The 57671-nt window shown below is 52.2% G+C and carries 51 protein-coding genes and 1 tRNA gene (2 of these 52 running past the window's edge); 25 read left to right on the forward strand and 27 right to left on the reverse strand.

Features of this window, described 5'->3' with window-relative positions; all coding sequences use genetic code 11:
- The 3 genes from FH871_RS18960 to FH871_RS18970 all read right to left on the reverse strand — a co-directional run.
- Positions 1-1093, reverse strand: the 5' end (the start) of a protein-coding gene (locus tag FH871_RS18960) for a 3-hydroxyacyl-CoA dehydrogenase/enoyl-CoA hydratase family protein (RefSeq protein WP_138992977.1). Its footprint begins 1361 nt before the window's first position; only the first 1093 of its 2454 coding nucleotides appear in the window; its start codon is at positions 1091-1093; the stop codon falls past the left edge of the window.
- A gap of 116 nt (positions 1094-1209) precedes the next feature.
- Entirely contained in the window at positions 1210-1680 is a 471-nt protein-coding gene (locus tag FH871_RS18965) for a MarR family winged helix-turn-helix transcriptional regulator (RefSeq protein ID WP_138992978.1), read from the reverse strand.
- A gap of 134 nt (positions 1681-1814) precedes the next feature.
- Positions 1815-2852: an oxidoreductase gene (locus FH871_RS18970; RefSeq protein ID WP_138992979.1), complete on the reverse strand. Its 1038-nt coding sequence runs from the start codon at positions 2850-2852 to the stop codon at positions 1815-1817.
- 175 nt (positions 2853-3027) lie between these two features.
- Here FH871_RS18970 and FH871_RS18975 point away from each other — a divergent pair, with 175 nt between their 5' ends.
- Positions 3028-3696 (forward strand): hypothetical protein, encoded by a 669-nt coding sequence (locus FH871_RS18975; RefSeq protein WP_138992980.1) that lies wholly within the window; start codon positions 3028-3030, stop codon positions 3694-3696.
- Positions 3697-3939: 243 nt separating this feature from the next.
- Positions 3940-5385, forward strand: a complete 1446-nt coding sequence (locus FH871_RS18980; protein WP_138992981.1) for a S41 family peptidase — start codon at positions 3940-3942, stop codon at positions 5383-5385.
- Positions 5386-5512: 127 nt separating this feature from the next.
- On the opposite strand, the gene FH871_RS18985 is transcribed toward FH871_RS18980, so the two are convergent.
- The gene (locus FH871_RS18985) at positions 5513-5902 is read right to left on the reverse strand and encodes a gamma-glutamylcyclotransferase (protein ID WP_171062888.1); all 390 of its coding nucleotides are present in this window, start codon (positions 5900-5902) and stop codon (positions 5513-5515) included.
- Positions 5903-5990: 88 nt separating this feature from the next.
- Between FH871_RS18985 and FH871_RS18990 the strand changes: the two genes are divergently transcribed.
- From FH871_RS18990 to FH871_RS19015, 6 genes are all read left to right on the forward strand, one after another.
- Positions 5991-7454 (forward strand): TonB-dependent receptor, encoded by a 1464-nt coding sequence (locus FH871_RS18990; protein WP_138992983.1) that lies wholly within the window; start codon positions 5991-5993, stop codon positions 7452-7454.
- Positions 7455-7579: 125 nt separating this feature from the next.
- The gene (locus tag FH871_RS18995; RefSeq protein WP_138992984.1) at positions 7580-9214 is read left to right on the forward strand and encodes a sodium/sugar symporter; all 1635 of its coding nucleotides are present in this window, start codon (positions 7580-7582) and stop codon (positions 9212-9214) included.
- A gap of 278 nt (positions 9215-9492) precedes the next feature.
- The gene (locus FH871_RS19000; RefSeq protein ID WP_138992985.1) at positions 9493-10137 is read left to right on the forward strand and encodes a hypothetical protein; all 645 of its coding nucleotides are present in this window, start codon (positions 9493-9495) and stop codon (positions 10135-10137) included.
- A gap of 112 nt (positions 10138-10249) precedes the next feature.
- Complete coding sequence (locus FH871_RS19005) at positions 10250-11242, forward strand: aspartate-semialdehyde dehydrogenase (RefSeq protein ID WP_138992986.1); 993 nt, start codon at positions 10250-10252, stop codon at positions 11240-11242.
- Positions 11243-11484: 242 nt separating this feature from the next.
- A complete protein-coding gene (locus FH871_RS19010) occupies positions 11485-14196 on the forward strand; it encodes a TonB-dependent receptor (RefSeq protein WP_138992987.1) in 2712 nt (903 codons plus the stop codon).
- Positions 14197-14208: 12 nt separating this feature from the next.
- Positions 14209-15816, forward strand: coding sequence for a M28 family metallopeptidase (locus tag FH871_RS19015; RefSeq protein ID WP_138992988.1), 1608 nt, complete (start codon positions 14209-14211; stop codon positions 15814-15816).
- 122 nt (positions 15817-15938) lie between these two features.
- On the opposite strand, the gene FH871_RS19020 is transcribed toward FH871_RS19015, so the two are convergent.
- The gene (locus tag FH871_RS19020) at positions 15939-16355 is read right to left on the reverse strand and encodes a helix-turn-helix domain-containing protein (protein ID WP_138992989.1); all 417 of its coding nucleotides are present in this window, start codon (positions 16353-16355) and stop codon (positions 15939-15941) included.
- A gap of 616 nt (positions 16356-16971) precedes the next feature.
- On the opposite strand from FH871_RS19020, the gene FH871_RS19025 reads away from it, so the two are divergent.
- On the forward strand, positions 16972-18015 hold the full coding sequence (locus FH871_RS19025; RefSeq protein WP_138992990.1) for an NAD(P)-dependent alcohol dehydrogenase: 1044 nt from the start codon (positions 16972-16974) through the stop codon (positions 18013-18015).
- A 27-nt stretch (positions 18016-18042) separates the two neighbouring features.
- On the opposite strand, the gene FH871_RS19030 is transcribed toward FH871_RS19025, so the two are convergent.
- Both FH871_RS19030 and FH871_RS19035 read right to left on the reverse strand, forming a co-directional pair.
- On the reverse strand, positions 18043-18981 hold the full coding sequence (locus FH871_RS19030) for a sugar phosphate isomerase/epimerase (RefSeq protein ID WP_138992991.1): 939 nt from the start codon (positions 18979-18981) through the stop codon (positions 18043-18045).
- A gap of 5 nt (positions 18982-18986) precedes the next feature.
- A complete protein-coding gene (locus tag FH871_RS19035) occupies positions 18987-20276 on the reverse strand; it encodes a Gfo/Idh/MocA family protein (RefSeq protein WP_229317388.1) in 1290 nt (429 codons plus the stop codon).
- 228 nt (positions 20277-20504) lie between these two features.
- Between FH871_RS19035 and FH871_RS19040 the strand changes: the two genes are divergently transcribed.
- Positions 20505-20930: a hypothetical protein gene (locus tag FH871_RS19040; RefSeq protein WP_138992992.1), complete on the forward strand. Its 426-nt coding sequence runs from the start codon at positions 20505-20507 to the stop codon at positions 20928-20930.
- Between the two features lie 120 nt (positions 20931-21050).
- Here the strand turns inward: FH871_RS19040 and FH871_RS19045 are convergent.
- Positions 21051-21134, reverse strand: a tRNA-Leu gene (locus tag FH871_RS19045).
- 132 nt (positions 21135-21266) lie between these two features.
- Positions 21267-22679 (reverse strand): MBL fold metallo-hydrolase RNA specificity domain-containing protein, encoded by a 1413-nt coding sequence (locus FH871_RS19050; protein ID WP_138992993.1) that lies wholly within the window; start codon positions 22677-22679, stop codon positions 21267-21269.
- A 149-nt stretch (positions 22680-22828) separates the two neighbouring features.
- Between FH871_RS19050 and pbpC the strand changes: the two genes are divergently transcribed.
- A complete protein-coding gene (gene pbpC, locus FH871_RS19055; protein ID WP_229317390.1) occupies positions 22829-25174 on the forward strand; it encodes a penicillin-binding protein 1C in 2346 nt (781 codons plus the stop codon).
- 153 nt (positions 25175-25327) lie between these two features.
- Positions 25328-26488, forward strand: coding sequence for a Gfo/Idh/MocA family protein (locus FH871_RS19060; protein ID WP_138992994.1), 1161 nt, complete (start codon positions 25328-25330; stop codon positions 26486-26488).
- 100 nt (positions 26489-26588) lie between these two features.
- On the opposite strand, the gene FH871_RS19065 is transcribed toward FH871_RS19060, so the two are convergent.
- Positions 26589-27317, reverse strand: coding sequence for a ThuA domain-containing protein (locus FH871_RS19065; protein WP_138992995.1), 729 nt, complete (start codon positions 27315-27317; stop codon positions 26589-26591).
- Between the two features lie 83 nt (positions 27318-27400).
- Between FH871_RS19065 and FH871_RS19070 the strand changes: the two genes are divergently transcribed.
- Complete coding sequence (locus tag FH871_RS19070; RefSeq protein WP_138992996.1) at positions 27401-27853, forward strand: NUDIX domain-containing protein; 453 nt, start codon at positions 27401-27403, stop codon at positions 27851-27853.
- Here FH871_RS19070 and FH871_RS19075 read toward each other — a convergent pair.
- The 9 genes from FH871_RS19075 to FH871_RS19115 form a co-directional block, all read right to left on the reverse strand.
- Positions 27838-29238, reverse strand: coding sequence for a sodium:solute symporter family protein (locus FH871_RS19075; protein ID WP_138993119.1), 1401 nt, complete (start codon positions 29236-29238; stop codon positions 27838-27840). The two genes, FH871_RS19070 and FH871_RS19075, sit on opposite strands and share 16 nt — an antisense overlap.
- 82 nt (positions 29239-29320) lie before the next feature.
- The gene (locus FH871_RS19080; RefSeq protein WP_138992997.1) at positions 29321-30184 is read right to left on the reverse strand and encodes an inositol oxygenase family protein; all 864 of its coding nucleotides are present in this window, start codon (positions 30182-30184) and stop codon (positions 29321-29323) included.
- A gap of 90 nt (positions 30185-30274) precedes the next feature.
- The gene (locus tag FH871_RS19085) at positions 30275-31366 is read right to left on the reverse strand and encodes a serine hydrolase (RefSeq protein ID WP_138992998.1); all 1092 of its coding nucleotides are present in this window, start codon (positions 31364-31366) and stop codon (positions 30275-30277) included.
- Between the two features lie 95 nt (positions 31367-31461).
- A complete protein-coding gene (locus tag FH871_RS19090) occupies positions 31462-32061 on the reverse strand; it encodes a 5-formyltetrahydrofolate cyclo-ligase (protein WP_138992999.1) in 600 nt (199 codons plus the stop codon).
- 3 nt (positions 32062-32064) lie between these two features.
- Positions 32065-33612 carry a bacillithiol biosynthesis cysteine-adding enzyme BshC gene (gene bshC, locus FH871_RS19095; RefSeq protein WP_138993120.1) on the reverse strand — a complete coding sequence of 516 codons (1548 nt, stop codon included), beginning with the start codon at positions 33610-33612 and terminating at the stop codon, positions 32065-32067.
- A 96-nt stretch (positions 33613-33708) separates the two neighbouring features.
- The gene (locus FH871_RS19100; RefSeq protein ID WP_138993000.1) at positions 33709-34035 is read right to left on the reverse strand and encodes a PadR family transcriptional regulator; all 327 of its coding nucleotides are present in this window, start codon (positions 34033-34035) and stop codon (positions 33709-33711) included.
- 105 nt (positions 34036-34140) lie between these two features.
- Positions 34141-34863, reverse strand: coding sequence for a DUF1080 domain-containing protein (locus tag FH871_RS19105; RefSeq protein WP_138993001.1), 723 nt, complete (start codon positions 34861-34863; stop codon positions 34141-34143).
- 95 nt (positions 34864-34958) lie between these two features.
- The gene (locus FH871_RS19110) at positions 34959-36308 is read right to left on the reverse strand and encodes a Gfo/Idh/MocA family protein (RefSeq protein WP_138993002.1); all 1350 of its coding nucleotides are present in this window, start codon (positions 36306-36308) and stop codon (positions 34959-34961) included.
- Between the two features lie 243 nt (positions 36309-36551).
- On the reverse strand, positions 36552-37142 hold the full coding sequence (locus FH871_RS19115; protein ID WP_138993003.1) for a hypothetical protein: 591 nt from the start codon (positions 37140-37142) through the stop codon (positions 36552-36554).
- A 177-nt stretch (positions 37143-37319) separates the two neighbouring features.
- Here FH871_RS19115 and prfA point away from each other — a divergent pair, with 177 nt between their 5' ends.
- Positions 37320-38393, forward strand: a complete 1074-nt coding sequence (gene prfA / locus FH871_RS19120) for a peptide chain release factor 1 (RefSeq protein ID WP_138993004.1) — start codon at positions 37320-37322, stop codon at positions 38391-38393.
- A 224-nt stretch (positions 38394-38617) separates the two neighbouring features.
- Here prfA and uvrB read toward each other — a convergent pair whose 3' ends face one another.
- Positions 38618-40648 carry an excinuclease ABC subunit UvrB gene (uvrB, locus tag FH871_RS19125; RefSeq protein ID WP_138993005.1) on the reverse strand — a complete coding sequence of 677 codons (2031 nt, stop codon included), beginning with the start codon at positions 40646-40648 and terminating at the stop codon, positions 38618-38620.
- A gap of 158 nt (positions 40649-40806) precedes the next feature.
- Between uvrB and FH871_RS19130 the strand changes: the two genes are divergently transcribed.
- Positions 40807-41061 (forward strand): hypothetical protein, encoded by a 255-nt coding sequence (locus FH871_RS19130; RefSeq protein WP_138993006.1) that lies wholly within the window; start codon positions 40807-40809, stop codon positions 41059-41061.
- A 19-nt stretch (positions 41062-41080) separates the two neighbouring features.
- On the opposite strand, the gene FH871_RS19135 is transcribed toward FH871_RS19130, so the two are convergent.
- Both FH871_RS19135 and FH871_RS19140 read right to left on the reverse strand, forming a co-directional pair.
- Positions 41081-42670, reverse strand: a complete 1590-nt coding sequence (locus FH871_RS19135) for a glycoside hydrolase (protein ID WP_138993007.1) — start codon at positions 42668-42670, stop codon at positions 41081-41083.
- Positions 42671-42730: 60 nt separating this feature from the next.
- Positions 42731-44194 carry a M61 family metallopeptidase gene (locus tag FH871_RS19140; RefSeq protein ID WP_138993008.1) on the reverse strand — a complete coding sequence of 488 codons (1464 nt, stop codon included), beginning with the start codon at positions 44192-44194 and terminating at the stop codon, positions 42731-42733.
- 124 nt (positions 44195-44318) lie between these two features.
- Here FH871_RS19140 and rpmH point away from each other — a divergent pair, with 124 nt between their 5' ends.
- The 5 genes from rpmH to FH871_RS19165 all read left to right on the forward strand — a co-directional run bounded on the left by rpmH (position 44319) and on the right by FH871_RS19165 (position 47994).
- Positions 44319-44486, forward strand: a complete 168-nt coding sequence (gene rpmH / locus FH871_RS19145) for a 50S ribosomal protein L34 (protein ID WP_111628991.1) — start codon at positions 44319-44321, stop codon at positions 44484-44486.
- 84 nt (positions 44487-44570) lie between these two features.
- Complete coding sequence (gene rnpA / locus FH871_RS19150; protein WP_138993009.1) at positions 44571-44966, forward strand: ribonuclease P protein component; 396 nt, start codon at positions 44571-44573, stop codon at positions 44964-44966.
- Positions 44967-45047: 81 nt separating this feature from the next.
- On the forward strand, positions 45048-46703 hold the full coding sequence (locus FH871_RS19155; protein ID WP_138993010.1) for a S41 family peptidase: 1656 nt from the start codon (positions 45048-45050) through the stop codon (positions 46701-46703).
- A gap of 74 nt (positions 46704-46777) precedes the next feature.
- Complete coding sequence (gene tsaB / locus FH871_RS19160; RefSeq protein WP_138993011.1) at positions 46778-47470, forward strand: tRNA (adenosine(37)-N6)-threonylcarbamoyltransferase complex dimerization subunit type 1 TsaB; 693 nt, start codon at positions 46778-46780, stop codon at positions 47468-47470.
- Positions 47471-47475: 5 nt separating this feature from the next.
- A complete protein-coding gene (locus FH871_RS19165) occupies positions 47476-47994 on the forward strand; it encodes a DUF2480 family protein (protein ID WP_138993012.1) in 519 nt (172 codons plus the stop codon).
- 7 nt (positions 47995-48001) lie between these two features.
- Here FH871_RS19165 and FH871_RS19170 read toward each other — a convergent pair whose 3' ends face one another.
- From FH871_RS19170 to FH871_RS19190, 5 genes are all read right to left on the reverse strand, one after another.
- A complete protein-coding gene (locus FH871_RS19170; protein ID WP_138993013.1) occupies positions 48002-48820 on the reverse strand; it encodes a hypothetical protein in 819 nt (272 codons plus the stop codon).
- A gap of 74 nt (positions 48821-48894) precedes the next feature.
- Positions 48895-49485, reverse strand: coding sequence for a ribonuclease HII (locus FH871_RS19175; protein ID WP_138993014.1), 591 nt, complete (start codon positions 49483-49485; stop codon positions 48895-48897).
- 87 nt (positions 49486-49572) lie between these two features.
- Positions 49573-50583 (reverse strand): VWA domain-containing protein, encoded by a 1011-nt coding sequence (locus FH871_RS19180; protein ID WP_138993015.1) that lies wholly within the window; start codon positions 50581-50583, stop codon positions 49573-49575.
- Between the two features lie 10 nt (positions 50584-50593).
- Entirely contained in the window at positions 50594-51586 is a 993-nt protein-coding gene (locus FH871_RS19185) for a hypothetical protein (RefSeq protein WP_138993016.1), read from the reverse strand.
- Positions 51583-52449, reverse strand: a complete 867-nt coding sequence (locus FH871_RS19190; protein WP_138993017.1) for a DUF58 domain-containing protein — start codon at positions 52447-52449, stop codon at positions 51583-51585. The genes FH871_RS19185 and FH871_RS19190 overlap by 4 nt, the downstream gene beginning before the upstream one ends.
- 139 nt (positions 52450-52588) lie before the next feature.
- Here FH871_RS19190 and FH871_RS19195 point away from each other — a divergent pair, with 139 nt between their 5' ends.
- From FH871_RS19195 to FH871_RS19215, 5 genes are all read left to right on the forward strand, one after another.
- On the forward strand, positions 52589-53008 hold the full coding sequence (locus tag FH871_RS19195; protein ID WP_138993018.1) for a DUF4296 domain-containing protein: 420 nt from the start codon (positions 52589-52591) through the stop codon (positions 53006-53008).
- Positions 53005-54327: a protoporphyrinogen oxidase gene (hemG, locus tag FH871_RS19200; RefSeq protein WP_138993019.1), complete on the forward strand. Its 1323-nt coding sequence runs from the start codon at positions 53005-53007 to the stop codon at positions 54325-54327. Before FH871_RS19195 ends, hemG begins: the two co-directional genes overlap by 4 nt.
- A 96-nt stretch (positions 54328-54423) precedes the next feature.
- Positions 54424-55224 (forward strand): polyprenol monophosphomannose synthase, encoded by an 801-nt coding sequence (locus FH871_RS19205; RefSeq protein WP_138993020.1) that lies wholly within the window; start codon positions 54424-54426, stop codon positions 55222-55224.
- 481 nt (positions 55225-55705) lie between these two features.
- Positions 55706-56050: a hypothetical protein gene (locus tag FH871_RS19210; protein WP_138993021.1), complete on the forward strand. Its 345-nt coding sequence runs from the start codon at positions 55706-55708 to the stop codon at positions 56048-56050.
- 80 nt (positions 56051-56130) lie between these two features.
- On the forward strand, positions 56131-57671 hold the 5' end (the start) of the coding sequence (locus tag FH871_RS19215; protein ID WP_138993022.1) for a S8 family serine peptidase. 2470 nt of this gene lie beyond the right edge of the window; only the first 1541 of its 4011 coding nucleotides appear in the window; the start codon lies at positions 56131-56133; its stop codon lies off the right edge, out of view.

The raw sequence follows: 57671 nt of genomic DNA on the forward strand, positions 1-57671 counted from the left end.
GGTTGTCGATGCTCTTGGTGCCTTCCAGCGTCGCGAATTTCACTTTCTGCGACGGTTTGTATTCAAACGTTTTCGGGTCGAGCGCCAGAATGACCGACTGGCCCTTTTCGTCCTTGATTTTCTTATAGAATCCCTGGCCGGTTTTGTCGCCCAGCCACTTGTTTTCCATCAGCTTCTGCATGACGGGCGGCAATTGGAAGGTGTCTTTCGACTCGTCGTTGGTTAGCACGTTCAGCAGGTTGCTGGCCACATTCGCCGTCGTGTCCAAACCGACGACATCCGACAGCCGGAACGTTCCGGACTTTGGGCGACCCACCACCGGGCCGGTCAGTTTATCGACTTCCTCAACGGTCAGCCCCATGTCTTCGGCCACGCGAATGGTCTGGATCATGGCGTAGATGCCCAAACGGTTGGCAATGAACGCGGGCGTGTCTTTGCACAAAACCGTGGTTTTTCCCAGATATAAATCGCCGTATTTCATCAGAAAATCGATGATAGCCGGGTCAGTTTCGGGGCCGGGTATGATTTCGAGCAGGCGCAAATACCGGGGCGGGTTGAAGAAGTGGGTTCCGCAGAAATGCCGCCGGAAATCCTCACTCCGGCCTTCGATCAGCAGGTGCATCGGAATCCCGGAGGTGTTCGACGTGATCAGCGTGCCCGGTTTACGGTATTGCTCAACGCGCTCGTACAGCGATTTTTTAATATCCAGCCGCTCCACCACTACTTCCATAATCCAGTCGTATTTGCCGATTTCGGGCAGATTATCGTCGAAATTTCCCCGCGTAATCCGTTGGGCGAATTTCGGACTGTAGAGCGCGGCCGGGCTGGCTTTCAGCAGATTCTGAAACGCATCGTTCACAATCCGGTTGCGGACGGCGGGTTTATCGAGCGTCAATCCTTTGGCTTCCTCGGCGGGTGTCAGTGTGTTAGGGGCGATGTCGAGCAGGAGCACATCCACGCCGATGTTGGCAAAGTGAGCGGCAATGCGCGAGCCCATAATCCCGGAGCCCAGGACGGCTACCCGACGAATGCTGCGGTTTTTGGCGGTCGGAGTCCGGCCTTCCGATTGTGGTTTTGCAAGGGTTGCTTCCATGATATTGAAATAGGGTCTGGATCTTTATTGAAGAGTAGAGAGATGAGCCAAGAGAAGAATAACTGGGTCGTCCGACGAATTGTCTTACCTCTCTGGTTTCATTTCTTTACTCTCCTTCACTTCATTACGAATTCGTTAATTCCGCTCGCTTTCATTTTGGCATTTTCATCCTCCACCAGCCGGTTGATGTCCTTCATAACGTCGAAGAAAACCACCAGTTTTTCCAGCGGGATATTGTCCCGAATCAGGTTATTGAACTGGATGACGCCCTCGCGGGCTACTTCGCGTTTCTCTTTCCCGGCATCTGTCAGCACGATACGAACAAACCGTTTGTCGTTTTCGTCGATGACACGCCGAATCCAGCCACGCTCTTCCAGGCTTTTCAGCATCCGGACGAGGCTGCGCGGCTCCATGCCCAGCAACGGTCCGATTTTGGTAGCGGGCGTGCCTTGTTCGGTGTCGATGTTTAGCAACACATAGCCGATGGCCATCGTCATATCGTAGCGGATTGCGTAGGCATTGTACATCCGCGAAATCGCGTGCCAACCCGTTTTAATGTGATAATCGACGGTTTTCTCTTTCTTCATCTTCAGTTCTCGTTGCTCGTTAGGGGCCATCAACTGTAAAGCTACTATATAGACGAGGTATTATGCAAGCATACTATTGAAGAAATGAAGATAAAGTTGGGATAAAACCGCAAGACAAAGAGCGCCTAAAACCGCTATTTCACCTCCCTGATCACCGCAATTGTTCCTTTGGCACCCACAGCCCAGCATTGGCCGCCCGAACAGTCAATGGAATGAAAAGCCGAATCGTCAATTTTGGTCCAGGTTTTTCCGAAATCGTCGGTATAACCCGTTCCCGATGGCCCCACCGCAATGAGCCGCTTGTCCGACAACCACCCGACGGCTTCTTTCAACCCCGGCGGGTCGGTGGGGGTACCGGCTTTCCAGGTTTTGCCACCGTCGGTGGTTACGGCCACGTTCTGCCAGACGCCTTTTTCATTTTTGTAATCGCCCCCAACGGCCATGCCATTCTGGCCCTGCGCATCGAACCAAAGCCCAAAAATGCCGGCCGTTGGACCCGCCGGAATGGGCGTTTCGATCACTTGCCAGACCGACTCGGGCGTTGCCGCCGTATACAATCGCCCGTTGCCGACGCCCCCCGATGCAATCCAGGCCCGCTGGTAACTATTCATCCGCCATTTATATCCCCGCGTGATCAGGCTGGTTCCGCTGGCGGCAAAGGCGGCTTCACCCGTGGGAAGCAGCGGCAGGTTTTCCGCCGGAACCCGCTTCCAGTTTTTGCCGCCGTTCGTCGTGGTCATCACATACCAGGTTCCGTTGACCGGATCGCTGAACACCATGCCTTCCCAGCGGTTCCAGAAATCCATCGAGTCGAAAAAAACACCGGGTTGTTTAGTCTGGTAAATGAGCTGCCATTTTTTACCGCCGTCGTTGGTGCGATACAATCGGGCCTGGCCTTTTTCGGCGGGGCCGGCGGCCATTAGAATGGCTTCTTTGGCACTGAAAGCGTGGATATCGCGGAAGTCGCAGGTTTCGGCTCCCGGCACGGTTCCGGTTTTCCAGGTTTTTCCGCCGTCGGCCGTGTGGACGAAGGTGCCTTTGCTGCCGCCCACCCAGACAACCTTCCGGCTCACCGCGCTGACGGCCCGAAAGTTGGCGTCGGTGCCACTGGTTTGGGGTTGCCATTGGGCAAAAACAAGGGAGGGGAGCAGCAGGAACAAAAGCAGTTTCATACGGGAAAAGAGCGGTTTTAACAGGATTAAATAGCAATACAGACCGGTTGTGAGAACCAGAACCGGCAAGGTAGTTTATTTTTGTAAACGGCTTTTCGTGAATGGTAACCGGATTGGTGCCGATTCACGTATGTTTGTTCCGAAATACTGCTAACAACAACGAACAGAATACCTTATGAAAAAGATTTTCGCCCTTATCGTAGCCTTCGGCTGGAGTATACTGACGTATGCACAAGCGCCGGAGAACGTGGTTTCTGCCAAAATTAACGGGAAAGAGTGGCAAGCCAAAGCCCAGCGGCTCAATCTGCCTTTTACCGGTGTCAAATACCTCGCCATTGCCGGGATGAATGTGAGCCCGGATGTGCAGACCTGGATTCGTTTTGTGTATGTCGACCAACTGAAACCGGGCACTTATCCGGTTATTGCGGAAAACGACCGGGAGATGGAAAAGAAATACAAGGAATCGAACGGCAACGTGATTTGGGCGCTTGTCGATTACACGGAAGAAGCGAAAGGATTAGGCCATGCATTCCGCGATGGGGAGTCGTGGAAAGGGACGGTGACGATCACCAGTGTGACGGATAACAGCATTGAAGGCACGTTTGAGGCCACGTTGAAAGAAGTGACGTATAAAAAACGCGCTTTGGCAACCATTTCCGGTTTTGGAATCCGGCAAAACCTGGAAGACAAAGCCATTACGGCGGCCGGGGGCGGTATGCTGACGAAGTCGGGGCCGCATGATCACGACAACACCAAACGCACCGAAGGCAGCGGTGAAATTTCGATCACCGAAGGTAAATTTAAGGTGAGCTGGGGCAAGGATTCGGCTAAAAAAGATAAATAATACCCACCAAACAGTTACGTCCACCGGGAATTCGTCAGCGCGAATTCCCGGTGGACATTTTTATGCGCTCTAATGGACTATAAACGGTACTAAGAAAACCGCAAATGGCTGTTAATTCTGATTAAAATACAATTAATCACTGGGTTTAGTAGAACAAATGGCCTGCCGTAGCGTTAAAATATTGTAACGAGTCACACGTTAGACTTACACACATTTTCAATTCGCATCAACGAAACGAACCTAATGAAAATTTCTGTGAAGGTACGGCAGTCTGTCTGGATGGTGATGGCAGGCCTTGGTTTTTGGATGACTGCCTGTACGAAAGACCCGTCGGTTACCCCGCAGTCACCGATAAGTGGCACCCCTTCGAAGGCCGACCAACCGGTAAATAATTGGATTTTGGAGAACATGCGGGCGGTGTATTACTGGAATGACAAAATCCCGGCTAATCCGGATACAACGCTGGCAGCCGCTCCCTTTTTTTACTCCCTGCTTTACGATTACAACAACAGAGCCAACCCGGAGCGCGACCGGTTTTCGTGGATTCAGGAAAGCGCCGACGAACTGAGGTCGTCACTGAGCGGAGAACAAAAAACCACGGGTCTGGAGGTCAAGTATTTTCTGCGGACGACAGGTTCGACGGATGTGATTATCAAGGTGCTATATGTTTTACCCGGTTCCCCTGCCTACAAAGCCGGTCTGAAGCGGGGCGATATCATTACCACCATCAACGGCCAGAAACTGACTACCGGCAATTATGCTTCGCTGGCCAATGATCCAACGACTTTCAACTACGGTTTGGCCAAACTGGAAAGTGGACAAATCGTGGATACCCAGGTCGTGAAAACGGTTACGGCGGAAGTGTTTCAGCAAAACCCGGTTTTTCTGGATTCGATTTACGCAATTGGTGGAAAAACGATTGGCTACCTCGTCTATAATCAGTTTATCCCCGGCCCGAATGGCAGCACAACGCCCATCTACGACCAGAAACTGGAGCAGATTTTCAGTAAGTTCAAGGCGCGGGGCGTCAATGAATTAGTGTTGGATTTGCGCTATAATCCGGGCGGTTACGTGTCGTCGTCGGTCAAGCTGGCGAGTATGATTGCCAAAGGAGTCGATAATACGAAGACGTTTTACCGCACGGAATACAACAAAGACGTGATGGCGGAACTCCAGAGTCAAAATCAGACGGCTCAGTTAACGACCCGCTTTCAGACCAAAGCGCAAAACATTGGCGGCAACCTATCGCGGGTGTTCGTCCTGACGACGGGCGGAACCGCTTCGGCCAGCGAATTGATCATCAATGGCTTAAAACCTTTTATGCCGGTGATCACCATCGGCGAAACCACCTACGGCAAGAATGTGGGTTCCATCACCATTTCGGATGAAACCGGCAAAATCAAGTGGGGGATGCAACCCATTGTTTTCAAGTCTTTTAACGCCCAGAACCAGTCCGATTATTCGACCGGTTTTACGCCAACAATCATAAAAAGCGAACCAATGGCCTTAAAACCATTGGGGGATCTGGAAGAAGTATACCTGAACGCGGCAGTGGCCCAGATTGTCGGCAACGGAACCGCCCGCATTTCCGCCGATCAGGGCCCACAATTGCCCGCCATCGGCTCCTCGGTTGAACGCCGGGCCGGGGGCAGTAATATGTTCGACGACCGGAGTCCGTTGAATTTGTGATGGGTCTGGACGTCAAATACAAAAAATCATAAATGGAAAATGATGAATGCTAGATATAAAAGTGTTTGAAGAGCACGTCTTCACTTTTATATTAAGCATTCATCATTTTCCATTTATGATTCACTGTTTACCCCAAATACCGCCCCGACGCAATACGCGGTAATGAATCTGTTGGCGCTTTGAAAAGATACGTCCAGCAATCGACCAAACCGTCAGCGGTTTGGACCGGCACAACAGACCGGACATACTCATCCCCTTCGTAGTCATCGAGCGTTTCCTGCTCCCGTTCCCATACCGATTTTGTGAACGAATAGATTTCTCCATACACATCCGTTTGGGCTGCAGGGTCATAAACCGCTCCGGGGTACATGCCAAGATCGTATAACCGGCCGGGGAAAAAACCCGGTCCGAGAAGCCGGGCTTTTTGACGTAAATCCTCCGCCATTGGGTGTTTTGACGCACTCAACAGGGTTCCGTAAACAAAAAGGCGGATAAAAGACGTTGTAGAAGTAGACATTCGATAGGCGGTATTCACCAGGATATTTGTAAATTTAAACCAAAAGTTAGCTTGCCCGTCGCATGTGAACTCGTCTACTCGCCAACCTATGTACGATAAAACCATTGGAACCAAACAAAAAGGGCTGCGAATCAACCTTGACCGGCGGATCTACGGCTCTTTTGCCGAAATCGGGGCCGGGCAGGAAACCGCAGCCATGTTTTTTAAAGCCGGGGGCGCATCAGGAACCATTGCCAAAACCATGTCGGCGTATGATATGACCTTCAGCGATGCGATTTATGGCCCGGAAGAAAGCGGGCGCTACGTGGTCGAATCGCGGTTGATCAAAATGCTCAGCAAAGAGTATAGCCTGATGGAAAAACGGCTGGCCGAGCAGCGCGGAGAAACTACTACATTTTTTGCATTTGCCAATACGGTCGTTGCTCTTAACTACCAGAAAACCAACGAATCACACGGCTGGATTGGCCTGCGGTTTCAACTCGAACCCAAAGGACCTTATAACGACGTGATTATCCACGTCCGGATGCTCGACAACGAGAACGTGTTGCAGCAGCAGGCGCTGGGTGTGATTGGCGTCAACCTGATCTACGGTTGTTATTATTACCATAAATCACCGGAAACCTTGCTGTTGTCGCTCATGGACGATCTGTCGCCGGAGCGCATTGAAATTGACATGATCCGCTTCGACGGACCGGATTTTCCCAACGTCGATAACCGGCTGATGAGCCTGTATCTGGTGCGGAACGGTTTTACCAATGCCGCTTTGTTTGGGCCGGATGGGCGGGTGTTGCAACCCTCGGAAGCACTCTATAAACGCCATATCGTGTTGTTGCGCGGGCGATTGCGGCCTGTTACCAATGTTCACGTCGATATGCTCAGCAACGGACTGAAGCAGTTTCTGGAAGAACCCGAAATTGACCCCAATCGCGTGGTGACCATTGCGGAGTTAACGCTTCACAACCTGGCGGCCAACGTCGATCACGGGATCGACGAGAAGGATTTTCTTGATCGCGTCGATATTCTGTGCTCGCTCGGGCAAACGGTGATGATTTCGAGTTTTCTGGAATATTATCGGCTGGTTTCGTACCTCTCGCGACTGACGCGCCTGAAAGTGGGGCTGATTCTGGGCATTCCCAATCTGGAATACATTTTCGAAGAGCAGCATTACAAAAACCTGCCGGGCGGTATTCTGGAGTCATTTGCCACGCTGTTCAGCCGGAAAGTGAAACTTTTTGTCTATCCAACGCTGCTCTCCGACGGCGTGATTTACCGGTGTCAGGATTTTCAGTTGCCGCCCAACCTGCAACCGCTGTATCAATACCTCATTGCCAACGACAAAATCGAAGACATTACCGATTACAACGAAGAAAATCTGCACATTTCGACCGACCGCGTGCTGCAAATGGTCAAAGCCGGGGAAGATGGCTGGGAAGCGATGGTGCCCGAGGGCGTTGCCAAGATCATCAAAGACAACTGCCTGTTTGGCTATCCGTGTGAGGTGGAACTTCAACCGGTTACGCAACAAGTTCAGACGGTAACTCCGAATCCCTGACAGCACTCGCAGACCCCGTCAGGGACTGGTCTGCATGAATTTTACGGCGTCCGAAAAGGTGGGAAGTTGAATAGGAATGGAAATAGTTCTATTTTGCCGTTCTTTAAGCCTAAAACCACCTTGGAATGAACCACCTTCAACCCGCCGATTACGCGGTGTTCCTGCTGTATTTTGTCATTGTGTCCGGCTACGGGTATTGGATCTACCGCCGTCGGAAATCCGCTGAAACCAACACCAAAGACTTTTTTCTGGCCGAAGGATCGCTGACCTGGTGGGCCATCGGAGCTTCGCTGATTGCATCGAACATCTCCGCCGAACACTTCATCGGCATGGCCGGGTCGGGGTTTGCCATGGGGCTGGCCATTTCGTCGTACGAATGGATTGCGGCTGCTGTGCTGATCATCGTGGCGGTTTATTTCATCCCGATTTACCTGAAAAACCGCATCTATACCATGCCGCAGTTTCTGGCGCAGCGGTACAACGACACGGTCAGTACGATTCTGGCCATTTTCTGGCTTGTCGTTTACGTACTCGTCAACCTGACGTCGATTCTGTACCTGGGAGCCATTGCCATCGAGTCGCTGGCCGGTATTTCGTTTACGACCTGCACCATCGGGCTGGCTCTTTTCGCCATTTTTATCACGTTGGGCGGTATGAAAGTCATCGGTTATACGGATGTCATTCAGGTGGTGGTGCTGATCACCGGCGGTTTGGTGGTGACGTATCTGGCCTTGCAGCTGGTGTCCGACAAACTGGGTATTTCCGGCGTCTGGAACGGTTTGCTGTCGTTGCGCACCGAAGCGGATTCCCACTTCCACATGTATTTTCCGGAAGGCCATCCGCACTACAGCGTGTTGCCCGGTATGGCGCTGGTAACCGGTGGCATGTGGGTGAACAATCTGTCGTACTGGGGTTGTAATCAGTACATTGTGCAACGGGCATTGGGAGCCGATTTGAAAACCGCCCGGAGCGGTATTCTCTTTGCCGCTTTCCTGAAACTGATGATTCCGCTGATTGTCGTGATTCCGGGCATCGCGGCTTATGTGCTGTTCAAAAATGGTACGTTTCAGACCGAAATGACCAGCAACGGTGCGGTTCGGCCCGACAATGCCTACCCGGTTTTGATGAACTTGTTACCAACGGGCATGAAAGGGCTGGCGTTTGCCGCTTTGACGGCGGCTGTGGTAGCGTCACTGGCGGGGAAGTGCAACAGCATTTCGACGATTTTTACGCTCGATATTTACAAGAAATTCTTCGACAAAGACGCGTCGGAGCAGAAACTGGTGCGGGTAGGCAGGTATGCGGTGGTGGTTGCGTTCATCATCGCCATCATCATTGCGCCCATGCTGCGGTCGTTCGATCAGGTGTATCAGTACATTCAGGAATACACCAATTTCATTACGCCGGGCGTTTTCGCCATTTTCCTGCTGGGTTTTTTCTGGAAACGCGCCACCACACGGGCGGCTTTGACGGTGGCCATCGTCACCATTCCGCTGTCGACGCTGCTTAAATTCTGGGCAGAAGTGATGGAGACGTTCGGGATTCAGGCGGCTGACATTCCGTTTCTGCACCGCACGATGTGGGTTTTCTGCATTGACATAGCCATCATGTTCATCGTTTCGCTGACCGATCCGGCCAGCCACTACAACGAGAAAGGCCTGGAAATCGACCGGCAAATGTTCAAGGTAACGCCGTCGTTCATCGCCGGTTCGGCGCTGATTCTGGGAATTCTGGTGGTTTTGTACGCCAATTTCTGGTGATGATATGTTGTATAGGGTTAAATAATGGGCCACGGTTTATTCATTACAGAGCCGTTGATGCCCTGTAAGGGGCTCCACAGCGCAGCGTTAGCAGCAGTAAATGAATCACCTTGCTACCTTCGCACAATACGATTCGTTTAAAATGCGCTTTGCCATCAAGTTTTAGATTGGGTCGGATGTGTATTCTTGGTATAGTCAAAAGCGTTCTAATAAAAATATAATCAAACATTAATCATATAAACATCGTTTTTTCGTAGATTTCTAAAAAAATCTCGACGATGAAAACACTATACGTCTTGTTGCTGGCATGGCCCGTGGGAGTATGGGCGCAGTCTGAACCCTTGAAACCGATTGAAACAGTTACCTACTCTGTCCCCATCTATACCCAATATGGCTACCGAAACCAGCCTTCCATGCAGTATCTGTACGACGGCATTGAAGTCCGTCGGGCGACTGATTTAGGCCAGTACATCCTGGCTTCCAACGATCCGAATGCCATTCGTGAATACCGGCAGTTCAAAAGTGGGCGTGAATTGGGTACCAGCCTGATGCTCGTCGGTGGAGTTACGTCACTGGTGGGGATAATTATTACGGCCAATCCCAAAGAGGTACAAAGTCAAAACGGTGTTCCCAAAGGGTTAACGTATTACAATGGCGCCTGGTACGGAAATGGATTGGTCTACCTCGGTAATCCGTACGCGAATACAGAAACGAAAAAAGAAGTCAGAAAAGGCGGGCTCGTTACCATGACAACCGGCCTGAGTATGTTTCTGATTGGTTCACTCATCCGCATTCCCGGTTTCCATTTCCGCCGTTCCATTCAGTATTATAACAAATCGTTGCAGACCAAAGGCGTCTCTTTCCGGCTGGAACCGCACATTGACTATACCAATGCTGGGATGGGTGTGGTCGCGCGGTTTTGAAACTGAGCGATTTATCCGGATTTTTTTGAATCTTTCCCGGTTCTCTCAGCATTTCTCCGTATTTTTGCACCCAATTTTTAAGACTTGTTTCACTTAATTGATTGGTACAAAAATGAAAATTGCAGTAGTAGGTGCAACCGGCCTCGTCGGTGGTGAAATCCTGAAAGTGCTCGAAGAGCGTAACTTCCCGGTAACGGAACTGATTCCTGTCGCGTCAGAACGCTCGGTGGGTAAACAGATTACGTTCAAGGGTAAACAGGTTACGATCGTGAGCTTTGAGGATGCCATCGCGGCAAAACCGGCTATTGCGATTTTTTCGGCCGGGGGCGGCACATCGCTCAAACTGGCTCCGCTGTTCGCGGAAGCCGGGATTACGGTCGTCGATAACTCCTCGGCCTGGCGCATGGACCCGACCAAAAAACTGGTCGTTCCCGAAATCAACGCTCACACGCTGACACCGGAAGACAAAATCATCGCCAATCCCAATTGTTCGACCATCCAGATGGTGGTGGTGCTGGACCCGCTGCATAAAAAATACGGTGTGAAACGCGTCGTGGTTTCGACCTACCAATCCGTAACCGGAACCGGGAAAGCCGCCGTCGATCAGTTGTTTTCCGAGCGTTCGGGCGATTATTCCAATCCGAAAGTCTACCCGCATCCCATCGACCTCAACGTGTTGCCGCACATCGACGTTTTTCTGGACAACGGCTACACGAAGGAGGAGATGAAGATGGTGAACGAAACCAAGAAAATCATGGGCGACGACACCATTCAGGTGACGGCTACGACCGTGCGGATTCCGACCATCGGTGGACACTCCGAAGCCGTGAACATCGAGTTTGCGAATGACTACGAAGTGAGCGATGTCGTTAAAATTCTGGAAGAAGCGGAAGGTGTCATCGTGCAGGATGATCCAAAAAACTACCTGTATCCAATGCCGCTGACGGCACACGGAAAAGATGAGGTGTTTGTGGGCCGGATTCGTCGCGACGAAAGCCAGCCAAACACCCTCAATCTGTGGATTGTGGCCGATAACCTGCGGAAAGGCGCGGCTACCAATGCCGTTCAGATTGCGGAATACCTGGCTGAAAACAATTTAGTATAACATCCCGTTATATACATACAAGCCTGTCGGCCTTAGGCTGACAGGCTTTTTTCTTTATAGCCCCATCTACTCAAGTCTATACGTCTAATCCCGTTCATTTTCGATGAATTCCGGGAATTACGCACCGGTTTACCTGCTAAAAACCGTTCAAACTGGTCCTGTCCGGTAAAGAATGGTTAACGCAGAAAATCCGGGGAGACAGACCTGCTTTATTAAATAGATACAATTTATTTGAACGTTTTATGAAGATCGATTCGGTTGTTTTTTTAGGGATTTGTGCCGTTGGGCTATTGATGGGAACCGTTCAGGCGCAACAACCAGCACCGGTTTCCAATTCGATGGTACAGGCCATCGGACTGGAAGCAGATACGACGCAGCCCGCCCCCCCGACCCGCCCGGACACAACGCAGTATAATTCGGCCGACCGGCCTGATACGGTTCGTTCCACGTCGACACAACCGGTTTTGCAACCCGCCCTCCCGGCTACGAATTCGCCCACATCGACGACCCAACCCGTTGGAACGGGAACAGCAGGCCGTCAAACCACCGCAGATGCACCGGAATCCGTTGTCGGCTCCGGAAAAATCAGTGGAAAACTCCTGACTCCGCAAGCCGGAAAAAATCAACCCGTCGAATTTGCCAGCATCGGCCTGTTCCGTTCGCGGGATTCGAGTTCGGTGACGGGCGCGTTGACAGACGAGAAAGGTTTTTTCCAGATGACCAATCTTGCACCAGACGCCTATTACCTGCTCATTCAAAGCCTGGGTTTTGCAGCCAAACGGGTGCCGCGCATCGTGATCAGTATGGATAAACCGATTGTCGATCTGGGAAATGTTTTGATGACCGAAACCGCCAAACAGCTTCAGGAAGTGGTGGTTCAGGGGCAAAGACAGGCGTATGAATATTCCCTCGACCGTAAAATTGTGAACGTCGACCAGTTGCCCATCGCGCAGGGCGGTTCGGCTATCGATATTTTGCAGAATGTGCCTTCCGTAACGGTCGATGTCGACGGGACGCTGAGTTTGCGCGGCAGCAGCAACATCATTGTCCTGGTCGATGGAAAACCGTCGGGCCTGACAGGTCTGGATCGGCAGGCCGTTCTGGATCAGATTCCGGCCAGCAACATCGAACGAATCGAGATGATTACCAATCCGTCGTCGCGGTTCGATGCCGACGGTGCCGCCGGGATTATCAACATCATCCTGAAAAAAGAAAGGGCTGCAGGTTTCAATGGAAATGTGCAACTGAACGTCGGTACGCGGGATAAATACAACGCGTCGGTTAATCTGAACACACGGTTTAAGAAACTCAACCTGTTCAGCAGCTATAATTTTCGGGCAAACCGGCGGTTTCAATACCGGATCTCGGAACGGCAGAATATTTTTGAAGACTCGATCAGTTATCTGGCGCAACGCAACGACGCCATCCGGAGGAGTGTGAACAACAACCTTCGCGTCGGTTTTGATTACACGCTGTCGCCCCGCGACAACATTACGGCTTCAATTCTCTACCGGCCTGAATACAGCCGCGATTCGGAAGAGGAGAATTTCAATACACTGGATGCGAACCGGGTATCGCTGGGACGAACCCTGCGGATTACCGAAGAAACCGAACCCGAAAGAGGACTGGATTACGTTTTCGGGTATCGCCGGACGTTCGACAAACAGGGGCGGGAACTCACCTTTGATGCCACTACATCGACTAACAAAAGCACGGAATACCAGAATTTCAGCAATACCACGACCTTGCCCGAAACCTTGTTGACGCCCAATTTCCTGATCGGCCAGCAGCGCGCTGACAATGGCCGGGAAAACCGGGTGGCGGTGTTGCAACTGGATTTTGTGGAACCACTCAAAGACAAGAAGAAACTCGAAACCGGCTTGAAACATACCTACCGGCGGCTAGCTTCCGACTATACGTTTGAGAACCTGCTGGACGGCATCTGGACGATAAACCCCGCCATCAGCAACAATTTCATTTACGATGAACGAACCAGCGCGGCTTATGTCAATTTCGGGAACGAGATCAGGAAATTCAGCTACCAGGTGGGTTTGCGTACCGAATATACCAACATCACAACGGATCAGCGGACCACCAATGTGAAAACCCAGCGGGATTATATCTACCTGTTTCCCAGTGTTTTCCTGAACTACAACGCCAGTGAATCGCAGAAGATGCAGGTCAACTACAGCCGCCGGATCAACCGGCCGTCGACCTGGTCGCTCAACCCTTTCATCGACTTGTCCGACCCGCTGAACATCCGGTACGGAAATCCGAACCTGAACCCGGAGTTGATCAATTCGTTTGAAATAAGCCATTTGCTGTATGGAAAAAGCACAACACTGACCTCTTCGCTGTTTTACCGCCAGACAAACAACGAAATTACAAATTACCGGACGCTGCGACCCGATGGTATTACCGAGCAAACGTCGCTGAACCTGAACCGTTCGCAGAATTACGGGCTGGAAGTGGTCGTGACGCAGGATCTTACACGCTGGTGGAAGGTGAACGGTAATTTCTCGTTTTTCCAGCGAAACATCCAGGCCAGTGCCGATATTCCGGGCATTCTGACCCGCACGAACCGGAGTTGGACGGCCCGGGTCACCTCCAACATGAACCCGAAAAAAGGAACCGATATTCAGGTGGCGATGAATTACCGGTCGCCGTTTATCGTGGCACAGGGAACCATCAAAGGCTTCTTTAACGTCGATCTGGGGGTTAAACAAAATATTCTGAAAGGGCGCGGAACGGTGAGCCTGCGCGTCAGTGACATCTTCAATACGCTGCAGTTTCAGAACGAGAGTTTTGGCTCCAACTTTGTGTCGTCTACGCGCAGCAAACGCGAAAGCCGCATTGGATTCATTGGCTTTAGTTACCGGTTGAGCCGACAGGTGGTTCGGGAGAAAGAACGGGATCAGGAGCGGGATGATACGCCGACGGAGAATGAGTTTTAGTTATCTTTAGGCATGATACGACTCTTTCTCTTCTTTCTTCTGGCCGGAAATTATGCTTTCGCCACTGCCGACAGTGTTGCGATTGACGGCAAAGCGTTTGTCAAACACATTCAGGTGCTGGCTTCGGATGCCTTCGAAGGGCGAAAACCGTTTACGGCCGGTGAAAAGAAAACCGTTGACTACCTGAAAACTGCGTTTCAGAAAGCCGGTTTGCAACCCGGCAATGGCAAGAGCTATTTTCAGGATGTACCGATGGTAAACATTGCCTCGACCCCGGCGGAGCCGCTGGTGTTGAAAGGCAAGAACGGCACGGTTTCGCTCGCAAACCTGACCGATTTTGTTGCAACAACACCCCATGTGGAAAATCAGGTGAAAATCACCGATTCGGAACTGGTGTTTGTGGGCTACGGCATTGTGGCTCCCGAATACAACTGGAACGACTACGCGGGTCTGGACGTCAAGGGCAAAACCGTGGTGGTGATGGTGAACGATCCGGGTTTGATCGACAGCACGCTGTTCAAGGGAAACATCATGACCTACTACGGTCGCTGGACGTATAAATACGAGGAAGCAGCCCGGCAGGGTGCGGCAGGCGTTCTGATCGTTCATGAATCCAAAGCCGCCAGTTACGGCTGGTCCGTGGTTCGCAGCAGTTTCTCGAAATCAAAACTGTACTTACAGGCCGCCGACAACAACCGATCGCGGGCGACGGTGGAAGGCTGGCTCACGCTGGATGCGGCCAAAAGCCTGTTCAAGCTCGCGGGCGTCTCACCGGAACTGTTCCGGGAAGCGGGTATTCGGGGTTTTAAGCCCGTCAAACTGGGACTGATGACTTCGCTGGTGATCAACAACCAGATTACGAAATCGACCTCCCGGAATGTGCTGGCCTTGCTGCCCGGCACCGACCGACGGAACGAATACATCATCTATACCTCGCATTGGGATCATCTGGGCAAAAGCGAAGCCATCAAAGGCGATTCGATTTACAACGGCGCGTCCGATAATGCGTCGGGTACGGCGGCTCTGCTCGAACTGGCGGAGACGTTTGCCAAACTGAAAAAGAAACCGTCACGATCCATCCTGTTTCTGGCCGTCACGGCGGAAGAGCAGGGTTTGCTGGGGTCGGAATACTACGCAACGCACCCGGTTTTCCCGTTAGCCAAAACCGTTGCCAACATCAACATGGACGCCTTCATTCCGGTGGGCCGGACGAAAGACGTGGTGATTGTCGGCAAAGGACAGTCCGATCTGGAAGACTACGCGGAGGCTGAAGCAGCCAGACAGGGGCGGTTTATCCGGGGTGATTTCAACCCGTCGGCGGGGAGTTATTTCCGGTCCGATCACTTCAACTTTGCCAAAGTCGGTGTGCCGGCCTTGTACCTCAAAACCGGTGTTCGGTCGGTGAAAAATGGCGAAACCTGGGGAAAAGCCCAATTGGAAGACCATAACCTGAACCGCTACCACGCGCCCTCGGACGAATATTCATCGTCCTGGGATTTGTCCGGCATCCTCGAAGACATGCAGTTGCTGTTCAACGTGGGGTATCGCCTGAGCAATGAATCCACCTTTCCCGGCTGGAAAACCGGTTCGGAGTTTAAAGCCGCACGGGATAAGCAGTAAGGAAGAAAAGAACGAAGGGCCCCGGTTGATGCCGGAGTTCGGGCAAACCGGGGCCGCTTATTTTGTTACAAAACGTACAGCGTTTTATCGATAGCAAGACATTAGAGGATTGGAAAAGGCGGCTAGACGCCGGGAACCATCAGTTTTTTTACAAAGCGACGCAGGGTGTCGTGACTGACGGGTTTGGTTATTCGGTTATTGACGTGTTCTAAGACCCGGTTGTAATTGCCCTGATACATCTGAAAAGCCTGTTTTACTTCTTCTACATGATCCTGGCGGGCTACACTCAACTTGGGCTTCAGACCACGGCCCGGTTTATCGATCAACGCTTCGAGTCCGCCCTGGTTCCACCGATTCATCCAGTTGTAGATACTCCGGCGGTCGACCTGAAACATGCTCACGAGTTCATTGACTTGCATCCCCTGAAAACTGTAGAGAATACACTGACAGCGTCGCCGGAGGACGAGATTATCAGTGGTAGAAATCAGCTGACGAAGCTGCTTCATTTCATCCGGGGTAAGTGCTTTAATGTTTTTCATTGTTCTCAACAGTTTAATTGATGAGATGACTGCGGTTGCGTACCCGATTATTCCACATAGCGGTATCAGATTTTCCGCCCCAGTCTTCTTTCTGTTCACGTTTCATTAAAATCAGAAATACGAAAATATACTGATAAACAGTACGTTAAAAGCGACCGTTCATGTTTATTGGAAAGGTTATATCGCTTTTAAAATATGGGTATTTTTTTCTTATTTAGACTGAATGTAAGCAATAATGGAGTTTTTATAAAATTTTAATAATGCTGTTTTTTTTACTTAAAAAAATATAAATCGATTTAATTATTACAAGATATAGTCCCTGTTTTTAGGAGTTTACCGTATACAATTGGTTACTTAGATATTGGTAAAAAAGATGAAAAGTGGTTTTCTTTTACTAAATAGCCCTAAACCAAATAATCACTTCTAAAAAAATTACAATAGGAATTGAAGTTTGTGCAGGCAATAGAGCCTTGGCTTGCAGTCCGGTTGATTACCGATTGGTATTTAAACCAATTCGGGAAAATCAGGTTGAACAGAAAGAGCCGGTCTCTATTCGCAGGCTCGTTGAACACGGCGAAAGAACCGGCTTTTAACACCCTATTTATTCATCCCTATTATGATTGCAGCTAAAGGATACGCAGCTCAGAATGCGCAAACACCGCTGGCTCCGTTTCAGTTTGAACGGCGCGATGTGAAACCCCACGACGTTCAGTTCGACATTCTCTACTGTGGGGTTTGTCATTCCGATTTACACCAGATTCGGGACGAATGGGGCGGGTCGATTTTTCCGATGGTGCCGGGCCACGAAATCGTGGGGCGTGTGACGAAGGTCGGCGCGGAAGTCACCAAATTCAAGGTGGGCGATCTGGCCGGGGTCGGCTGTATGGTCGATTCGTGCCGCACGTGCGAAAATTGCCGGGAAGGTCTGGAGCAATACTGTCTGGTGGGGAACTCCCAAACCTACAACGGTCGGGAGCAGGACGGCGTAACGCCAACGTACGGCGGGTATTCGAACCTGATTGTGGTCCACGAAGATTTTGCACTGCACGTCTCCGAAAAGCTGGATTTGGCCGCCGTCGCTCCGCTGCTGTGCGCCGGCATTACTACCTATTCGCCCCTGCGGCACTGGAAAGTGGGCAAAGGGCACAAGGTTGCCGTGTTGGGGCTGGGCGGCCTGGGACATATGGCCGTTAAATTTGCCGTGGCTTTTGGTGCTGAAGTAACCATGCTGAGTACGTCACCTTCCAAAGAAGAAGATGCCAAACGGTTGGGCGCACACAAGTTTGTGCTGACCAGCGATCCGGCCCGGGTGAAGGAAGTGAAAGGGTATTTCGACTTCATTATCGATACGGTTTCGGCACCGCACGACTACAACCTGTATCTCTCCCTGCTCAGAACCAACGGCATACACATTTGCGTGGGCGCCCCCCCGACACCGGCCGAAATCATGGGCTTTAGCCTCATCGGCGGTCGGAAAAGCATCGCTGGTTCGGGTATCGGCGGGATACCCGAAACGCAGGAGATGCTGGATTTTTGCGCCGAGCACAACATCGTGTCGGATATCGAGCTGATTCCGATCAAAGACATCCAAAGCGCATATGACCGGATGCTGAAAGGCGATGTGCGCTACCGGTTTGTAATCGATATGAATACGTTATAAAACGGGCGGTTTTCCGGCGAATGAGCCTTAGGCCGTAAAAATAGCGTCCATTTTCTCGCGGATGGTCAGCAGCCGGGTGCGGTCGCCCCCGTTGACTTCGGCCGATGCCCAGCCGGAATAGCCAATCTTTACAAGGGCTTTGTTCACCGCCGACCAGTTGCAATCGCCTTCCAGGAATTCAACGTCGAATCCTTTCCAGAGACCCTCGTCCTGCTGTTTCTTCAGACTGTACTCTTTGACGTCCAGTTTCAGAATCCGCTTGCCGAGGGTTTCAATCCAGTGCGTCGGCCAGCCGTAACGGAGGATGTTGCCCACGTCGAAATACCAGCCCACGAGCGGGTGTTTGAATTCATCGACAAACCGGGCGGCTTCCAGCGGACTGATCAAAAAACCGTTCCAGACGTTTTCGAAGGCAATCTTGACGCCGGTTTTTTCGGCCATCGGCAGCAGCTTTTTTATTTCCTTGCGGCAGCGTTCGTAGGCATCTTCGTAGCTCACATCGGCTTTCACCACGCCCGGAACCAGCAAAACCGTTGTGCCGCCGTACTGCTTCGTGTCTTGCAGCGATTTTTCCATCGCCTTCACGCACACTTCCCGAACCTTCGGATCGGGGTCCGACAGGGGCGATTTCCAGTGGGCCGAATTGACCGTACCGGGCAGTTCCAGACCGGTTTTGTCGCGGGCGTCCAGTACCTCCTTCATGTCGAGGTTGTTGGGGGTGTCCAACTCCACCCCATCGAAGCCCAGGTCTTTCAGCAATTTGAACTTATCGAGTACCGACAAATCCTCTTTCACCATGCCCCATTTCAGGCTTTTCTTCACCATCGGCGTTTTAAGAGCCGGATTAGAAACCGGATTGACGAACGGGGCGGAAACCGATGCAATCACATGAGGTGCGGATTCAATAGCGGCAAAACCGCCTACAGCGGCCAGCGAGCCGTTTTTCAGAAATTCTCTGCGTTGCATGGTTTTCAGGAGAAAGAGGTAATACCGGGTCGGGCGACTTCCGCAACCGGGGGCTTCATATCAAAACTGTAGGTGTCCGGGCCTAATTTTTCGGTAGAATTCATCGCTTCATCCCAGGTGATCCGACGGCCGGTATAGGCCGCCATGCGCCCCATGATGCCAAGCAGCGTGCTGTTGGCCATGTATTCGCCCTGGTTGATTGGTTCGCCCTTCCGAATGGCCGCAAACAGTTCGTCGTGTTCTGTCTGGTACATGTCGTTGGCAACCCCCGCATATTTCCATTTTTTCCGCCCGGTGATCTCGTGTACGTTCCGGGACACGTTGGCAACGGCCCGGCCTTTTGTTCCCAGGGCCTCGCACATGTAACTCCCCTCGCAATTGACCTGCTGGCGGCTGAAGTGGAATCCTTTGGCCCCGTCTTCGTATTCGTAGGTAATGGCAAAGTGGTCGTAAATGTTGCCGTAGATCGGTTCCGTCCGGACCTGACGGCCACCGGTTCCGGCTGCCGAAAGCGGCATTTTGTCACCAAAGGCCCACGACATCATATCGACGCTGTGAATCGCCTGCTCAACCAGGTGGTCGCCCGACAGCCAGGTGTAATAATACCAGTTCCGGAACACGTATTCGGCGTCGGTCCAGCCCGGTTTTCGGGGGTGCGACCAGACGGTGCCGGTGTTGTAGGTGTTGTAAACGGTAAGCACGTCGCCAATGGCACCGTCCTGAATTTTCTCAAACGTGGCCCGTTTGGGTTCATGAAACCGCCAGCAGAAGCCCGAGAGGAGCGAGATTTTCTTTTCCTTCGCAATTTTAGCCGCTTCCAGCACCTTGCGGACGCCGGGTGCATCGACGGCCATCGGTTTTTCGCAGAAAACGTGTTTTCCGGCCTGCACGGTGGCCATCAGGTGTTCGGGGCGGAAATGCGGGGGCGTTGCCAGAATGACCACATCCACCCCTGACTCCAGCACTTTTTTATAGGCATCGAATCCCACGAATTTATGTTCTTCATCGACTTTGACCTTGTCGCCGTGGATTTTCCGCAGATTATTGAGCGAGTCATCCAGTTTATCCTTGAAAATATCGCCAACGGCGTGCAGCACCACATTGGGATCGGCTTTCAGCGCCTGGGCGGCTGCGCCCGAACCCCGGCCCCCGCAGCCGACCAGGCCGACTTTGAGGGTGTCGGTATTGATACCGGCAAATGAACGTTGGGGGTGCAAAATAGTGACGGCGGGTAAAACGCTGCTGGCCAACGCCATGCCAGTCATTTTTAAGACGTCTCGACGGGAAGTACTCATACGAAAGTGGTTTAGGATCTTGGGTAGAAAAATCGGTGAAGATTTTCCCTGAAAGATAGCCAGTCCAACCGGGAAAGTCAAAAATCGGACGGTTTTCGCCTTTCGAAAGGCCATTTATCCAACCGGTTTACCTCTCATCCAATAGGTTGCAATAAAAGGTACTATGTTTTGCACAGTAATTAAAAAGATTTTTATATTTGGTCCCTTCACGCTAAACCAACAAATCTGATGAAAACGATCCTCTTCTCTTTTTCCCTGCTTTTCAGTGCCGTCCTCAGCTTTGCCCAGTGCGACAAGGAGGTGAAACTAATCACTTCAAAAACGGAGTACCTGGATGCCGCCGGTGTGGTTCAGCGGACGGTGGACGAGCAAAGTACCATTGACATTGGTAAAACCGACATCTTAATAGTACCCGGTAATGCCGATCAAAAAATGAACGGCACCATTCAGTCGACGACCTGCACCTGGAGCGTTCCGTACAAGGAAGGGAAATCCGTTATCAAGGCACTTTTTGCCAAGGAGCCCGGTCAACAGATGCATGTCACCATCACCATTGAAGGGGAAGAGGGCCAACTCACATTCCTGATGGAAATTGCCGAGATGCCGGATCGAAAGATTCGGGTGTGGGTGGAGGAGTTTGGGGAGAAGAAGTGAGGGGAGGGGATTGACGCGGAGGTCACTGGTATATACTGTAACTTTTGTATCATCGTTACGAGTGGCATTTGAGACTAAAAACAAAAAACCCGTAATCGAAAGATTACGGGTCTAATGCTGTGCCGAAGGCGAGACTCGAACTCGCATGAACTTACGTTCACACGCCCCTGAAACGTGCGTGTCTACCAGTTTCACCACTTCGGCATACATTCCCCAGATGGGATTGCAAAGATGCAGGGTTTTGATTTTCTATGCAAGTCGTCGCTACAGATTTTTTACGGTTTCTACGTTTTTTTAGGTTTCAAACGGCTTTTGCCTGCGCTTTTTACAAACCGCCTACAATTCCACCGACTCATACAGCGCTGGAATGTAGACATTCTGGAAACCGGCACTCTGGAGTTTCTGCCGGAAAACCACCTGCCGGTCGTATTCGCCGTGGACCAGAAACACCTGTTTTACCTGCCCCGCATCCTGACACGACAGAAATTCGAGCATCTCCCGGTAATCGCCGTGGGCACTGAACGAGTCCATCACCTCCACGTCGGCTTTTACCAGAAACGTTTCGCCAAAGATTTTTACCTGCGAATCGCCCCGCTTCAAGGCCCCTCCCAGCGTTTCCGGGCCGCAATAGCCCACAATCAGAATCGTGCAGCGTGAATCTTCGATGTTGTTTTTGATGTGGTGTTTGATGCGTCCGGCTTCAGCCATGCCCGACGCCGAGATGATGATGCAGGGTTCGTCGCGGTCGTTGATGGCCTTTGATTCTTCCACATCCGACACATAATGCAGGTTCGGGAAGGCAAAAGCATCGCCGTCTTTTTCGATGTAGGCCAGAATCTCCGGGTTGAAACATTCCTCGTGGGCTTTCATCAAATGCGTGGCTTTCACGGCCATCGGACTGTCGATGTACACCGGCAGACGCGGCAGTTCGCCCCGGTTTTCGAGCTGGTCGAGCGCATACACCAGCTCCTGCGTCCGGTCGACGGCAAAAGCCGGGATGATGAGCTTGCCCCGGCGCACCACGCAGGTTTCGTGCACAATCCGGAGCAAATGCGCACTCATATCGACTTCCGGCTCGTGAAGTTTGTCGCCGTAAGTCGATTCGCAAAGAATGTAATCCGCCTGCGGAAAGGGTTCCGGCATTTTCAGTATCTTGTCGTGCGGCCGGCCAATGTCGCCACTGAAAAACAGGCGTTTTTCCACCGGATCGCCGTTGGGAGCGGTTTCGTGGACGGTCAGGCTAATGGCCGCGCTGCCCAGCAGGTGGGCGGTATCGGTAAAGACTACGCTGACTTCGTCGCGGCTGAGCCAGAACGTTTCGCCATATTCGACCGGTTTCAACAGTTCCAGGGCGCGTTCTACATCGGCGGTTTCGTACAACAGTTCGAGCAAGGCGCGGTCCTGCTTTTTCCGGCGTTTGTTGATCCGCTCCAGGTCCTTTTCCTGAATGTGTGCACTGTCGAGCAGCATAAGCTGGCAGAGATCGGCGGTGGCGGGTGTGCAGTAAATCGGGCCGGTGAAACCCTGACGAACCAGCCGTGGAATCAATCCGCAATGATCGATGTGGGCGTGCGACAGAAGGAGGTAATCGACGTCGGAGGCTTTAAACCGGAAATCCTGATTGAGATCGTCGGTATTGATGCCCTGGAACAAACCGCAGTCGAGCAAAATGCGTGTTCCGCGTTGGGTCGTAATCAGGTGTTTACTGCCGGTAACGGTGCGGGCGGCACCAAAAAATTGAATTTTCATCTGAAAATGGGTGAAAGAGTGAAAGAATGAAAGTGCGAAACCGGAACTATGGCGTAGAGGATAACGGCTTTCATTGCCTGGATTGCTTGCTGAACGGATAGCGGTTTTATAGAACTGATTTTTAAGGTGCCGGGTTAAGGGTTTGCATATTGGAAAAATTACTTCATATCGCCAAAAAATTCTGGAAACGACGCGGGGTAAAAGCCCTGATTGCGTTCGTCGGGCTGTTGCTGGGGTTGAATCTGCTTTTCCCGCTAAGAGTCCGTCCGCGGTATTCAACGGTTATTACAGCCGCCGACGGCACCATTCTTAACGCGTTTTTGAGTGACGACGACAAATGGCGTTTGGTGACGGAACTGAACGAAATCACGCCGGTGTTGCGAAAAACGATTTTACACAAGGAAGACCGGTTCTTTTATTATCACCCCGGTTTTAACCCCTTATCGATGGCGCGGGCGGCTGTTCGCAACCTGACAACGGGCCGCCGAACCTCGGGGGCTTCCACGATCACCATGCAGGTGGTCCGGCTGCTGGAACCCCGAAAACGGACGTACGCCAGCAAAATCGTCGAAGTATTCCGGGCCATTCAACTGGAGTTTTTTTATTCCAAAGACGAGATTCTGCAGCTGTATCTGAACCTGATTCCGTATGGCGGGAACGTGGAAGGTATCAAATCGGCGTCGATGCTGTACCTCGGAAAACCGCCCCAATTGCTGAGTCTGGCCGAAATCACGACGCTCACGATCATCCCGAACCGCCCTTCGACCCTGCGGCTGGGAATCAATAACAAGCTGATTGTGCAGGAACGAAACCGCTGGCTGAACCGCTTCCGACAAACCGGGCTGTTCACGTCCGACGCCATCGTCGACGCCCTGGCCGAACCGCTGGAAGCACACCGGCGGGCCTTACCGAAACGGGCACCTCATCTGGCGTTGCGGCTGAAAAAAAGCCAGCCCGATCAGCCAATCATTCACACGTTGCTGCGGCCCAACCGACAGGCGCAGGCGGAGCAACTCGTCGCCAATTACGTCGGGCGGGTGCGTTCGATGAACATTCACAACGCAGCGGTTCTGGTGGTTAATAACGAGACGATGGCGGTGGAAGCCTACGTTGGTTCGGCGGATTTTGCGAATGGCTACGACGGCGGGCAGGTAGACGGTGTCCGGGCGGTGCGGTCGCCGGGCAGCACCTTGAAACCGTTGTTGTACGCCGTGGCGTTCGACAAAGGACTGATGACGCCGAAAACCGTCCTGAATGATGTGCCGACGAGCTTTTCCGGCTACGAACCCGAGAACTATGACCGGCAATTCTACGGCCCGATCACGGTGGAATCTGCGCTGGCCAACTCGCTGAACGTTCCGGCGGTGAAAACGATGCAACAGCTTGGCACACCGACGTTTATCAATTATTTGAAAAAAGCTGGTTTTGAGACCATCAAAAAACAGTCGAAAGGGCTGGGTTTGTCGGTCATTCTGGGCGGTTGTGGTGTCACGCTGGAAGAACTGACGAGGCTCTTTGCGGCTTTTGCCAACGGTGGTCAGATGAGCAACCTCAACTTTATGGCTCCCCATGCGAATGAAAATCCCGCGAAAAAAAGCCGCCTGATTTCGGAGGATGCCGCTTTTTTGATTACCAATACGCTTACCCAAATCACCCGCCCGGATTTGCCGAATAACTTTGATAACAGTTATCATTTGCCACGCATCGCCTGGAAAACCGGTACGTCCTACGGTCGGCGGGATGCCTGGAGCATTGGCTACAACAAGCGGTATACGGTGGGCGTTTGGGTCGGTAATTTTTCGGGCGAGGGCGTACCGGAACTAAGCGGAGCAAACATTGCCACCCCATTGTTATTCAGTATTTTCAACGCCATCGACTACAACTCGACCAGCGGCTGGTTCCGAATGCCGAAAAGTCTGTCGATGCGGCAAGTCTGCGCCGAAACCGGCGACGTGCCGGGTGAATTCTGTGCGCATAAAATCGTTGATTACGCCATCATGGGCGTTTCGCCCTACCACCGCTGCCAACACCAGAAAACCGTCTGGACCAACCCGGCCGGAACGCTGTCGTACTGTGCCCATTGTTTACCCGAACAGGCCGGTTCGGAAACCGATCCTGCCGTTCAACGGTTTTACCCGAATCTCGCGCCGGAACTGATTGCTTTTTACGAAAGCCGCCGGATTCCGTACCTGAAAATACCGCCCCATAATCCGGCCTGCACGCGGGTGTTTGCCCAACAGGGGCCGCAGATTGTGAGCCCGAACGACGGCAGCGAATATTTTATCAATCCGCACCAGCCGCAACAATTGCAACTGAGTTGTCAGGCCGACAATGAAGTGAAGCTGGTCTACTGGTATCTGAACGATAAACTTTACCGAAAAGCCGCCCCAACGGAGGGCGTTTTCTTCAGTCCGCAACCCGGTTCGCTCAAAATTTCCTGTGCCGACGACAAGGGGCGAAATACCGACATCCGGATTTCGATCAAAGCCGAATGAGTTGTCTGGTTAATTTTACGGAACCGCCTTTCAAAACAGCTATACTTCATTAGATTTGTGCAACTTATGATGGGAGGTGTGACAAGGGACTTGGATCTTGTCACACCTCTGATTTCTTTACTCTGGTAGTATTTCTCCTAAAACCATTCTGGCATGAATTCCAACCGTCGTGATTTTTTACAAAAACTTTCGAAAGGCATTGGCGCTTCGGCGCTCGCTTCGCCCTTAGCCGGTTATGCGGCTTCGCTGAATCAGCAGGATGAATTTTCCCGCATCAACACGCTCGTTTCGCATCTGGGCGAACCGCTGCGGCAAGGCCGTAAATTGGGTATGGCGCTGGTCGGCCTGGGAGGGTACGCCAAGAATCAACTGGCTCCGGCTCTGCAACAAACGCAGCACGTTCGGCTGGCCGGTATTGTGACTGGAACGCCTACCAAAGCAGAAGAATGGATGGCTAAGTACAACATTCCGAAAGCGAATGTGTACGACTACAAAACGTTTGACCGCATCATCGACAACAAGGATATTGATGTGGTTTACGTCGTTTTGCCGAATTCAATGCACGCGGAATACGTGATTCGGGCGGCCAAAGCCGGCAAGCATGTGATTTGCGAAAAACCGATGGCGATCACGGTGAAGGATTGTCAGGATATGATCGATGCCTGTAAGAAGGCCAACGTGCAACTGGCCATTGGCTACCGGCTCCACTATGAACCTTTCACGCAGGAGATGATGCGACTGGGCCGGGAGAAAGTATTCGGCAACCTGAAATTTCTGGAAGCCAGCGACGGTTTCAAGGCCGGTGATCCAAACCAGTGGCGGCTTAAAAAAGCGATGGCGGGTGGTGGCCCGATGATGGACGTGGGCATCTACGCCATTCAGGGCGTGCGGCTGGTAACGGGTTTGGAGCCGATTTCGGTGACCGCCCAGTTTGCGCCCAAAACCGATCCCCAAAAATTCAAGGATGTGGAAGAAACGATGTACTGGCAGTTCGAATTTCCGAACGGAATTACTTCAACGTCGACTACCAGTTACGCTGCGGGCGTCGAGCGGTTGTACGCGTCGGCCGAAAATGGCTGGTTCGAGTTGCGCCCCGCCTTTGGGTACGGTCCGCTGAAAGGGATGACCAGCAAAGGTCCGATCGATAAACCGGTGGTCAATCACCAGGCCATGCATATGGACGGTATTTGCAAGGATCTGATCGACGGCAAACAACTGCCGAAGCACATCACGGGTGAAGAGGGAATGCAGGACGTGAAAATTATCCAGGCAACGTACCAGGCTGCCGAAACCGGGCGGAAAATCAAAATTTAAGGATTTATTTTGCGGAGTTGAGCGGAGAACATCAGAGGGACGCAGAGAAAACTCTGATAAACTCTGATTTCCTCCGCTTAACTCTGCGAAATAACTCTTTTTACTTCTTCTTCCCCATCGCGTACTTAATCCCCCCCAGGATGTGCGTCAGGAATTGGGTGTCGCTGTAGGATTCGTCTGTGTGGCCCCCGCCGGTGTAGAACGACCGGCCGCCGTCGAATTCGCGGTACCAGATAAACGGGTGATTATCACCATTTTTGCCGCCTTCGTAGGTTTTCTCATCCAGTTTTCCCAGAATTTTCAGGCCCGGCACAATGCTTTTGTAGTTATACCACTCGTCGTAGCGTTTCCAGCGGTCGGGCAGGGCTTTGGTCGAAAGGTGTTTTTTGTCCACAATCTCAATTTCGGCGTTCTGCTGCTTCGGGTGGCTCAGGAAATACGCCCCCACCAGTTGGTTGTACCACGGCCATTCGTATTCGGTGTCGGCTGCCGCGTGAATTCCGACAAAACCGCCCCCTTTTTTGATATACTGTTCAAAAGCCGCCTGTTGTTCAGCGTTCAGAATATCGCCGGTTGTGCTCAGAAAAACGACGGCCTTGTATTTTTTCAGGTTTTCGGGTGTAAAAAGAGCCGCGTTTTCGGTCGTATCGACGCTGAAACCGTTTTCCTGCCCCAGCTTCACAATACTCATTTTACCCACTTCGATGGACTTGTGCCGGAAGCCTGCGGTCTTCGAAAAAACCAGAATCGCATCTTTGGCGTTTGTGGTCGTAGTGGCCAGACCGGTCAATACGCACAGAATGCTGAGGAACTTTACAATCGTTTTCATTACACAAGGTTAAATATGCAGTATCAAAAGTATCGGTTTTGTTGTACTTTACTGTTCATGTTTCATCAATTTCTTCCTGAGTTATGAAAGTACGGCCTGCGGTGCTCCTGATCGAGAATAATCATTTACTGCTGATGCATTACCGGTATGGTGACACGGACGTGTATGCCCTGCCCGGCGGCAATCCCGACCAGGGCGAAACCCTGGATCTGACGGTGATGCGCGAGTTGCAGGAAGAATTGGGCATCGATGTTGAAGTCGGGCCGATCGCGTTTATCGGAGAAGTGATTTTGCCCCCGACCAACGGTTCGGAAACCAAAGAAGATGTGTTGCACGTGGTATTTGTCAGTCAGTTGATTGGCGGTATTCCCCGCATCAACCCGGAAGAAACCACGGCACTGGCCGTTAGCTGGAAGCCGATTCATGAATTGGACGACCTGAATCTGTATCCGAATGTCGGACGGCAGATTCAGCGCTGGCTGACGTCACAGACTAATCTGGAATACATCGGGAAAATCGATCAGGCATTTTTTTGAACGGGTGGATGGTTTTGGAGGTTGTTGGGGATCAGCGCACCCAGAGCCATGCCTGTGATACTGGCCAGCAAACCATAAACAAGGGGCGGATATTCCGTTTCAATGGCCAGACAGGTTAACCAGACAACAAGTCCGCTGATCATCGACAACAGACAACCCAGCGTATTGGCCGGTTTCCAGTATAACCCGGCTGTGAGCGGTACGAATAACGATACCAGACTAAACGCCGACGACTCGCCGACCAGTTCGAAAATGTTGACGTCGCGGGCTGCGGTCATCCAGACGCAAATCAGGGTGATTACCGCCACCGCCAGCCGGATGGTACGCAGCAGCGTTTTGTCACTGATGTCGGGCTTGAAAAACCGGTAGATGTTCTCGCCAAAAACCGTTGCCGGTGCCAGAATCGCGCCACTCGATACGCTGAGAATCGCTGATAGTAAGGCACCGAAAAAGAGAATTTGCAACGGCATACTGGCTTGCCGCAACACCATGTTCGGAATCAGCATCTGGTTGTCCTGGTTCAAATCCGGGTACAGCTGCTTGCCCACCAGCCCAATAAACAGGGGCAGCATGGCAATGGTGATGTATAGAAGCGACGCCAGATAGGAAGCCCGGACGGTGGTCCGCTCGTTTTTGGCCGACATCACGCGTTGAAAAACGTCCTGTTGCGGAATGGAACCCAGGCCGATGGTGATCCAGGCGGCCACCCACCCGACGCCGTCTTTGAACGTCGGTTGTGGCAGGAAATGGAAAAAACCGGGCTTGGTTTTCTGAATGATGCTGGCTATCCCGTCGGTCTGTTTATACAGAATAACGGCAATGATAATCAACGCAATGACGATGATGATGTTGTGGAGAAAGTCGGTGATGGAAAGCGACCACATGCCGCCCATCATCGTGTAAATCATGACGATGGTTGCGCTGGACGCAATGCACCAGAAAATGGGTACGCCCGTGACCAGATTAAGGACAATCCCGATGGCGATGAACTGGGCGGAAATCCAGCTAAAATACGACGGAATGACCAGAGCCGCCGACAGAAACTCCGCCGAACGGCCAAAGCGAATGCTGAAATAATCCGAAAACGTGGTGATTCCCAGCCGATAGAGCGGTCGGGCGTAGAACGCTCCGACCAGAAACAGGCACAAGGCCGACCCGAACGGTTCTTCGATAACGGCCAGAAAACCGCCGTCGACAAACATCGCCGGCGCGCCCATGATCGTTTCCGAGCCAAACCAGGTTGCAAACGTGGCCGAAGCCGCCAGCGCCAGCGGGAGCCGCCGACCGGCCAGCACAAAATCCTGACTGCTGGTTACTTTTCGGGCCGCCCAGGCACCGATGGCGAGGTTGGAAAGGAGGTAGAGGGCAATAAAGGTGAGGAGCATCCGGTGAATAGGCTTGTCGTCACCAAAATAAACAAAAAAACCGATGTCGGAAACATCGGTTTTTTGCAAACTGCAGTCAGGGTTACAACCGGATCGTCGCAGGCAGATACTTCGCGATCAGGTCTTCGTAATACGGTTTCAATTCCGAAACGACCGGTGTTACCGGGCTTTTCGAATACAAATCGTACGGGTTGAATTTATCGACCCATTTGAACATCGCCCGGTCGTGATCGTCCATCAGGTGATCATACGCTTTTTCGCGGTGTTGCGCGTAGAACGAGTGATACCGGATCATGTACAGGGCCGGTTCGGGCAGGTGATCTTTCGTAATGTGGTACAAATATTCGTCGTGTCCCCACGACATCGTGACGTTGTTCAACCCGCAATTCGGCTCGTAAACACCGTATTTGGTGTTGAAATCCTTGTTATACGTATCCGGATTGGCCGCAAAATACTCGGGATAAACGATTTTGTCGGAATGCGCGCAACCCACCGGGAACGTGTCGCCGACAACCGCCCATTGCGGCTCACCAAACAGACAGAGTACTTTGCCCATGTCGTGCAGAAAACCGGTCAGCACAAACCAGTCGGGGTGACCATCGGCGCGGATGGCTTCGGCAGTTTGCAGCAAATGTTGTAACTGGTCGAGTTCAATATCCGGATCGGAATCATCGACGAGGGTGTTGAGAAACTCCATCGCGCCCCAAACCGGGATTTCTTTTTTGTCGAATTTTAGAAATTCAGCCCGTTTTTCCTGCACAAAATCGTACGTCTGGTAGGTGTGATTCAGGCGGTAAAACTCCCGGACGGTATCGCGGGCTGGGTCGTCATAATTGCGGTATTCTTCCTTGGCCTTGTGTTCCGGTTCGGGGTAGCGGATCAGCAGATCATCTTCCCATTGTTCCAGGCTGGAGAGGGGGTTGCGTTCGGTGTCGGTGAATGCCATAGTGAGGTAGCTGTTAATAAGCCAATTAATGGTGTAAAGATAATCATTCCCCCAACTATTTCAAGTCTATCGCTTACCCGAAATAGCCAGTCAATTCGTCAGATTGTGCAATGCCCAAACGTCAATGGAGATTTCCATGTCGGCTTTCAGCACGTTTAAAACATCGGCAAAAGGCCGGTGATTGTCGGCCAGATTTGAAAACAGAACAATCAATGTCTTTTTCTGGGGAATGCGAACGACGCAGTTGCTAAAACCGCACGTACTGCCGGAGTGGAAAAACTCCGATGCTTCGCCATTTGTTTGGGTGAAAAACCAGCCTAGCCCGTAGAAACCGTTTGGCTGTCCTTCAATCTGATGATGGATGGTTTTGAGTTTTTCCCCAACATCGACCAGTTGGCCGGTTGTCAGCGCGTCGCTCCATTTTTTATAATCCGCCAGGGAAGTATAAACACAGCCGTCGCCTTTGGTGCCGCTCGTCACGCTCTGGTCCGAAAACCGGATGGTTTGGTCCTGATTTCGGGCATAGCCCATCGCCCGGTTGGGAATCGGCCGCTTCGGTTCATAGAGCGTCGTCTGGTTCATGCCCAGCGGTTTGAAAAGGCTTTCGGTGATGAACGCCAGATACGGTTTTTTCGTGACCCGCTCCACGACTTGTGTAAGCAAACAGAAGGCCGAATTGCTGTAGCGAAACCGGCTCCCCGGTTCGAAATACGTCGAGTCCTGCGACTGTAGCAGCGTCAACACTTCCGCATCAAAAATCTGCTCTTTTCGACTGGACGACAAAAGGGACTCGTAATCCAGAATCCCGGAAGTGTGCGTCAGCAGATGACGCAACTTGATAGTTTTGCCAACGTTTGGATTGAAATCCGGGAAAAATTTGAGCAAATTGTCCTCCAGCGATAGCTTTTTCTGTTTCTCCAGCAGCAGAATGCACATCGCCGTGAACTGCTTGGAAACCGACGCCATCCGAAAATTGGTTTCCGGCGAAAGGGGCGTTTTCGTCTCCAGATTGGCCAGGCCAACACCCCGGTTGTAGACGATTTTTCCATCGATCACCACCAGCAGGGCACCGCCGGGCTGGTCGGCCGGAAAGTTGCGGTGCATCACCGAATCGAGAGCCGCCGGGAGCTTTTGAGCCAAAACCGTATGAAGCATACAACACCAGAAAGCGAGGATTTTCATTCCGGCAATCTACGAAAAATAGGAACGCGGCCGGGTCGCCGATGCGATTTGACGGATTGAACGGATTTTCACGGATAAAATCAGTTTTAATCCGTTCAATCCGTCAGATCAGCGTTCCCATCAAAAACCCAGATCTGATCGGGTGTGATGCAGAAATTCAGGGAAATATCACCTTCGTACACATCGTTAATCTGATCGACCGGATCGAATAGCGACAGGCCGATTTTCAGGCAATCCGGGCGGCACTGGGCCAGAAACCGGTCGTAAAAACCGCCCCCGTAGCCGACGCGGTTGCCGGTTTGGTCGAAAGCTAACAACGGGACTAAAATAATATCGAATACTGAATTTTGAATAGCGAATAACGAAGTGGGAGGCTCGGGAATACCGTACCGGTTTTTGATAAACACGGTTTGGGGAGTGATCGCGTAGTTTTCCAGGGTGCCGCTTTCCAGATTCGTGACGGGCGCGGCCACCCGAATCTGTGGAAATTCCTGCCAGAGCCGCCGGACGATGAGCCAGGTATCGACTTCTTTCTGACTTTCGATGGGCAAAAACGTACCGATAACCGAAACCGGTTTGGTTGGCAGAAACGTAAAAAAACGATTTGAGATGGCTTCGCAGCGGGTTTGCCATTCGGCTTCGGACAACGACCGGCGTTTCTGGCGAAATTCCGCACGCAGCTCGGCTTTCGTCATGGCTTAGTCTTTCAACACCAGCATCTGGTAGGCCATCGGATCAAAAACCGTCAGCAATTTCGGGATGAACTGCGGGTCGTTGAGCTGGAAATTCAGGTAATTTTCGGACCGCTCCTGAATACCGCCGTTCGGGAAGAGCTTTTGTTTCAGGGTCATCAACTGGATGAGAACCGTTTCGTAATTTTTCTCCTCGGTTTTCTTCAGCCGTTTTTCCAGATGATCGATCGTGTGCATCAGCCGGGCTTTTTCGGCCAGCACGGCCCCTTCCAGCGACCGATCCACTTTGACGGATTTGTGCAGAATCTCGGCAAAGCACTGTTCCAGACAAGCCTTCTGGTCCGTCAGATCGAGGGAATTTCCCGAAATTCGTTCCGTGTACGCCCGGCGCAATTTCACCTCGTCCCAGAACAGTTCTTCGGGCGATACACCCAGTTTGTCCATTTTTTTGGCACTGGCGGGATTAACGTACAACGCAAAGTTGCGGGGCATCAGCAGCGGAAACGGAATCTTGAAATGATCGAAAATGCCCTTCAGTTGCAGCCAGTACGGCACTTCTGACGGACCGCCGATGTAGGCCAGATTCGGCAAAATGACTTCCTGATAAACCGGGCGAAGCACCACATTGGGGCTAAACCGCTCCGGATGTTCGTCAACCAGGGCAACGATCTCTTCCTTCGAAAACCGTATTTCGGTGTTCAAAACTTCATACGAATCCTCGCCATCGGTAACAATCCGTTCGCGCAACTGGTCTTCCAGGTAAAAAAGATTGATTTCGCGGGGTGTGATCTGCGTTTTGTACCCGAGTGCTTCCAGTTGCTGGGTGGTTTGCGTAACGATGCTCTCGGTTGGGCGGTTCAGCAACTCGTCTTTGATGATCGGCGCAAACAGTCGTTTCAAGTCCGCATCGTCGGGGTCGAGGCAAATCAGGCCCTCTTTGCCCAGCAGTTCGTTGACATACCAGCGAACGGCGTCCGACAACGTATCGTGTTTCAGGTAAGCCTCTTCAAACAGAAACAGCTTTTCCGGCATCTGGTCGAACACGGTTTTCAATTCCTTCGGGCTCATCCGCCCCACGGCTCCGCGTTGCTCCGTTTCCCAGGTATAGTTTTTGCCAAATAGCGTAAAATGGTTGATTTCGGCAAAGTCGTGGTCTTCGGCGGCCAGCCAGTAGATCGGGACAAACCGGTAGGCCGGATACGTTTCGTTCAGTTTTTTCGCCAGATTTACCGTCGTAATCCACTTGTAAAGGACGTAAAGTGGCCCGGTGAAAATATTGAGTTGGTGGCCCGTCGTCACCGTAAAGGTATTGGGCTGGGTCAGGACCGAGAAGTCGGGTTTGTTGGGAATGTGCTGGTACTGCCGTTCCAGAACTTCCACCAGCGTCTGCCGTTTGCTGTCGTCGAACGCCCGGTTTTTGACTTGGTCCTCAAACGCTTCCAGGGTTGGAAAGTGGTTGTAATAGGGTTGGAGAGCTTCTTTTTGAGAGATATAATCGAGGAACAGATTCGAAAACTGGCCGGTGGCGGTGAGTGGCAGGTACTGACAGTCCATGAAAATGGGATTTTTGTCAGTGAACACAGAATTGGGGATCAAGGTTCGGACGAGTTAAGGTGAATACACGAATGGCAACCAAAGGTGGTCCAGAAATCAGGCCAGCCCGGTTTTCGGGATCTGGTTCCAGAGGTTGTTCCGGGTGGTGTGGATTTCCTGCAAGGCCCGGGTTCCGCCCAGCGTCACATTGAAAAACCGCTTCCGGCGGCCCCCGCGCTCGGCGGTGGCCCCGCCCATCTGCGACTTGAGGTAGCCTTTTTCTTCGAGTCGTTGCAGCGTCGCATGAATGGCACTCAGACTGACGGTGCGACCGGTTTGCTTCTCGATTTCTTCCAGAATGGTCACGCCGTAAGCCTGCCCGTTCAGCATGGCAACCGTTAGCAGCACCAGTTCCTCAAATTCGCCTAAGTACGGACGATTCATATTTGTTTAGGTTTTGTAAAACAAATATATCCAGATTCTTTTAGCAGCAAAGAACCGGTCGGTAAATCATCGTTTTTTGGCGGAAAATGACGGAAAATTAGGACATCACAACATCCGAATCTTGATGTTCCGGTACCAAACCGTGCTGCCCCAGTCCTGCAAACCAATCCGCCCGGTCAATTGCCCTTTGCTGATCGGCGCGGTATTTAGCTTGCTTTCGGCGATTCGTTTTTTCCAGTCGGTGCTCTCAACGTTGTGTTCCTGAATGAGATAGCCGTTCATGTAAACCGACAGTACTTTCCCTTTCAGCTTGAAATGAATCTGGTTCCACTCGCCCACGGGTTTTGGTTCGCGAATGCGGGCATTGGCGACGCTGAAGAAATCGCCCGCGCGGTGTTTGTTTTCCGGGGCTCCTTCGTAGATGGCGTTGTCGAGCACCTGAAGCTCCAGTCCTGTGTGGTAAATCTCCTTGTATTCCGGGGCTTCGGTTACAAAAAAGAAAATACCGCTGTTCGTAAACCGTTCGACTTTACAATCCGCCTTGAATTCAAAATCCCCTTTAAACGTTTGATCCGTCGCCAGATCCCCCCCGTTTTTGGCTTTGTTTCCGGCGCGTTCCGGCACGTTCAGTTTCAGCGCCCCGTTCTCGATAATCCAGGCCGAGCCGACACCGGTTTTGCCGTACGTATGCCAGCCGCTGACGTCTTTGCCGTTGAAGAGCAGTTTCCAGCCTTCTTTCTTTTCCTGTGCAGTCAAGGTGTTCGGAGCCTGTGCAAACAGGTGGACGACCGATAGGAAGAACAGCGCAGTCAGTGAATTTTTTTTCATAGGTTTTGAAAGAGAGAAAAGAGCAAAGACAAGAGAGTAAAGACACGGTTTTTCAGGTCTTTACTCTCTTGTCTTTATTCTATATTCTATTAAAATTACATCGCCCAGCCCTGGCGGTACTCGCGTTTCAGATACGGATTCAGTTCTGGGGCGTTGGTGAAGGCCATGGTTTTCGTATCCCAGTTCAGTTTGGTGCCTTGTTTGTAGAGTGCCACGATGCCCAGCAGCATGGTTTCGCACAACGGACCAGCGTATTCAAAGGGAGAAACCGCTTTGCCATTGCCTTTGCAGGCTTCGGCCCAGTTGCGTTCGTGACTCATGCCGACACGTGGAATGGTCTGCGCCGGTTTTTTGTAGGAATCCATTTTTTCCTGCGGCAACAGACGCGGTTTGGAGCCGTAGGTTTCGTGGAAAAGCTTTCCTTTTGTTCCGATGTATAAAACGCCACCACCTTTGGGAACGGGGCCATCGCCAAATTCGACCGGTTTGGGTGGCAGAATACCGCCGTCGTACCACGTCATCGTCAGCGGATTTTTCTTGTCTTTGGTTTCAAACTCGAAGGTCACCAGCGACGAAACCGGGTAGCTTTGCTTGTTAAACGGCGTTGAGGAAGCTTCTACCGTGATTGGTGGATTGAGACCCAGCGCCCAGAACGGGTGATCGACGAGGTGAGCCCCCATGTCACCCAGCGCACCGGCACCGTAATCGACCCAGCCACGCCATTTGAACGGGGTATACGCCGGATTGTAGGCCCGGTGCGGAGCGGGACCCAAAAACAACTCCCAGTCCAGCGTCGATGGGGCGTCGACGGCTTCTTTTGGTACTTCCATGCCTTGTGGCCAGATGGGGCGGTTGGTCCAGACGTGGACTTCCTGCACTTTGCCGATGGCGCCGTCGGCAATCCATTCGTTGATCAGGCGGGCATCGTCGTTCGAATGGCCCTGATTTCCCATTTGCGTAACGACTTTCGGATTTTCTTTTGCCAGCCGCGCCAGTTCGCGCGATTCCCAAACCGTAACGGTCAACGGTTTTTGCACGTAGACGTGTTTGCCGAGTTTCATGGCGGCTGATGCAATAACACCGTGGAGGTGATCGGGTGTGGCCACCACAATGCCGTCGATGTCCTTCTGGGCTTCCAGCATCTTGCGGTAATCTTTGTACCGCTTGGCGTTCGGGTATTTTTCGAAAACCGGGCCGGCGTATTTCTCATCGACATCGCAGAGGGCCACAATGTTTTCGGTGGGCGCCAGGGCGTTGAGGTTGCTTTTTCCCATACCGCCGATGCCGACACCGGCAACGTTCAGTTTATCAGACGGCGCGATAAAGCCTTTGCCTCCGAGCACATGCCGGGGCAGAATGGTCACGCCAGCCAGGGCCAGCGACGAAGCTTTGACAAAACCTCGTCGGCTAACCGCCTGCTCTGCTTTGTTTTTCAGATTGTTCATACGTGAAACAGTATGTTTGTTAAGGGAATGGAATACGAGTGTGTTAAAAGTACAAAATCATCGTGTCTGAAGTACTATTTAATCGCATGAAAATGCTATACCGCATCTTGCTTAAATTTTAGGCTAAAAGATATTTTTGGACCCGTAAAGGACAGATGTTTGTAGGAGAAGGTGTCCCAGAATGATCTTAGCGTGCCAGCGGTACGCACAGCCTACTAATCAGGAAAAAACGCGCGTTTTGCGTCATTTCAATTTCTTCGGATTGACCCGCCGGATCACTTCCCGTTTATTGAACACGATGCGCCAGATCACGAACGGCAAAGCCGCGCTGTCCGTGCAGGTTTTGCAAATCACATCATCCGTCGCAACGGGTGAATTGTAGACAAACAGCGTGTCGTTCAGTTTCTGGACGTTGTCGTTCTGCTCCAGTTTATTCTGGGCGTTGTAGACATACGCACCCAGCAAATCCCGCTCTTTGGGGTCCAGGGCCGGGTTGGTTACATCTTTTGCCTTCAGCAAATCGATCGTAATGGCGTACTGTTTCTCCAGTTTCTGAATGGCCGGTATGTTTTCCAGGTTGCAAAACGTGGAGTCTCCGGGCTTTTTCGTCAGTTCACGAGTCAGGGCTTTTCGGGTGGTCAGAATGAGGGCTTTACCCCATTCGTCGACAGTGGTTGTGAGTTGGACGTTGGTGACCCGCTTAATTTTCCGGTCGTTCATTTCCTGCGCCAGTTCCTTCGTATTCTGATTCTGGTCGGGAGAGCAGGCGGACTCAAAAAATAGAAGAAACAACAGACTCAGCAGGAAAGCAAAAGGGGAAAAGATACGGTTCATTGCCAGGAACTTAGTGAAGTGAAATCTTGTCATCAATCAGGATAACGATGGGATTGCCCGTTTCGTTGACAAATGTACGACCGAAGTGTTGACTGACCGAATTTTCGTAGATTTGTATCAAAATTCACCCGGTCTTGAGGGGAACGAGGCAATTTGAAGGCATAATATTTTTGACCAATGATTGATCAATTAGAATCCATAAAAGAACGGTTTGAGGAGATTTCTCAGCAAATCATGATGCCGGAAATCGTTTCGGATCAGAAGAAATACACCAAGCTGAGCAAGGAATACAAAGACCTCGAAAAGATTGTCAAGCAGTATCAGGTTTACAAAAAACTGCTGAACGACATTGACGGGGCGAAGGAACTGCTGGCGACCGAGAAGGACGAAGATTTGCGCGAAATGGCCAAAGCCGAACTCGATGAGCTGGTGCCGCAGCGCGAACCGATGGAGGACGTATTGAAAGAAATGCTGATTCCGAAAGATCCGAACGACAGCAAAAACGTCATTCTCGAAATTCGGGCCGGAACCGGTGGCGACGAAGCATCCATTTTCGCCGGTGATCTCTTCCGCATGTACCAGCGGCTTTGCGACCGCATGGGCTGGCGGATGTCGCTGATGGACTTCACCGAAGGAACCTCGGGCGGTTACAAAGAAATTATCTGCCAGGTCGAAGGCGAAGACGTCTACGGCAAACTGAAATTCGAATCCGGGGTTCACCGCGTTCAGCGGGTTCCGGCCACCGAATCGCAGGGGCGGATTCATACCTCAGCCTCCAGCGTAGCGGTTTTACCCGAAGCGGAAGAGGTTGACGTTCAGATCAATATGAACGACATTCGGAAAGATACCTTCTGCTCTTCGGGTGCGGGAGGGCAGTCGGTCAACACCACCTATTCGGCGGTTCGGCTGACACACATTCCGTCGGGTTTGGTGGTGCAGTGTCAGGATGAACGTTCGCAGATCAAAAATACCGAGAAAGCTCTGACGGTTTTGCGGTCACGTTTGTACGAAATTGAACTGCAAAAGCACAACGACGAAATCAGCTCGCAGCGCAAGTCGATGGTGGGTAGTGGCGACCGTTCCGACAAAATCCGGACCTACAATTATCCGCAAAGCCGGGTTACCGACCACCGCATCGGTCTGACGGTGTATAACCTGCCGACGGTGATGGATGGCGACATCGACAACTTTATCGAGCAACTCCGCATGGCCGAAAACGCCGAACGGATGAAAGAAGCCGCGATGGTATAAGCACCCCTGGTCGGAAGGCCGGTGCCGCTCTAGTCCGTGGGATTCTTATCATGTTGGGAGCTTGGACGGATCTTACGGTGAGTTAATCCGGAAGCCCTGGAAGGGCGGTCTGTCAATAGTCAAAAGGTTATCCACAACTTCAGGCCGCTCCTGCGGAGCTACCAGTTGTGGATAACCTTTTGACTATTGACAGGGAAGCTTCCGGCCTTAATTCAAACAACTTCTTAGACTTTTTGAGTCGCTTTCAACCGGTCGCGGAGCTGAAACAACTCATCCCGCAACCGGGCCGCTTCCATGAAATCAAGCTCTTTGGCTGCTTTTTCCATTTTTTGCTGTGTTTCCTTGATGATCTGTTCCAGGTCGTTTTTGCCCATGTATTGCACCACGGGATCGGCAGCAATCTGGAATTCGTCGGGTTCAACGTAGTATTGTTTGGCCTCCGGACGCGAATCGGCAATGCTGGTTTGTCCCATAATCGAATCGTGGGACCTCAGAATCGTCATCGGCGTAATACCGTGTTTCTCATTGTATTCCATCTGGATTTCCCGCCGTCGGTTGGTTTCGCTGATGGCTTTTTCCATCGAACCGGTGATGCGGTCGGCATACATGAGCACGCGTCCGTTGGAGTTCCGGGCCGCCCGGCCAATGGTCTGAATCAAGGATCGAATGTCGCGCAGGAAACCTTCTTTGTCGGCGTCCATGATGGCCACCAGCGATACTTCCGGCAAATCGAGTCCTTCGCGCAGCAGGTTGACACCCACCAGTACATCGAAAACACCCAGTCGTAACTCCCGCAGGATTTCAACGCGATCCAGCGTTTTCACTTCGGAGTGAATGTAGCGGCCTTTCACGCCTACCCGTTCCAGGTATTTGCTCAACTCTTCGGCCATGCGTTTGGTCAGCGTCGTCACCAGCACCCGCTCTTTGCGCTTGACGCGGATGTCGATTTCTTCCAGCAAATCGTCGATCTGGTTGAGGCTGGGCCGTACTTCAATCGCCGGGTCGAGCAGACCCGTCGGACGAATCAGCTGTTCGACCACCACGCCTTCGCTCCGGCGTAGTTCATAGTCAGACGGCGTGGCGCTGACAAAAACCGTTTGCCCGGCCATTTGCTCAAATTCCTGAAAGGTAAGCGGACGGTTGTCCAGTGCCGACGGCAACCGAAAACCGTAGTCGACCAGGGCTTCCTTGCGCGAGCGGTCACCGCCCCACATCGCCCGGATTTGCGGCATCGTCGCGTGGCTTTCATCCACAATCGTCAGAAAGTCGTCCGGGAAATAATCGAGCAGACAAAAGGGGCGCTGGCCGGGTTGCCGGCGATCGAAATACCGGGAGTAGTTTTCAATACCGGAACAATAGCCCAGTTCGCGCATCATTTCGATGTCGAACTCGGTTCGCTCCTTGATCCGCTCGGCCTCCATATTCCGGAATTCGGATTGGAAATAGCGAATCTGCGCCACCAGGTCATTCTGGATTTCGCCGATGGCCATGTTCAGGGTATCCCGGCCCGTCACGAAGAGGTTCGCCGGGAAAATGGCGATGATCCGGTCGTCGCCGATTTTCTTGCCCGATGCCGGATCGATGCGCTGAATGGCTTCAATTTCGTCGCCGAAGAAGACAATCCGGTACGCAAAATCGGCATAACCGGGAAAAATATCGACGGTATCGCCCTTAACCCGGAACGAACCGCGCGTGAATTCTACCTCGGTGCGGCTATACAGAATCTCGACCAGTTTGAAGAGAAACTGGTTGCGGCTGATGGTTTCGCCCACGCCCAGCCGCACGATGCTTTTCTGGTATTCGTTCGGGTTACCGGCGCCGTAAATGCAGGAAACCGACGCAATCACGACAATATCCCGACGACCGCTCATCAGGGCCGAAACCGTCGCCAGCCGGAGCTTGTCGATTTCTTCGTTGATGGCCAGGTCTTTTTCGATGTACGTATTGGTCGTTGCGATGAACGCTTCCGGCTGGTAATAATCGTAATACGAGATAAAATATTGAACAGCATTTTCGGGGAAAAACTGCTTGAACTCGCCGTAGAGCTGGGCTGCCAGCGTTTTGTTGTGGCTTAGCACGAGCGTCGGGCGATCGAGTTGGGCAATGACGTTGGCTACAGTAAACGTTTTCCCAGATCCGGTAACACCCAACAACACCTGCGACGGTTCGCCTTCTTTAATGCCTTTTACCAGCTTTTCAATGGCCTGTGGCTGGTCGCCAGTCGGTTTAAATTCTGAAGTCAGCTTGAAATTCATAACAAGCTAAGATACGAAAAAAGCAAGATTGAAACAAGAACGGTTTTAAAGATAACCGCACTTTGTCAGGATTGTTAGCGTATGCTCATTCTGTCATTTTTTCCAAACATCTCGCCCACCTCCTGGTTACGATAGTAGTCACTCAACGTTCAACTAGCATGAAAAACTACCTGAAAAATGGATACCGTAGCCTGATCGTCGGGTTTGGTATTCTTTCGACAACCTTTTGCCTGAGTTGTAATTCTAAAACGGAAAACACGCAATCAGGCACCGATTCGACGACAATGGCGAATGATACGAGCATTATGGGAATTCAGGGCGACACGACTACCAATTCGCTGGATGCACCACAAGCGGCACAGGGCGATACCGGACAGACGTTGCCGGAAATGCGTGCCAAAAAGAAAAACTGATTTGAGCGGTATTCCCTGATTATTGATACGTCCCCACCAGCGTAACGACCGATTTGGGTTCCAGCCGGATCTGGTCGGCGTGTACGGTGGATTTCGTCAGGGTTTGGGTGGCGGAAGTGGTATAACCGGCAAAGCTTCCGTTCTGAATTTTTACCCCGCTGAGGGGTACGGTCAGGGCATCGGAGGTCATGTTGATGCAAACCAGCACAAGCTGTTTCCGCGCGGCATCTTTGTAGGCCGACACCATACCCTGACTCGCTTCGGCCACCGGGTTCGCCACTGCACCCATGCGAACCGCCACCCGTTTCATACCGGGCCGGATGAAGCGGGCGTAATTGCCGAACGCCCAAAGCTGTTTGGAGTCGATCACCTGCCCGTCAAGCCGGGCGTTGTCGTGGTTTTTATATCCGCCATCGGGGCCGTTGATATACACCAGCCCATCGCTGTAATCGTACGGATTGATGGCCAGCCACCATTGCCACGATGTCACGTTGGCGATGGTCAGATCGTTGTGAATCACCTTTGCCACGTAGAGCCCATAGTCAATGTCGGTGTGACGCGGACTGCCGTTGTACTGGCCGCAGATGTCGCCCAGAACACCAAACTCACTTTGCCAGAGTTGCGGACTTCCCACGGTTTTGGCGCGCTGAGCCGCTTTCTGGCGCATTGCCACGAGCGTCGAGTCCCGGCAGGTCGAGAAATAGCTGTGATACGCCCAGATTGGCTCTACATTCGGAAGTTTGGTCAAAGAAGCGGTTTGGTTAGGACCAAAAAAGTAGTCAAGCTGCTCACCCCGACCACTTTCGGCTTTCTCGTAGAGATAATCAAGCTGGCCCGCTTCACCCGTTACGACCTTGGTGTTGGATTGGCGGGATGCCAGTTTATTCGATAAGGCTTTGGTTACCGCCAGCATATCGGCGTTTTCGGCCGGGGAGCCTTCCTGATTCGCTTTGCCGTTTTTGCCGGCGGTCCAGTCCCACTGCGGTTCGTTGATGGGACTCAGGTAATCGAGTTTGAAGTGTTCGGCTACGGTCACCAGAAAGTCGGCGAAGGGTTCCAGCGCGGCTGGTTTCAGGTTGAATGCTTTGCCGCCCGGCGAAAAAGCTTTGCCGTTGCGGGTCATTTGCACGGGTGGAGAGTTGGTAAACCCGAGGGTATAGCGAACGCCCCGCTGGCGGGCTGCGTGTAAAAACCATTGAGTTCCGGCCTGTTTGCTCCAGTCGTAGCGGCCGTCCGGAGTCAGAAAACACGCTTCCCGACGCCATTCATCCCGAATGGCACTGCTGTCTTTCTGTTCAAAACTTCCTGCACCGATGTTGATCCGCCACAACGACAAGCCAATGCCCCTGGGCTGTCCGTTGGCCAGGGTATCCTGACTAAAGAGCAGATCGGCGATCTGGTTTTTTTTGGCCTCATCGCTCCATTTTCCAATAAACTTGGCCGACCAGCAATCGGACGCGCCGAAGCTATGGATGGTTTGAAATTCCTCATTCAGGTTGATCGTCACCGCCGAAGCGAGCGGTTTTGTTGGCCCAGTGAAACCGGTTCGGTGGCTGGTGCCGGTCAACACGATCAGGAGGAGCAGGGCGGTTTTAGCCAGGAGTTTCATTAGAAGAAGAAAGATAACAAGTGACCTTACGATTGACGATTTACCAGTTCTCCAACCCGATCAGGGTTGAGCACCCAGCCACTGGGAGCGATTTTGCAGACCGGCCGCGTCGTCGTGCTGAACGAGCAATACTGAAGGCGCATTCACCAGATCAGTGGAATCGTATTCCAGTTGCAGGCCGACAAACGCCAGGTATTCGTTCAGGAGCGGTTCCAGCGGTTCGTTGCCGAAGATGCAGCGGTCATAATACCAGTCCAGCGGTTCACCAGCCACTTCTTCCGTGATGGTGCGATACTCCTCCAGCGTATACCCCACAAACGGTTTTCCGAATCGTTCCCACATCAGCCGCATGACGTCATCAAGCGAACGGGCATGGTTCCATTTCCGGCGAATGTGCAAGTCCAGAATGAGCGCTACCGTAGCGCCCTTGTAATACACCGACACTTTCCGGTTTGGTACGCCTTTGTCGTAACCGTCCAGCCACAAATCCCAGGACGATTCGGTGAGCGACTGAAACGATCGTCCGCTGGGTTCAAAATGCCGTTTTAGCAGCACCTGAAGCTCTTTCCAATAGGCGGCATCGGTGAAAACGTTCGCCCGGCGGAGGAGCAAATCCCCATAATAGGTCGTAACGCCTTCGGCCACAAAGCAGGTCGTGAAGTACGTTTCCCGGGTGAAATCATACGGCAAAAGCTCCGTCGGACGGATGCGAATGACGTTCCAGGTGTGAAACAATTCGTGTGACGAAACGCCCAGCAAATCCGTATACAGGCCCTCACCTTCGTCGTTCGGACCCAGCACTAGCATGGTGGAGTTGCGGTGTTCGACGCCGTGGTAATGCGCCGTCGGCAGAATCAGCGTCAGAAAATGGTAGTCTTTCTCGGGAAATTCGCCAAAAAGCCGGATTTGGGTTTCCGAAAACCGGCTGAAATCGCGCCGGATTCGTTCCCAATCCGGTTTGATGTTACCGCAAATCCAGAGGTGAAACAGCGTTTCATCGACTTCATATTGAAGATGTTGCAGATCGGGCGAAGCGATGAGCGGGCAGTCGACCAGTTCGTAGAAATCGGCGGCAATCAGGACGTTGGGTGCGGTTTGCTTCATTCCGCAGGCCACCTGCCAATCGTCCGCAATGGCCAGTTCGAGTGTGCAGGGTTCCAGCAAACGGCCGTCGGCATACAGGCACAGATTGACCGGATTGAGGTACAACAGCCGCTCGTCGGCGTAGCTGGTTCCCGCGTTGATGGTATTGCTGTAATAGGTATACCGGGCGACGAGTTCCGAAACACCTTCGGTTTGCACCCGCCAGCGGTCTTTGGTGATTTTCTGAAACGCCAGCGGTTTTCCGGTTTGATCAAAGATTTCGAACCGCTGAATGTTTTTGGCGAAGTTCTGAATCTCATACCGGCCGGGGCGCCAGGCGGGGAGCTGCAGGTCAACGGTGGAAGATGAAATGGCCGTCAGCAAAAAATCAACTTCAAGGAGCCGGGACGAAGGGTTGGTCGACGAAATACGGTAGTGCATACCTGCGAATATAACCGCTTGTTTGTGAAAACGCTAAATGTGAAAATCAAACTTGTTTCGTTCCGTAACATTCTCTACCTTTGCAGACTCATTTGAAAAATAGGCATCCAAGATATAGTTAGTCATGAAAAGAACGTTTCAACCTTCGAACCGTAAGCGCCGGAACAAGCACGGCTTCCGCGAGCGCATGGCATCAGCCAATGGCCGCAGAGTACTGGCCGCCCGTCGCGCAAAAGGACGTCATAAACTGACGGTTTCGGACGAGAAAAAAGGCGATCGGTTTAAAATCTAATTCGTTTGCGGTTTAGGGTTTACAGTTTACGGTTCGATTAGGCGACCTAAACCGTAAACTGTAAACCCTAAACCGTAAACGGAGATGAAGCAAACGTTCAAGAAATCCGAACGGCTTTGCAGTAAAAAAACCATCGGTCAGTTATTTCAGAAAGGTAGTGCGACCACGCGGACGTTCTACCTTTTTCCATTTCGACTCCTCTATACGGACGATCCCGAACGGACCGATCCGCTGCCCGCCATCCTGATTTCCGTCTCCAGTCGAAACTTCAAAAAAGCCGTCGACCGCAACCTGATCCGTCGCCGGGTCCGCGAAGCCTACCGCCTGAATAAAGCACTTCTGTTCGGAACCGCTGAAAAACCGAAGCAACCTCCTGCCTATATTGTCTTTTTATATACCGCCCGCGCAATAATTTCGTTTGAAGAGATAGAAAAAAGTATGAAATTAGCTTTAGGTCGAGTTACTGTTACACAGAGTTGATCAGAGAGAAGCAGAGGCAATCAAAGTTTTCTCTGTGTACCTCTGATCAACTCTGTGTAATAACTCATTTTCCTTAACGATATGCGCAAACGTCTGACTGTCGCCCTGGGAGCGACCCTTCTGGCAGGAAGCCTGGGTTTTTATTCGTTCCGCAACGACGACCGGTTTTTTGAAATCGCCCGCAACCTGGACATTTACGCGACGCTGTTCAAAGAACTGAATTTATATTACGTTGACGAACTGAATCCGAACCGGATGGTGAAGAACAGCATCGACGCCATGCTGAAATCGCTCGACCCCTACACCAACTTTTTTGCCGAAGACGAAATTGAAGATTACATGACGATGACCACCGGACGCTACAACGGCATCGGGGCGCTCATTGGCTCGCGGCAGGGACGCAGCATTGTCATGATGATTTACGAAGGCACGCCCGCCGAGAAATCCGGTTTGCAGATTGGCGATGAGATTCTCAAGGTCGACGGCGTGGACATTAAAGCCCGGCGCGAACTGGATTCCGACAAACTGCTCCGGGGGCAAACCAATACGGCGGTCAAACTGACGGTGAAACGCTTCGGTGCCAAGGACCCCATTGACCTGAACGTGACGCGCGACGTTGTCAAAATGACCAACGTGCCGTATTCCGGCATGATTTCGAGCGACGTGGGCTACATCGATCTGAAAGATTTTACCGGCACGGCGTCGCGCGAGGTGCGGAATGCGTTTGTCGAACTCAAAGGCAAAGGCATGAAAAAGCTGGTGCTGGATGTGCGCGAAAATCCGGGCGGTTTGCTCAACATGGCCATCGATATCGCCAACATCTGGTTGCCGCGCGAGTCGGAGATTGTGACGACCAAAGGCAAAGTAACCGAATGGAACAAAACCTACACGGCTTTGAACCCACCCCTGGATCTGGAAATCCCGATTGTGGTGCTGACCAACAGCCGGAGTGCCTCGGCGGCCGAGATCGTTTCGGGCGTTATTCAGGACTACGACCGGGGTGTTCTGGTGGGTCAACTGACCTACGGAAAAGGGCTGGTGCAAACCACCCGCGAACTTTCGTACAACACCAAACTGAAAATTACCACGGCCAAATACTACATTCCGAGCGGCCGCTGCATTCAGGCCATCGACTACAGCCACCGCAACCCGGACGGCAGCGTGGGCAAGATTCCGGATTCGCTGAAAACCGCCTTCAAAACCAAAGCCGGTCGCCCGGTTTACGACGGCGGTGGCGTTACGCCGGATGTGCTGGTGGAACCGACAACACCCGCGCCAATCGCGATCAGCCTGACCAACAAGGGGTTGATCTTCGATTACGCCATCAAATACCGGCATGACCACCCGACCATCAAGCCCGCGCGCGAGTTCAGCCTAACCGACGCCGAGTACCAGAATTTTGTGACGTGGCTGAAAGACAAGGAATATGATTACACCACGCAGGTTGAAAAAGAACTGGGAACGCTCGAAGCCTCGGCCAAGAAAGAAAAATCGTTCGATCAGATTCAGGATCAGCTAAAAGCGTTGCGTACCAAACTGTCGCACAGTAAAGACGTCGATCTGGTAACGTTCAAAGGCGAACTGAAAACGTTGCTGGAGCAGGAAATTGTCGGTCATTATTACCTCCAGAAAGGCATGAAAGAAGTGTCTTTTGCAACCGATCCGGAAATCAAAGCCGCCCTTGACCTGTTCAAAGACATGAACCGGTACCAGTCTATTTTGAAAGGAAAACCTTAATTTTTTAATGATGAGTTATGAACGATGAATGGGCTAGCGCACAAATTCATCGTTCATAACTCATCATTCATTTCATGTCTCTCATTCTCTCCATTGATACTTCCACCACCGTCTGTTCGGTAGCCCTTCATCGCGACGGGGCGGTTTTGGCCTGTTTCGAATTGTTTACCGAAAAATCATCGTCGGGCATGCTGACGACGCTGATTCAGAATGTGGTTCATCAGAGTGGACACCAGCTTTCTGAACTGGACGCGGTCGCCGTGGCGAAAGGGCCGGGTTCCTACACGGGTTTGCGGATTGGCGTTTCGACGGCCAAAGGGCTGTGTTTCGCCCTCGATAAACCGCTGCTGGCGATCAACACGCTCGAAGCGATGGCGTGGCAGGTAAACGGTTTTTATCCCGTGTCCTACGCCCTTTGCCCGTTGCTCGACGCCCGGCGGATGGAAGTCTACTGTGCGGTTTATGATTCGGAAGGTCGTGAAAGGGTACTAACCTCGGCGCAAATCATTGATGAACAATCGTTTGCGGACTTACTGGCGCAACAGACCGTCGTGTTTTTCGGAAATGGTGCGGCCAAGTGCCGGGCGGTTTTGGCGCATCAACCGAATGCGGTTTTTCCCGAACAAGTCATTCATCCTTCGGCCCGAACGGTGGGCCAACTGGCCGCCCTGGCATATCGGGAAGGCCGGTTTGAAAGTGTCGCTGATTTTGAGCCTTACTACTTAAAAGATTTTGTGGGAACCAAGCCGAAGAAACTGGTTGTTTAGCGGGTATGGAAACGGAACTGATTGTCAACCGGGTCGCCAAAAGTGGCCTGGTATCCCTGGACTTGGAAGATTATTACCACCCCGGCGAGCGGATTGTCTACGACTTGAAGGACAACCTGTTTATGGGGCTGATTCTCAAGGAAAAAGATTTTCGCGAATTTCTGAAAACCCACGACTGGAGCCAATACACCGGTAAAAATGTGGCCGTCACCTGCACCGAAGACGCCATCGTTCCGACCTGGGCTTTCATGCTCCTGACGATTCACCTGGAACCCTACGCCCACACCGTGGTGTTCGGTTCGCTGCAGGATCTCGAAGAAAAACTCTACTTCGACGCCATTGCCCGCATCAACATTGAAGACTACCGCGACACCCGCGTGGTGGTGAAAGGCTGCAGCAAAGTGCCGGTGCCGACGGCGGCTTATGTCGAAATCACCCGCCGGTTGCGCCCCGTTGCCCAAAGCATCATGTTCGGCGAACCGTGCAGCACTGTGCCACTGTACAAGCGCCCAAAGCAGGGGTAACGGTTTACTACTGATTGTAAAAAAATTCCTCTTTCCGGCCATCGGCATAAATCATCCGGGCGGGATAGCCGTCGGGACGGTATTCGTATCTCCACTGTTCGTCGGTGCTGATTAACGAAACCAGGTTGATTGACTTTTGGCGGACAATGTTATTGGGACTCATGTACCAGCTAATCTCAGAGTTCAGGCGGGCCGTGCGGTACGGATTTGGCGCAGTATCGTATTCGTAGGTTGTGCTGACATTGGGCCGGGCGTTATCGGAAACGTCGGTATATAGCTCCTCCATCGTCACGTTTCCCCGGTTATCATACTGGAATACGGTGTACGAAGCCAGCTTTCCATCGCTCGTGTAAATGTTTTGCCTCGTAATTCGATTCCCGTAGGCATACTCAAATATTGTGGAGGAGCGATACTCGGTTTTTGTATCGGTCTGGGTATAGCTTTGTCGTTTGCGGATGGTCGTGTCGGGATTAAAAACCGTATCATCGTAGGAGTAGATTTTCAGGGGTTGTCCCGATTGAATGCTACTTGACCAGGGCGGATTGGTAAAATGCTGTTCCACGCGAAGCGTATTGCCGTCTGTCCACCGGTAAACCTGTTTGCTGTCTACCGTACCGTTTGTGTTTTCCGAAATGACCTCGCGGAGCAGGTTGTTCTCGTCGTAGTCGTAGCGGGTGGACCGAAACGAAGCCGGATTCGCCGGACTTCCGTAGTAATCGGTTCGAATCAAACGAAAGGAAGAGCCTCTGGCCAGAATCGCATCTTCGTTCTTGCGGTTGCAGGCCGTTACCCAAAGGAGCAGAAGCAGCAGGTTCAGAATTTTCATAAAGGGTTGGGAGAAAAGCAGATACCGACAGGATTCCGTTGAGCCACAAAACGTTGTAATCGGCGATGGAATTTCTATACCAGCCGAAAACTCATCCGGTGCCACCGGCACGGCCCGAACTCCAGAATCGCCCGGCGGTGGTAGGGCGTTGGGTAGCCTACGTTCCGCTCCCAGCCGTAGTGCGGAAACTCGATCGCCAGGTTTTCCATCAACTCATCCCGATACGTTTTGGCCAGCACCGATGCGGCTGCAATCGATAAAAACTTGGTGTCGCCTTTGACAATGCAGGTGTGCGGGATCATCGGGTAGTTCACAAACCGGTTGCCGTCGACCAGCAAATGATCCGGTTTGATACCATCAACCTGACCCATGATGGCATCCAGTGCCTGATGCATTGCCAGAAAGCTGGCTTTCAGTATGTTAATCCGGTCAATTTCCTCGTTTGACACCTCCGCAATGGCCCAGGCCAGGGCGTCGCGCTGCAATTCTGCCCGCAGTTGCTCGCGCTGAAAACGGCTTAGTTGCTTCGAATCAGTCAGAATGGGATGCGTGTAGTTTTTCGGCAAAATAACCGCAGCCGCTACCACCGGCCCGGCCAGACACCCCCGCCCGACCTCATCCAGCCCCGCTTCAATGTAGTTTTCGTTGTAATGAGAAAGTAGCATAGTAGACAGGAGACGTTAGACAAGAGAGTAAAGATTGCACACCGGTTTTGTCTTTCATCTCTTGTCTATCTTCTTTCGTCTCCACTTTTAATCTTCCAGTATATTTCCAAAAATCGTGTTTTTCAGGAACAGTGTCAGCAACAGGAACACGATGGCCCAGTAGAGATAGACGCGGTAAAAATCTTTGACATCCTTGTAAATCACGGTTTTAACCGGCGCTTTTTCCAGTCGGTCGATTTCGTTGAAAACCGCCTGGAGACGCGGGGCATCGCCCGCCCGGAAAAAACTGCCGCTCCCGATGTTGGCAATGGTGGTCAAAATGCCTTCGTCCACCGTCACCGTTGTCAGGTTGCTCGACACACTCGGCAGTGGCGGGCGACCAATGGCCACCGTATAAATCCGGATGTTGAACGCTTTCGCCAGCCGCGCCACCGTCACCGGATCGAGGTTGCCCGCCGTATTGTCGCCGTCGCTGAGCAGAATGGTAACCTTGCTTTTGACTTTCGACTCGCGCATCCGGTTGATGCAAACCGCCAGGGCGCTGCCAATGGCCGTGCCGGACGTTTTGATCATGCTGTCGTCCAGGTCGTTCAGGTAGCCGTTCAGGAGGTCGTGGTCGGTTGTCAGCGGGCAGAGTGAATACGCTTCGCCGGCAAAAATAACCAGCCCAATCCGGTCATTCTGGCGGCTTTTAACGAAGCTGCGGGCCACGCGCTTGGCGGCTTCCAGGCGGTTGGGCTTCAGGTCGGTTTCGGCCATCGACGACGAAATGTCAATGGCAAGCATCAAATCGATTCCTTCGGCCACCCGCTCGGTTTCTTCGCGAATGATCTGGGGCCGCGCAAGCGTCATCAGCAGGAGCGTGGTGGCCATAAACAGGCTGAGGGGTAGCAAATGCCGCAGACTCCCCACCAGCGAAGGCTGGAGTTCGGTCTGGTTCAGGGCCACATTCAGCCGTTGCCGCGACGGACTGGACAACAACGATCGCAGGCCAAAGAGCAGGAGAATGGCCGGGATGGCGTACAAATAAATCGGTTGCGCCCAGGTAAACTGGCGCAGTTGCGAAATTGTAAACCATTGATAAGAAAACCACTCCATAGGCAACTGGTCAAATAGGCACTTCCTGATTTACTTCCTCCATCCGAACGCTGCTCCGGCGGTAGGCCGTATCCGCCACCTCGTTCAGAATGCGGAGGGACTGCTGCGTCTGGTCGGAATACACACTACCGTAAATCACGCCGTCAATTTCTTTCAGCGCGTCGGCCAGCCGGTTATCCTGCACCGATTCAACAATTTCGCGGGTCGTCAGCGATGTATACGGTTTTCGCTCCAGCCGTTCCATGTACTGTTTCCAGATCACCACGGCCCGTCCGGCGTCTTCGTGGGCGGTTTCGGGGCCAATGCCGCGCGTCAGTCGGTTGAAGGCCCGTTGAAAATCCAGGTATTGCCGATACAACTGATACCGCCGGATGCGCGTTCGGATGGTTCGTCCAAAAAACAGAAACAGAACCCCCGCCAGCAGGCATAACCCCGCCACAATCGTCATCAGCAACGGATAATTCATCTGCTGCCGAAGCGAAACGACGGCGGTAGTGGTCGAAAGCCGGAGCGTGTCGGGGCGCATCGTCTGAATGCGCTCCCGCAGCCGGATCGTATCGACATTGGAAAAAACAAGGGTGCAGTCGGAGGGCGTGCGCAGCAGAAATACCGGTACTTTTAACGTCTGGGTCGGGCTCGTTTCGAACGATACAAGCGTATACACCGAACTGTCGAGGCTGCCTTTGGCATCGGTTTTGGTCGAAAAAATAGAAATATCGCGCACCAGAAACGGAGCAAAATGCCGGGCTGTATCCGGAAAGAGCACATCGACTCTGGACCGGTGACGAATGCTCAGGGAATACTGGAACGGTTTGCCAATTTCAATCGTGTCGGTGAGGAAAACGCCTTTGGGAGGCTGGGCGTTGGTGGTGTTGAGGAAATATAAATAATGAATAACGAATAGCGAATTACGAATAACGAACCATCGGATAAAATCCGTTCTAATCGGTTGAATCCGTTTTATCGTGCGAAGACCCGGCCGCGTTCCTATCATACTATTCATCGGGTTTTTCGGACACGGAATAGCTCGATCAGTTGCGGAACGTAATCCGCCTGCGAATCGAGTGCCACGTAATTGGCGTTATATTGTTTACAAAACCGCTCCAACTGCTGCTGACTTTGCCGGAAGGTCTGCTTGATGCCATTCCGAAAGCCCGAAGAAGAGGTGTTGACCCAAACCGTTCGGCGGCTTTCCGTATCGTAAACCGGGATGATGCCCAGCCGCGGCAGGCTGGTTTCCCGCTGGTCGTACATGTGAATCACGACCAGATCATGTTTCCGGGCGAGGGCTTTCAGGCTGTGTTCGTAGCCGGAGTCGATAAAATCCGATACCAGAAAAACCACACTCCGACGTTTCAGCACGTTGAGCGTAAACAGCAGCGCATCGGTCAGGCTGGTTCGGACGGACTCCGGTTTTAGCTTGAACAGGTTGACAATCAACTGATAACCGTGCTTCATGCTGTTCGACGGTTTCAGGTATTTTTCCTTTTGATCCGAGAAGCAATACATGCCCACATGACTGGCTTCCTTGATGGCCGACAACGCCAGAACGCCACACACTTCGCGGGTCGTATCGAGTTTGGAGCGGGTGGTGGTGCCAATTTCCTGCGACGCGCTGACGTCGATGAGGAAAAAAACCGTCTGGTCTTTTTCTTCCCGGAAGATTTTCACGAATGTTCCATGGCCTTTCGACGACACGTTCCAGTCGATTGCCCGCACGTCGTCGCCGTACTGATACGTCCGCAAATCGCTGAACTCCAGTCCGGAACCTTTGAAAATGGATCGAAAATTGCCGCGCATCTGCGAATTGACGGCTTTCCGGATCCGAATTTCAAACTGATATAGTCTTGCCAAAAACTCGTGCATGGTATTTTTTCGGTTCAATGCGGCTGAAAATCCCGTGAAAAAGAATTCAGTCCAGAATAGCCGCGTTGAACAGCGTGTTTCTAAGAACAGGATTCCCGACATTTGTACCCAAATGCCAGCTTTGACAAAAATAACGAAAATGAACGCGCAACTGTGCAGCCAATTCCGAATAGGCCTGCTGATCCTGCTTCTGGCTCTGTTGCAGGCCTGCCAAACGCCCGTGGCAGAAGCGCCCGAAAACCTGATTCCGGAGGGAAAAATGGCGCAGATTCTGACCGAAATCCATTTGGCCGAAGCCCGGGTTACGAAGCTGAACCGGATTTCACAGGATAGCAACACGCTGATTTACAAGCATCTAGAAAAACAGATTTTTCGAAAATACCAGGTCGATACGGCCGCTTATTCGAAGAGTTACACCTATTACTCATCGGACCCGGAGCAGTTGGCCGAAATTTATAAAAAGGTGACGGAAGAGTTGGAAAGGCGTAAAAAAACGACGGATACCAGCAGCGTGAAAAAAGGCAAGCTGCCGACCCGACTGAAAAATTTAACGAAATGATTGCCATTATTGGAGCAGGTATCTCGGGCCTGACGCTGGCGTATGACCTTCAGCAACGCCAGATCCCGTATCGGTTATTCGATCGCGGGCGTGAACCGGGCGGACTTATGCAGTCCCGGCGCGACGGACCGTATCTGATCGAACGCGGACCGAATTCGCTGCTGGGTGATGCGGCTTTGCTGGCCTGGCTCGATCAGTTGGGGCTGACACCAGACATTCGGTTTGCCAAACCGGTGAGTAAAGCGCGGTATATTTACCGAAATGGGGCCTATCGTAAATTGCCAGCGGGGCCGTTGTCGCTGCTTTTTTCGTCGTTCTTTAGTTGGGAAACCAAAAAAGCGTTCTGGCATGAGCGTTCCAACCCGACGGTTTCGCCCCCGGGTGAAACCTTGAGTGCTTTTTTTCGCCGGCGGTTTTCGCAGGAAGTGGTCGATTATGCACTGGCACCGTTCGTGGCCGGTGTTTACGCCGGTAATCCGGATCAGTTGCTGGTTTCGGAAACCTATCCGATGCTGCTGGACTACGAAAAACAGTATGGTTCGGTACTGAAAGGCTTCATCAAAAAGGCGGGTTCGGCCGAGCGTCGGCAATCGTTCAGTTTCCGCGAGGGATTGCAAACGTTGCCCAATGCCCTGGCAGCCCAACTCACGGCCCTCAACCTGAACGACTCGATAAACCGCCTGACCAAAACCGAAACCGGCTGGCTGCTTGAGGCTCAAAGTGGGAGCTACCCTGCCGATGCTGTCGTGCTGGCCTGCGATACAGCGGCTTCGGCTCACCTGCTCGAGACCACCTGGCCGGAGGTGGCCAACCGGCTCCGTCAAATCGCCTATCCGCCCATGACCGCCGTTCATTCGGTCTATAAACGCGCCGATGTTACCCACCCGCTCGACGGTTTTGGCGGTTTAAATCCGCGGGTTGAAAACCAGTTTGCGGCTGGTCACATCTGGAGCAGTTCGGTTTTTGACGACCGATGCCCGGCGGATGAAGTATTGTTTACCAGTTTGGTGGGTGGACAGCAGGGAGCGGAAAACACCCAACACCCGGACGAGGTCATCCGGCAGCGGGTGCATCGCGAACTCGTTCAGGCGTTTGGCATTCGGGCCGAAGCGCCGGTGCGGCAGTGGCTCACGCGCTGGGAACGGGCTATTCCGCAGTATGACGCCCGGATGGTGCCGGTTCGGGAGCAGACGCCGGCGCTGGAAACGGACGGTTTGTATGTGTGTGCCAACTGGTATGAGGGGCCGAGCCTGTCTGACTGCATCTGGAAAGCAAAAACGTTGGGTGCGCGACTGGCCGGATTGGAAATCGCTGAGTAATACGCGGGTTTTAACAAATTTTAAGGGAAGCAGTACCTGATTCCGGTATTTTTTTTTGTTATTTTATGGGGAGCGTACTCTAACCCGACTGTTACCTTGAAAGAATGCTTGGTGGTCATTCCGACCTATAACGAAATTGAAAACATCGAACTCATCATTCGAAAGGTTATGAGTCTGTCGACGCCTTTCGATGTGCTGATTGTCGATGATGGATCACCGGATGGCACGGCCCGGCGGGTGAAAGAATTGCAGCAGGAATATGGCGCCGACGGGTTGCCGTGGCGGCTTCATTTGATGGAACGGAAAGGCAAGCTGGGCCTGGGCACGGCCTACATCACCGGTTTTCGCTGGGCGCTGGAGCAGGGCTACCGATATATCTGTGAAATGGATGCCGATTTCTCCCACAACCCCGACGATCTGGCGCGGCTCCACGAAGCCTGTGTCGACACCGGCAACGATGTGGCCATTGGCTCCCGATACATCACGGGCGTCAATGTGGTAAACTGGCCGATGGGGCGCGTTTTAATGTCGTATTTTGCCGGGATTTACGTTCGCTTCATTACCGGTATGCGGGTTATGGATCCCACCGCAGGATTTATCTGCTACAGCCGGGACGTACTGAAAACCGTTCTGCAAAATAATATTCGGTTTGTTGGCTACGCCTTTCAGATCGAGATGAAGTTTCTGGCCTGGAAATACGGTTATCGCATCACCGAAGTGCCGATTATTTTCACCGATCGAACCCGGGGGGCCTCTAAAATGTCGAGTGGAATTTTCAAAGAAGCCGTATTTGGCGTTTTGCAAATGAAAATTGCCAGCTTTTTCCGGCAGTATATTCCCCCGCCGGAACAATCAAAACCGGTTCTGGCGGAGCCGGAAACTACGGAAGCGGTGTAGGATCAACCTACACCGCTTTTTTTTTGCGGTTATCTCTCAGACAAGGGCGGTGTCACGGGAAGGGTATGTTGCATTATTCTATGCTATTGTGTTTACTATTCAATATACTCCGATTTTGCTCCTGTAAGGCTGAAACAGCCGTTTCAGCGCCGTTTCCGGCATTTTGAAAACAGTATGATGACGGTAAAACTTCGATTTGTCTCCAGTTCTTGAAAAATAAAATTGTATTATATAAAGAATTTTTGAATTTTTCAATTATTCCTCATTCTTGAGTAAGCGGTTTATCTGAAAATTAAATGAATCTGTTTCGATTAGACGCAAAATAATATTTGGTGCGTAGAAATACAATTGTAATAAGCTGTTGAAATTGAAATTGCACTGAAAACCAGTGCCTTAAATGGGTAGAACTTTATGTCATCTTTTAATAGTTACTTTGTTGAATAGTTAGAAAAAAGGTTTTCCACTGTAAACAAATAGAAAGATGAACACCACACTGAAAGCTTCGTTAATGGCCCTTGGGATGGGCTTTATTATGATTTGCGTAGTCGACGCTGTTACACCTAAATCACTGCTTGGTTCGTTGATGGGCCAATCCGGTCCGCAGGCGAATGTAACCGTCGTTGTCAATAGAGTTGATGATCAGCCGATTACGGTTCGGTTGTCAAAATTGAACGGCGAAGTGATTGCCAGCAAAGAATTGGGAGAAGGAAACACGGTTCATTTCGGTTTGAAAGATGCCGTAAACGGTACCTACCGGGTTGAAGTTTCCAACGCGACCACTAAAAAGGTAAAAGACGTAGTTTTGTCTGCCCAGAAGGCGGTTTAATACGAAACGGATTAAAAATCCGTTCTGATTACATGCTAAGCCCAACAGTTTTAATAACTTGTTGGGCTTAGCATTTTTTTATGGCTTCACGTTTCCGATTTCTGTGGATTGGCTTGCTGGTGGGGATGGCGCTCGGAGCCAATGCTCAAAAACCGCTTTATAACCGGCAACAGCAGTCGGTTCTCAACCAGCTTAGTCAGGGTTTGCAGCAAAACCGTCGTCCGGCGTACCTGCGGGCCGTAGAAATCGCTCAGAAAAGGCAGGTCCCGCTGCGTCAGGAACGCTCAGACGGAACGGTCGTGCTTCTCCACGGCGTCGATGAACACAACAATCTGCTCTTTAAGGCGACCACCAGCGCTACCCGGGCGGGCAATACGACCCGTACCTCATCGCTGTATACCGGCGGTTCGCTCGGCCTGAACCTGTCGGGCAATAGCGCGGCTGTGCGCGACAAACTGGGCATCTGGGATGGCGGCAAAGTGCGCTCGACCCACGCGGAACTAACCGGGCGAGTTACGCAGGTCGATAGCAGCGGTACCATCAGCAATCACCCGACCCACGTGGCTGGCATCATGATCGGTGCCGGGGTAAACGAACGGGCGCGGGGAATGGCTTTCGGGGCCAATCTGAAAGCGTATGACTTCAGCAATGATGACGCCGAAATCGCTGCGGCTGCGGCTGATTTGCTGCTTTCCAACCATTCATACAACATTCAGGCCGGTTGGGTTTTCAACGCCGACCGCGCGGGTGACATCAAATGGGAATGGTGGGGCGATACGACCGTCAATGCGTTAGATGATTATAAATTCGGGATTTACAACAACGGTGCCCGCGATCTGGACCGCATTGCCGTGGCGGCTCCGTATTATCTGCTGGTAAAGTCGGCGGGCAATACACACGGCCAGAATGGCCCGGGAGCCAACGAACCCTACTGGCTTGTCAACCGGAATGCCGCCAGCCGCACTCCCCGCAACAACCAGACTGGCTACGATCAGATTTCGACGGATTGCAACGCCAAGAATATTCTGTCGGTGGGCGCCGTCAGCAGCATTGCCACCGAATATGCCCAACCTTCGGACGTCCGGCTGGCGGGTTTCAGTTCCTGGGGTCCGACCGACGACGGGCGCATCAAACCGGATCTGGTGGGCGTGGGTGTCAGCGTGCTGGCCGCCGGATCGGCCAATGACAACGCCTACGCCACGCTTTCCGGCACGTCGATGGCAGCCCCCAACGTGTCAGGGTCGCTGCTGTTGTTGCAGGAGCAATACGCTCAGTCGCACAATGGCCAGCTCATGCGATCTTCGACGCTGAAAGGACTGGCGTTGCACACCGCCAACGAAGCCGGTGACGCGCCCGGCCCCGACTACCGGTTTGGCTGGGGGTTGCTCAACGTGGAAAAAGCCGCGCGCGTTATTGCCAATACTGACAAAAGCCATTTGCTGGAAGAACGAACCCTGAACCAGGGCGAACGACAAACTGTGCAGATCGTCGCTTCAGGGCGCGGACCGCTGGTGGTTACGATTTGCTGGACCGATCCGGCCGGGACGAGTCTGGGCGCTTCCGTGGCGAATTTCAATAACCGCAGTCCGCGACTGGTCAACGACCTGGATATTCGCGTGGC

Origin of the sequence: Larkinella sp. C7 (genome assembly GCF_006149005.1) — a bacterium.
GTDB lineage: Bacteria > Bacteroidota > Bacteroidia > Cytophagales > Spirosomataceae > Larkinella.

Coding starts and splice junctions, on each gene's coding strand:
- FH871_RS18965 (WP_138992978.1), bottom strand. CDS start 1,680: ATGAAGAAAGAGAAAACCGTCGATTATCACATTAAAACGGGTTGGCAC.
- FH871_RS18970 (WP_138992979.1), bottom strand. CDS start 2,852: ATGAAACTGCTTTTGTTCCTGCTGCTCCCCTCCCTTGTTTTTGCCCAA.
- FH871_RS18975 (WP_138992980.1), top strand. CDS start 3,028: ATGAAAAAGATTTTCGCCCTTATCGTAGCCTTCGGCTGGAGTATACTG.
- FH871_RS18980 (WP_138992981.1), top strand. CDS start 3,940: ATGAAAATTTCTGTGAAGGTACGGCAGTCTGTCTGGATGGTGATGGCA.
- FH871_RS18985 (WP_171062888.1), bottom strand. CDS start 5,902: ATGTCTACTTCTACAACGTCTTTTATCCGCCTTTTTGTTTACGGAACC.
- FH871_RS18990 (WP_138992983.1), top strand. CDS start 5,991: ATGTACGATAAAACCATTGGAACCAAACAAAAAGGGCTGCGAATCAAC.
- FH871_RS18995 (WP_138992984.1), top strand. CDS start 7,580: ATGAACCACCTTCAACCCGCCGATTACGCGGTGTTCCTGCTGTATTTT.
- FH871_RS19000 (WP_138992985.1), top strand. CDS start 9,493: ATGAAAACACTATACGTCTTGTTGCTGGCATGGCCCGTGGGAGTATGG.
- FH871_RS19005 (WP_138992986.1), top strand. CDS start 10,250: ATGAAAATTGCAGTAGTAGGTGCAACCGGCCTCGTCGGTGGTGAAATC.
- FH871_RS19010 (WP_138992987.1), top strand. CDS start 11,485: ATGAAGATCGATTCGGTTGTTTTTTTAGGGATTTGTGCCGTTGGGCTA.
- FH871_RS19015 (WP_138992988.1), top strand. CDS start 14,209: ATGATACGACTCTTTCTCTTCTTTCTTCTGGCCGGAAATTATGCTTTC.
- FH871_RS19020 (WP_138992989.1), bottom strand. CDS start 16,355: ATGAAAAACATTAAAGCACTTACCCCGGATGAAATGAAGCAGCTTCGT.
- FH871_RS19025 (WP_138992990.1), top strand. CDS start 16,972: ATGATTGCAGCTAAAGGATACGCAGCTCAGAATGCGCAAACACCGCTG.
- FH871_RS19030 (WP_138992991.1), bottom strand. CDS start 18,981: ATGCAACGCAGAGAATTTCTGAAAAACGGCTCGCTGGCCGCTGTAGGC.
- FH871_RS19035 (WP_229317388.1), bottom strand. CDS start 20,276: ATGAGTACTTCCCGTCGAGACGTCTTAAAAATGACTGGCATGGCGTTG.
- FH871_RS19040 (WP_138992992.1), top strand. CDS start 20,505: ATGAAAACGATCCTCTTCTCTTTTTCCCTGCTTTTCAGTGCCGTCCTC.
- FH871_RS19050 (WP_138992993.1), bottom strand. CDS start 22,679: ATGAAAATTCAATTTTTTGGTGCCGCCCGCACCGTTACCGGCAGTAAA.
- FH871_RS19060 (WP_138992994.1), top strand. CDS start 25,328: ATGAATTCCAACCGTCGTGATTTTTTACAAAAACTTTCGAAAGGCATT.
- FH871_RS19065 (WP_138992995.1), bottom strand. CDS start 27,317: ATGAAAACGATTGTAAAGTTCCTCAGCATTCTGTGCGTATTGACCGGT.
- FH871_RS19070 (WP_138992996.1), top strand. CDS start 27,401: ATGAAAGTACGGCCTGCGGTGCTCCTGATCGAGAATAATCATTTACTG.
- FH871_RS19075 (WP_138993119.1), bottom strand. CDS start 29,238: ATGCTCCTCACCTTTATTGCCCTCTACCTCCTTTCCAACCTCGCCATC.
- FH871_RS19080 (WP_138992997.1), bottom strand. CDS start 30,184: ATGGCATTCACCGACACCGAACGCAACCCCCTCTCCAGCCTGGAACAA.
- FH871_RS19085 (WP_138992998.1), bottom strand. CDS start 31,366: ATGAAAATCCTCGCTTTCTGGTGTTGTATGCTTCATACGGTTTTGGCT.
- FH871_RS19090 (WP_138992999.1), bottom strand. CDS start 32,061: ATGACGAAAGCCGAGCTGCGTGCGGAATTTCGCCAGAAACGCCGGTCG.
- bshC (WP_138993120.1), bottom strand. CDS start 33,612: ATGGACTGTCAGTACCTGCCACTCACCGCCACCGGCCAGTTTTCGAAT.
- FH871_RS19100 (WP_138993000.1), bottom strand. CDS start 34,035: ATGAATCGTCCGTACTTAGGCGAATTTGAGGAACTGGTGCTGCTAACG.
- FH871_RS19105 (WP_138993001.1), bottom strand. CDS start 34,863: ATGAAAAAAAATTCACTGACTGCGCTGTTCTTCCTATCGGTCGTCCAC.
- FH871_RS19110 (WP_138993002.1), bottom strand. CDS start 36,308: ATGAACAATCTGAAAAACAAAGCAGAGCAGGCGGTTAGCCGACGAGGT.
- FH871_RS19115 (WP_138993003.1), bottom strand. CDS start 37,142: ATGAACCGTATCTTTTCCCCTTTTGCTTTCCTGCTGAGTCTGTTGTTT.
- prfA (WP_138993004.1), top strand. CDS start 37,320: ATGATTGATCAATTAGAATCCATAAAAGAACGGTTTGAGGAGATTTCT.
- uvrB (WP_138993005.1), bottom strand. CDS start 40,648: ATGAATTTCAAGCTGACTTCAGAATTTAAACCGACTGGCGACCAGCCA.
- FH871_RS19130 (WP_138993006.1), top strand. CDS start 40,807: ATGAAAAACTACCTGAAAAATGGATACCGTAGCCTGATCGTCGGGTTT.
- FH871_RS19135 (WP_138993007.1), bottom strand. CDS start 42,670: ATGAAACTCCTGGCTAAAACCGCCCTGCTCCTCCTGATCGTGTTGACC.
- FH871_RS19140 (WP_138993008.1), bottom strand. CDS start 44,194: ATGCACTACCGTATTTCGTCGACCAACCCTTCGTCCCGGCTCCTTGAA.
- rpmH (WP_111628991.1), top strand. CDS start 44,319: ATGAAAAGAACGTTTCAACCTTCGAACCGTAAGCGCCGGAACAAGCAC.
- rnpA (WP_138993009.1), top strand. CDS start 44,571: ATGAAGCAAACGTTCAAGAAATCCGAACGGCTTTGCAGTAAAAAAACC.
- FH871_RS19155 (WP_138993010.1), top strand. CDS start 45,048: ATGCGCAAACGTCTGACTGTCGCCCTGGGAGCGACCCTTCTGGCAGGA.
- tsaB (WP_138993011.1), top strand. CDS start 46,778: ATGTCTCTCATTCTCTCCATTGATACTTCCACCACCGTCTGTTCGGTA.
- FH871_RS19165 (WP_138993012.1), top strand. CDS start 47,476: ATGGAAACGGAACTGATTGTCAACCGGGTCGCCAAAAGTGGCCTGGTA.
- FH871_RS19170 (WP_138993013.1), bottom strand. CDS start 48,820: ATGAAAATTCTGAACCTGCTGCTTCTGCTCCTTTGGGTAACGGCCTGC.
- FH871_RS19175 (WP_138993014.1), bottom strand. CDS start 49,485: ATGCTACTTTCTCATTACAACGAAAACTACATTGAAGCGGGGCTGGAT.
- FH871_RS19180 (WP_138993015.1), bottom strand. CDS start 50,583: ATGGAGTGGTTTTCTTATCAATGGTTTACAATTTCGCAACTGCGCCAG.
- FH871_RS19185 (WP_138993016.1), bottom strand. CDS start 51,586: ATGAATAGTATGATAGGAACGCGGCCGGGTCTTCGCACGATAAAACGG.
- FH871_RS19190 (WP_138993017.1), bottom strand. CDS start 52,449: ATGCACGAGTTTTTGGCAAGACTATATCAGTTTGAAATTCGGATCCGG.
- FH871_RS19195 (WP_138993018.1), top strand. CDS start 52,589: ATGAACGCGCAACTGTGCAGCCAATTCCGAATAGGCCTGCTGATCCTG.
- hemG (WP_138993019.1), top strand. CDS start 53,005: ATGATTGCCATTATTGGAGCAGGTATCTCGGGCCTGACGCTGGCGTAT.
- FH871_RS19210 (WP_138993021.1), top strand. CDS start 55,706: ATGAACACCACACTGAAAGCTTCGTTAATGGCCCTTGGGATGGGCTTT.